The sequence below is a fragment of the Stenotrophomonas sp. STEN008 genome, assembly GCF_056760435.1.
Genome location: NZ_JBRRET010000025.1, coordinates 1 through 57,114 on the forward strand (window position 1 = coordinate 1; position 57,114 = coordinate 57,114).

Genomic DNA, 57,114 nt, shown 5'->3' on the forward strand with positions numbered 1-57,114 from the left:
TTTCTAGCCAGCCGGCCGCCCCGGGGCCACCCGGGCGTGGGGGCCGCGCCGGTGGCGGGGGCCCCCGCGGCCCCCCACCCCCCCCGGGCGGCCCCACGGCTCAGTCAATCGCCGGCCCGGCCCTTGGGCGCGGGTGCCGCCACGGCCACCGCCTGCAGCTTGCGCACCGCAGCTATCGGAATCGCTTCGGCCCGTCGCTGCTGCGGCCACCAGACGAACAGGAATGCGCTGCTGGAGCCCAGCAGGCGCGCGGTGCCAGGCAAGGGCGCCGCGTCGCCGTTCAACTGCAGGCGGATCACTTCCCCACGTCCCTCGTTGCGGATCTGCTGCCCCCGCACCTGCACGTAGTTGGCCGCGCCGATGGCCATGAAAGCGGCCACGGCCAGGGTCATCGCCGTCAGCGGCCGCAGACCTACGCCCTCCCAGCTGGTCAGTACCGAGCGCATGAGCACCGCCCGCCATGCCCAGTTGCGTGCGCGCAGTTGCTCGAGCTTGGCCGCATTGCGCATCCGTAGCGTGTCCGGCCAGCTCACCAGCAGCACCAGCAGCACGCCCGCAGCCAGCAGCAGTGCATAGGCCGGGTCACGGATGCCGGCCACCAGGAAATCGCTGGGCTGCAGGTAATCCAGAATCGACAGCTCGAATCCCCGGTAGAACCAGAAGCTGCACCACAGCCCCAGCAGCGACACCAGCAGATAGGCAGTGGTGAACAGCAGTGCCGGCTCACGGCGCATGCGGGACAGCGCCTGCATCACCGCCGAGTCATCATCACCACGGGTCAGCGGCAGCATCGACCAGTCGGTCGCTGCTTCCGGCTCCGGCGGCGCCGCAGCCACCTCGATGCCCTGCACCCGCGGCACATCGCCATAGGTCCCTTCCGGTTCCCTGTTGTCCATGCCCGCTCCCCTTTTCAGCGAGCATCGCCGAAAAAGGTGGCGCGCGGTAGACCACCGGCCTGCGGCATACTCCACGGTGCCGCAGGGCGCAGAGCGGAGGAAAGGGCCATGAAACGATGGACTGGCATGTGGGGGCTGCTGGCGTGGCTCTGCGCCGCGTCACCGGCCGTTTCCGGCAATGCGCGGGCTCCCGCCGCGCCAGCGGACGATGTGGGTACCGCGCAGGCCGTCGCACAGGCTGAAGCGCGTGGCCGGCAGATGTTCGAGCACGACCTGGCGGCCGAGCGCGCAACTGACGCCCTGCTCGAACAGGGCATGCGCGGCGACACCCGGGTAAGGGGCTGGATAACCGAACAGCGCGGCAGCCACTACGAAGTCAGCATGATCGGCGACGGCGCAGTGGTCCTGTATAGGGCCGCCACCGACGCGCAGGGAAGGATGACCGGCGCAACCGAGACTCTGGATGTTCCAGCGGCGCCAACGACCTACCAGGCCGGCGCTGCCGCCGCACGGGCGCTGGCGCTGAACAGCGCCTTCGACGCCTGCGCGCAGACCTACAACAGCGTGGTTCTTCCGGCGCCCGGTACGGCCGCCGATGCGTGGACGGTCTACCTGCTGCCCGCCACCACCGATCCTGCCGTAGTTCCGCTGGGCGGCACGCATCGTCTCGACATCGCCCACGGTCGGATCGTCTTCCGCCGCGCCTTCACCCACAGCTGCATCCAGCTGAAGCGTGCGCCACCCGGTGCGGCGATGTTCATCACCCATCTGCAGGACCCGACACCGACCGAGATCCATGTGTTCTGGAGCCTGTGGGCCCGCTCGCCGCTGTACGTCTCCACGGGTAAGGACGTGATCTGGAAGATCGAGGACGGCCGCATCCGCCGCATGCAGGACTGACCGGCCACCACGCGCGAACACGTGGCGGCCCGTGCCTTGAGGCGGCTGCCGACGGTCAGGCCGCGCGTGCTGCCACCGTGCGGACTGCACCGCTCTGCTCGATATGGAACACCGCGACCGACGCGGTCAGCGCATTGGCCTGCTCTTCCAGCGCGCGGCTGGCGGCAGTGGCTTCTTCCACCAGTGCGGCATTCTGCTGGGTCACCTGATCCATCTGCACCACCACCTGATTGACCTGTTCGATGCCGGCCGCCTGTTCCTTGCTCGCCGCAGCGATGTCACTCATCAGCTGGTTGGTGCGTGCGCTGGCCTGTGCCAAGCGGGCAATGGCCGCTTCCGACTCGACCGTGACCGCCAGACCGCTCTGCACCTTGCCTGCCGCCTCTTCGATGAGTTCCTTGATCTCCTTGGCGGCGATGCCCGCACGCTGCGCCAGCGTGCGCACTTCACTGGCGACCACGGCAAAGCCGCGGCCCTGCTCACCCGCGCGGGCAGCTTCCACCGCAGCGTTCAAGGCCAGGATGTTGGTCTGGAAGGCGATGCCATCGATGACCGTGGAGATTTCCGAGATGCGCGCCGAGGACTGATCGATCTCTCCCATCACAGATGCCATCTGTGCCATTGCCTGTTCGGTGGCCCGCACCGCCGCGCCGGCAGCGTGTGCCTCGCTGTCGGCCTGGCGGGCCAGCTCGGCATTCTGGCGGACGGTCGAGGTCAGTTCTTCCATCGATGCCGCCGCTTCTTCCAGGTTGGCGGCCTGCTGTTCGGTACGGCGCGACAGGTCGCTGTTGCCGGCGGCGAGCTCCTGCGCGGCAGTGTTGATGCTGTCGGCAGCGTCCTGGATGCCGCGCACGATGCCGGTCAGCTGGGCCGTGGTGGTGTTGGCATCGTCGCGCATGCGGGCGAACACGCCGTCGTAGTGACCGTCCATGCGCGCAGTGAGGTCGCCCCCGGAGATCGCGCGCAGCACATCGGAGACGTCGGCGATGCTGGCCTGCGAACTGGCCATCATGCCGTTGAGCTGCTCGACCATCGCCCTGAACTGATACTGGAACGCACTGGCATCCCCACGCACGCTGAAATCTCCGGCGCGCGCCGCGCGGACCAGGTCGTCAATCTGGGTGTTGACTGCCAGCAGGCTCTGTTTCACTGCGGCCAGGGTGCGGGTCAGCGTACCCTTCTCGCCGGGATAGTCCGGAAGGTCGCGGCTGAGGTCGCCGATGGCATAGCGCTGCATGACCTCGGCCATCAGCAGTTCCACCTGCACGTGTGATTCCACCAGGCTGTTGGTGGCCTGCACCATGCGCCCGAAATCGCCCGGAAACGCGCTGGCGTCCATGCGGTAGCGGATCGCACCCGCCTCGTGCTGCTCGGCCATGTGCATCTGCGCCCCGATGGCGGCCTGCACGCTCTGCCGCACGCTGGCCATCGCCTCGCCCAGCCGGGTCAGCTCGTCACGGCCGCCGAGGCGGAATTCCTGGTCCAGCTGGCCCTTGGACAGGCGCTCGGCCAGGTTCACCGCGCGTGCCAGCGGACCGGTCAGGCTGCGACCGATCATCACCGAGGCGGCAATGCCGACCAGCAGGGCCACGCCTCCCAGCACCAGCAACTGCAGCAGACTGCGTTCACCCAGGCGGATCGCCTCGGCGGCGGCCTCGCGGCTTTCCTTCTCTTCGAAGTCGACTCCCTCGGACAACGCCTTGTTCCAGCCGTTGGCCGCGTCCTGCACCGGCCCCAGGGTCAGTGCCACGGCAGCGGGGTAGTCGCCCTGCTCCATCAGTTCGCTGGTCTGCTTGTTGAGCGGGCGCGCAAGGGCGCGCTTGGCCGCGATGGTTTCAGCGATGGCCTTGCCCTCTGCATCGCCCGGCAGGGCCTGATAGGCGGACCAATCCGCCTCGTAGCGCTTGACCAGGTCGGCAATGCGCTTCTCGTCGCTGCCGCGCTCTTCGCCCTGGCGGATCAGCATTTCGCGGCGCACTACCATCATCTGGTTGTTGGCATCGAGCATCTGCGACAGCAGGCGTACCTTGGCCACACTGACGTCGACCACCTGCTGCATCGCGCGCTTCTGCACGACACTGGCGGTGGCGCCGGTGGCCACCACGGCCGCGACCAGCAGCAGCAACAGGCCAAAGCCCAGCCCAAGACGCCAGGCAACCCTGACATTCCTCAAGTAATCCATGGGTACATCCAAAACGGGGGGATGCGCCCGTATCGGCCGCGCCACCGGCAATCTTGATCGGCAACAAGCACGGGCGTCGGCAGCCGTTCACCTTGGTGAGGCTCCGCCCCGTACTTCTGCGACAAGGGCCTGAGCCACGCCGGGGCTGCCCTGCTCATGCCGGCATCAGGTTGCTTTCACGGAGGCTGCGCAGCCTCTGCGGGCAGGGTGGAGCTGCCATCTGCCGGAGATCTTCATGCCCGTGTACCGCCCCGCCCTGCTCGCCCTGTCCTTGCTGGTGTCGCCCGCCTTCGCGCAGGTACCGCCGCCGGCCCAGCTGCCGGAGCCCATTGCCGAGAAGGCCGGACCCGATACAGCAGCCCGCTCGCCGCTGCACGCCCAAGTGTTGCTGGATCGCGCCAATTTCTCCCCGGGCGAGATAGACGGTGAAGTCGGCAGCAACCAGCATCGGGCCGTGGCCGGCTTCCAGGCGGCACACGGCCTGACGGTGAGCGGAGAGCTGGACGACAGCACCTGGGAGGCTCTCCAGGCCGAGACGATCGCGCCGCTGGCCAACTACACGCTGACGGCCGAGGATGTTGCCGGTCCGTTCCAGTCCATTCCCAAGAAACCCGCCGCACAGGCAAAGCTGAAGTCGCTGGGTTACAGCAGCGTCGAGGAAGCGCTCGGTGAACGCTTCCACGCGTCCCCTGCCCTTCTGAAGTTGCTCAACCCCGGCGTCGATCTGGCCAAGGCCGGCAGCCGTATCCAGGTGCCCAACATCGCCCCCGCGGCATTGCCGAAGGCGGCGAAGATCGTGGTCGACAAGTCCGATTCCACTCTTCAGTTGCTGGATGCGCAGGGCAAGGTGATCGCACAGGTGCCGGTTTCGTCCGGCAGCCAGCACGATCCGCTGCCGATCGGTGAATGGAAGATTCTCGGCGTCCATCGCGACCCGCCGTTCCACTACAACCCCAAGCTGTTCTGGGATGCGCGCAAAGGCGAGAAGAAGGCCACGCTGCCGCCCGGTCCGAACAATCCGGTCGGCCGGGTCTGGATCGATCTGTCCAAACCCCACTATGGCCTGCACGGAACGCCGGTACCCGGGCATGTCGGCAAGACTGAATCGCATGGCTGCGTGCGCATGACCAACTGGGATGCACTGCGCGTGGCCGATGCGGTGGATACCTCTGTCCCCGTGGTGATGCAGGAGTGAACCGATGCGACTTTCGCAGTTCATCGTGCTGGGCGTGCTGGTGGGTGTGGGAATGGGCTTGTGGCTGCGCCGCGATGCGGGTGAGCCAGTAGCGGTTGCCCGGCCTGCAGCACCACCTGCGGTGGCTGCGGGGCCGGAGGTTGCGGCTGCGACGCCGCGTCTGGGCGCTGCGGCTCCCACGGCGGTGCCGCCGTCCAGCGCCACCGATGCGCCAAGCGGCCTGCTGCTGCCGGTGCAGGGCGTACTGCCTTCGCAGCTGCGCGATACCTTCACCGATGCCCGCAGCGAAGGGCGCGTGCATGATGCAATCGACATCATGGCCGACGCAGGAACTCCGGTGCTGGCAGTGGCCGATGGGACGGTGGAAAAGCTGTTCGACAGCAAGCGTGGGGGGCTGACGATCTACCAGTTCGAGCCGAGCGGGCACTGGTGCTACTACTACGCCCACCTGCAACGCTATGCCGATGGCCTGGCCGAAAAGCAGGTGATCAAGCGTGGCGAGGTGATTGGCTACGTAGGCAGCACCGGCAACGCCAGCGCCGAGGCCCCGCACCTGCATTTCGAAGTGCACGTGCTGGGGCCGGAGAAGCAGTGGTGGAAGGGGGAATCGATCAATCCGTACCCGCTGTTGCAGGCGGGAGGGTAGCGCGTGTGCCGCGTGGCAGAGCCAGTCGCAGTGATGCCCGATTTGGGCACGATCCTAGCCGTATTGGGTATCTGACAAGTACCCCGCCGGGCATGGCCCGGCGCTACCGGCGTCGCCACCGCCGCAGCGCGATGCTGGCGGTCGCCAGCCCGCCACCGGCAATCAGTAACAGCAGTGCCAGGGGCTGCCAGAAGAAGAACGGCCACAGACCTCCAGCACGGTCAGCCGCAGCCAGGAACGCCCGCGCGGACGTGCGTCGCCGCGCCCATAGCCGAAGTACGAGGCGGCAATTCCAGCGGACTCAACCGATTCCAGCGCGGGTGATGCCGGAGCCCGGCACGCCCGAACGCGCGCCAGCGCGGAAGTCAGTCTGAAGCGCGTGAACCCACCCGATACCTCGCCAGATGGCGAGGCCAGGCATCGCACATGCGGAAGGGCGTCAGGCCGGCCTGACTTCTCTGCAGACCGGCTCGGCAAGTTCGCGGCAGGCGAAGAACAGCCCTTCCACCCCACCTTCGTCCAGGTGCCTGCGCGGCGTCGCCGTGGTGGCGCAACGGTTGGCCGCATGCAGCATCTCCACCGCGGTGAGGATGCCCACGGCCGCACGGTCGATCCGCGCCAAGGACTGACGTCGTCCGTCGGACAGGTTCTCCTCCGGCCACAACATGCCATCGGAGCCCTCGCCATCACGGATGCGGGTGAGGCAGCCCTGGAACGTGCTGAGATCGTCGGCGGGATTGGCGTCGTCGTTGATGGGCTCAACAACATGGAACGGCGGGGTCTTGCGAGCGGTCATGGTGTCGGCTTCCGTGGCTGTACTTGACAGCGCCACCGCCGACAGATGAAACCGGCCCAAACTGAAGCGCCGCGACCCCACAGGGAGTCGCGGCGCTCTTTTTTCAATTGAACAGCGTTACCACCACGCCGGACATGGCCCGGCGCTACCTCAGGCGAACGGATCCTGCAGGACCATGGTGTGGTCGCGATCGGGGCCGGTCGAGACGATGCTGATCGGGCAGCCCGCCAGCTCCTCCAGCGAACGCAGGTAGGCGCGCGCGGCCGGCGGCAGGTCATCCCATTGGGTGATGCCGTGGGTGTTCTCGCTCCAGCCCGGGAACTCCAGGTACACCGGGGTGCACTCTTCCCAGCCCTGCGCGTCCAGCGGTGCGTACTCGGTACGCTTGCCGCGGTATTCGTAGGCGATGCAGACCTTCAGCTTCTCCATGCCGTCCAGCACGTCCAGCTTGGTGATGCACAAGCCGCTGATGCCGTTGATGGCCACGGCGCGCTTGAGCGCGACGATATCCATCCAGCCGCAGCGACGCGGACGGCCGGTCGAGGCGCCGTACTCGGCACCGCGGTCGCGGATGCCCTGGCCGATCTCATCGTCCAGTTCGGTCGGGAACGGACCGCCGCCGACGCGGGTGGCGTAGGCCTTGGCGATGCCCAGCACGTAGTCGATCGCATCGGCACCCACGCCGGCGCCGGCCAGTGCGCCGCCGACGGTGGTGTTGGAGCTGGTGACGTACGGATAGGTGCCGTGGTCGATGTCCAGCAGCGCGCCCTGCGCGCCTTCGAACAGCACGCGCTTACCCTGCTTGCGCAGGTCGTGCAGGATACCGGCGACGTCGGACTTCATCGGCTCGACGTACTCGCCGAAGGCAAGTGCCTCGTCGTAGGTCTTCTGGAAGTCGATCGCGTCGGTGTTGAGGTACTTGGTCAGCACGAAGTTGTGGTAATCCAGCGCGGTGCGCAGGAGTTCTTCCAGCTGCTTGGGGTAATGCAGGTCGGCGATGCGGATGCCGCGACGTGCCACCTTGTCTTCGTAGGCCGGGCCGATGCCACGCCCGGTGGTGCCGATCGCCTTGCCGCCGGCAGCGCGTTCGCGCGCCTGGTCTAGGGCGATGTGGTACGGCATGATCAGCGGCGCGGCCGGGGAGATCTTCAGGCGCGAACGCACTTCCACGCCGGAGGTTTCCAGCTCGGCGATTTCCTTCTGCAGCGCGGCCGGCGAGATCACCACGCCGTTGCCGATCAGGCACAGTGCGTCGTCGCGCAGGATGCCGGACGGGATCAGGTGCAGGACGGTCTTCTTGCCGTTGATGACCAGCGTGTGGCCGGCATTGTGGCCGCCCTGGAAGCGCACGACCGCGCCGATTTCCTCAGTGAGCAGATCGACGATCTTGCCCTTGCCTTCATCGCCCCACTGGGCACCCAACACTACGACAGACTGACCCATGACGGGCTCCTCGATTTGTTGCGGCCATCGGGGCCGCGGACGGGTAAACCGTGGCGGGGGTGCCCAGCGCGGTCATGGCGGCTCCAAACGGGGAGCGGCCGGCGATGGATGGCCCAGACACGGAAAAAGCCGAACGGGGGAGGCCCGTCCGGCTTTTGTGCATTATCCGGGTTTCCGGGGTCGGGTGCCACCTTTCCGACGGACGGCTTCACCCAGCGGTCAGGGGCCCGAAACGGGGTCAGATCCCTTTCCTGCGGAAAGGAATATGACCCGCTGCTAATGCCGTGCCCACCACAGCAGGCTCAGGCCGGCCAGCAGGATCAGGCCGCCAAAGCTGCGCAGGGCCGGTCCAGGCAGGTCCAGCAGGCGCTCGGCCATGCGCTTCCAGGCCAGCGGGGCCGCGAACAGGAACAGGCCTTCCAGCACCGCGACCAGGCACACGGCCGCGAACAGGTCTTTCATCGGGAACTCCAGAAATGGCACGGGGCCCGGCATCTGGCCGGGCCCCGTGGGTAGTGCGTGCGACCTCAGCGATCGCTCTTGAGGTACTGCAGGAACGGGTCGTTCTTGTCGAGCACGATCACGCCGTTGCCATCGGTCATGGAGCCACGGTAGGCCTCCAGGCTGCGGTAGAAGGCGTAGAACGCCGGATCGGCAGAACCGGCCTTGCCATAGATGCGCGCGGCATCGGCATCACCTTCACCGCGCAGGCGCTGGGCATCACGCTCGGCTTCGGCGATCAGCACGGTGCTGTCGCGGTCGGCCTGGGCGCGGATCGTCAGCGACTGCTCCTCGCCTTCGGCGCGCAGCTTGGCGGCCTCCTGCTTGCGCTGGGCGCGCATGCGCTCATACACGTCGTTGATGACCTGGCTGTCGGTCGGCAGATCGACCTGCTTGATGCGCAGATCGATCATCTGCATGCCCAGCCCCGCCACCGCCTCGTTGATGCCCTTCAGCTGCTCGGCGATCAGCTCGCTGCGGTCGCCGGACACCAACTGCTGCAGGGTGCGCGAGTTGATCTGGTTGCGCAGCGAGTCGGTGATGATCGGTGCCAGGCGGGCATTGGCGATGCGCGGATCGCCGCCGGTGGCACGGAAGTAGTCACCCACGTTGGAGATGTAGCCGATCGCGAAGAAGTCGACGCTGACGTCCTTCTGCTCGGCGGTGAAGTAACGCGCAGGGGCAGTATCAAGCACCTGGAAGCGGCGGTCGAAGACCTTCACCGTTTCCACGATCGGCAGCTTGAAGTGCAGGCCCGGCTTGATGTCCGAGCGCACTACCTTGCCCAGGTTCAGGACCATGGCGGTCTGGTCCTCGCGGACCACGTACACCGAGCCCAGCAGGCCCAGCACCACCGCCACGATCACGGCGATCCAGATTGGACTCTTCATCGGCTGCCCTCCTCACGGCCGCTCGGTCGCCCGGTCGGGCGGCCCGTGGGCCGGCCCGGATCACGGGAAGGTTCCGCCGCCGTGGTACCCGGCAACGAAGGCATCACCACGTCCGGATTCGGCACGCCGGCGGCCGACGTCGCAGGACGGGTATCGCCGGTCATCGGCACGTAGATCAGCTGGCGGCCATCGCCACCGATCACCTTGCGGTTCTCGCTCAGCACCTGCTGCACCGTTTCCAGCCACAGGCGCTTGCGGGTCACGTCCGGCGCATCCTTGTACTGGGCCTGCAGCAGGCTGAAGCGCTGTGCATCACCCTCGGCCTTGGACACCACGGCCTGCTTGTAGCCTTCGGCGGTGGTACGGGCGCGCGAGGCCTGGCCTCGTGCTTCCGGCACGACCTTGGCGGCGTAGGCCTGGGCTTCGTTGATCAGGCGTTCCTTGACCTGCTGCGCACCGTTGACCTCGTCGAAGGCCGGCTTCACTTCCTCCGGCGGACGGGCGTCCTGCAGGGTCAGGCCGGTCACGGTCAGGCCGGTCTTGAACGCGCGCAGCAGCGCCTGCAGGCGCTCCTCGGCAGCCACGGCCAGCGGGCCACGGTTGTTCAGCACGGCGTTGAGATCGGCACGGCCGACTTCCTCGCGCACGGCACTCTGGGCCGACTGTTCCAGCACCTGGTTGGCATCGACCGTGCCGAACAGGTACTGCTGCGGATCATCGATGCGGTACTGGACGTTCAACGACACGTTGACGATGTTCTCATCGCGGGTCAGCACCGGAACCTGGATCGAGAAGGTCTTGATCTCGGTCGCGTTGACCTTGGTGACCGACTCGATCGGCCACGGCAGCTTGAAGTTCGGTCCGGGCTGCAGGATGCGCGAGAACTGGCCGAAGCGCAGCACCACGCCACGCTGCTGCTCGCCGATCAGCTGGAAGCTGGAGAACAGCACCAGCAGCACCAGGGCTGCCACCACCCAGCGGACGATGCCGCCATCGAACAGATCCTTCAACGGCCCGGGCAGCCCGCCCCAGCCACCACCATTGCCACCGCCGCGCGACCCGAACGGCCCGCGTCGATTGTCCTCGGGGCCTTGTCCGCCCTTGTTGCCGCCGGGTGTATTCCAGGCCATGCACGCTCCATCAAGATATGGGCTGCGGCGCGGGCCCTTCCCGCGGCGCCAGCCGTGAACCATCACCGATCATACAAGATGGGGCGGATCGGCAGGATCGAAAGGGGGCGAACGGGGTAAGGTGGCGTTTTCCTCGAAGTCAGGCACGCCGATGGTCCCCACCACCCCGTTCACCGCCTTCCGCATCGAAAGCGACGACGCCGGCTACCGCAGCGGACTGACCCGGCTGGGGGTCGACGACCTCAACCCCGGGCAGGTGCTGGTCCGCGCCCGGTGGTCCTCGGTCAATTACAAGGACGCCCTGGCCGGCACCGGCAAGGGCCGGATCCTGCGCCGCTTCCCGCTGGTGGGCGGCATCGATGTGGCCGGCACGGTCGTGGCCTCCACCGACCCCGCCTGGCGCGAGGGCGACGCCGTGCTGGCCACCGGCTGCGGCCTGAGCGAAACCCGCGACGGCGGCTACAGCCAGTACGTGCGGCTGGAGTCGAGTGCGGTGATCGCGCAGCCGCCCGGGCTCAGCCCGCGCGAGGCGATGGTGCTGGGCACGGCCGGTTTCACTGCCGCGTTGGCGCTGCTGCGCCTGCAGGACAATCGGCAGACCCCGGATCTGGGCCCGCTGGCGGTGACCGGCGCCAGCGGTGGCGTGGGTGCCCTGGCGCTGTCGATCTTCAGCCGCGCCGGCTATACCGTGCACGCCATCAGCGGCAAGCCGGAGCAGGCCCGCTTCCTGCGCGACATCGGCGCCAGCGAGGTTCTGCCACGCGAGGCGTTGGCCGATACCGGCCCGTTGCAGACCGGGCGCTTCGGCGGGGGCCTGGACAATGCCGGCGGCGACATGCTGGCCAGCCTGCTGGCGCAGACCGTGCCCTACGGCAGCGTGGTCAGCGCAGGCCTCGCCGCCAGCCCGAAGCTGGACATGACGGTGATGCCCTTCATCCTGCGTGGCGTATCGCTGTTGGGCGTTTCTTCGGCCAACGCGCCACGCGCCCTGCGCGAAACCGTCTGGGCGCGCTTGGGCGACGACTGGAAGCCGCAGCATCTGCAGCAGATCTGTACGGCGGAAGTCGGCCTGGAGGCGCTGCCGGCGGTGTTCGAGCGCATGCTGGCCGGCGGCTCGCTGGGACGCACGGTGGTACGGATCGACTGAACGTTGCAGGCAGGCGACGGACGGCAGGCGCCGCCCTCCCGCCGGTAATCCGCCCGCACTACACTGCGGGCATTACCTGGGGAACAACATGGCACGCATTCTGATCGTCGACGACTCACCGTCGCAGCTGTTGGGGATACAGCGCATCGTCGAGAAGCTCGGGCACCAGATCCTGACCGCCACCGATGGCGCCGCCGGGGTGGAAGCCGCCCGTGCCGAGCTGCCCGATCTGGTGCTGATGGACGTGGTCATGCCCAACCTCAACGGTTTCCAGGCGACCCGCACCCTCGCCCGCGACGAGGCGACCCGGCACATCCCGGTGATCCTGGTGACCACCAAGGACCAGGACACCGACCGTATGTGGGGCATGCGCCAGGGCGCCAAGGCCTACATCACCAAACCGTTCTCGGAAGATGAGCTGTCCGAGGTGCTGGAGCGGGTGTTCGCCGGGCAGGGCTGAAGCCGCAGCATGCGCGGGTAGGGGGGGGGGGGGGGGGGGGGCGGGCCGGGGCGGGGGGGGGGGGGGGGGGGGGGGGGGCGGGGGGGGGGGGGGGGGGCGGGGGGGCGGGGGGGCCCCCCCCGCCCCGCTACCCCTGGGTTGATTCACCGAGGGTGCTGCACAGGGCGTCAGATTGATTCGCCGAAGGCCTTGGCCAGGTTGCGGTATGCCTTCTTCTGCGCTTCGTCGGTGGCGGCCGGGGCAATGATCTCCAGCTCGACGATCTGATCGCCATCGGGATTGCCCGGCAGGCCGCGGCCGCGCAGGCGAAGCTTGCGACCGGCTTCGGAATCGGCCGGAATCTTCAGCTCCACCGCGCCGCCCAGCGTGGGCACGCTGATGCTGGTGCCCAGCGCCGCCTGCCAGGGCGTGACCTGCAGCGAATACAGGATGTTGCGGCCATCGACCTCGAACTGCGGGTGTGCGGCGTACTCCACCTCCAGCAGCAGGTTGCCACCGTGGTTGCCCTGCCCCGCCAGACGGATCACCTGGCCGGGACGGATGCCCTTGGGCACGCGCACATCCAGCTGCCTGCCGTTGACGGTGATGCGCAGGCTGTCGCCGTTGTAGGCGGCCTCCAGCGGCACCGACAGCTTGGCGCGGGTATCGCGGTTGGGTGCATGCCCCTGGCTGCTGAATCCCGGGCCCGGTCCCTGGCCACCGCGCTGGCGGGCGAACAGGCTCTCGAAGAAGTCGCTGAAGCCGCCATTGGGGCCACCACCGCCGAACACTTCCTCGAAATTGAAGCCACCGCCACCGTAGTTCGGCGGCACATTGAATTCCTCGCCCGGCCGGTAGCCCTGCGCGCGCAGCTGGTCATAGGCCGCGCGCTTTTCCGGATCGCGCAGCGCCTCATAGGCTTCATTGACCGCCTTGAACCTGTCTTCGGCCCCGGCCTCCTTGCTGACGTCCGGGTGGTACTTGCGTGCCAGCCGGCGGTATGCGGTCTTGATCTCCGCATCACCCGCACTCGGTTCCACCCCCAGGGTGGCGTAATAATCCTTGAATTCCATCCAGCTACCTCGATTCGCTTCGGCCGCGCCGGTGGCGCCGCCCCGGGTTCATTCTACGCGCCGGCGATGCTACGCCGCCCCTCGTGCGGCCCCGGTGAGGCCGACTGATCCTGCGCAATGCGCCTGCCATCGGCCTGCGCCACGCTGTGGCTGGAACCCTGGCGCGTGCCCCCTGAAGATGGGGCCTGCACGCGGGGTTTCCAATGTCTTGACGCCCCTGTCCCATCCCGCCCACTAGCCTGCCCCAGCAAGGAGTCCATCATGACCATCCATGTCGGCGACCGCATTCCGGAAGTGACCCTCAAGCGCATCCGCGAGGGCATCGAGACGCTCGATACGCACTCGCTGTTCGACGCCCGCAAAGTGGTGCTGTTCGCCGTGCCCGGCGCCTTCACCCCCACTTGCTCCGCCCGCCACCTGCCCGGCTTCGTCGAGAAGTTCGAGGCGTTCCGCCAGCGCGGCATCGAGGTCTACTGCATGGCGGTCAACGATCCGTTCGTGATGAAGGCCTGGGCCGCTGACCAGCACGTACCCGAGGGCCTGCTGATGCTGTCCGACGGCAATGCCGAACTGACCCGCGCGCTGGGCCTGGAACTGGATGCCAGTGCTTCGGGCATGGGCATCCGCTCGCGCCGGTTTGCCCTGTACGTGGACGACGGCGTCGTCCGCGCGGCCTGGATCGAGCAGCCCGGGCAGTTCGAAGTGTCCTCGGCCGAGTACGTGCTGGAGCACCTGCCCACCTGATCTTCCACCGCAAGAGGAAACGGCCAGCCATGTCCAATACGCCAGCCAACGCCAACACGTCTGCCCACCCGCTTCCCGGCATCAGCGACCGCAAGGTCCTGCGCGAACGCGCGCGGCGCAATCTTGAAGATGGCGCGATCACCGAAAGCTACAGTGCCGACCGCAAGGCCGTGATCAAGCTGCTCAACGACGCCCTCGCCACCGAGTATGTCTGCGTGCTGCGCTACTACCGGCATTACTTCACCGCCAAGGGGATGCTGGCCGATGCGGTCAAGGCCGAGTTCCTTGAGCATGCGCAGCAGGAACAGGCGCATGCTGGCAAGCTGGCCGAACGCATCGTCCAGCTCGGCGGCGAGCCGGACCTCAATCCGGACACGCTGAGCGCGCGTTCGCATGCCGAGTACAAGGAGGGCAGCGACCTGCGTGACATGGTCCGCGAGAATCTGGTCGCCGAACGCATCGCCATCGACAGCTACCGCGAGATGATCGACTTCATCGGTGATCGCGACACGACCACCAAGCGCATCCTCGAGGAGATCCTGGCGCAGGAGGAAGAACACGCCGATGAGTTCGCCGACCTGCTGGACGGGTGGATCGGGGAATAGCGCTGCACGTATCGGATATCGCGTGCCGGCCGGGGCCGGCACCTACCGGAGGACGTTGAAACGCACCTGCGTCCATGCGCCATCGGCGGCCAGTGCGGTCAGCGTATGGGCGCCCGGCTCGGCGAACTCGCGCTGCATCAGCTGAGATCCCCGGGTCTGTGCGATCCAGCGGCCATCCAGCAGCCAGTCCACTGCCTGCTCGCTGCCCAGCGCGCGCAGCTGCAGGCGCACGCCGTGTTCGGCATTGGGCGCGCGCGCCAGCGTGGCCCCGTCATTCAGACCGTCCACGTGCAGCGCCACGCTGGCCTCACGGCCATCGTCGCGGCAGTCCGGTGACAGCGCCGGCAGCTGCGACAGCTCCCGGGTCGCCTTCGGCAGCCACGGCGACAGCAGCGCCGGCCAACGGGCGATTTCGCGCGCCACCTCCTCATGAGGCAGACGACAATCGGCCGAGACGCGCAGACCGGTGCGTGCATCTGCCAGGTAGCGCTGACGGCCCGGTTGCCAACGCCGGGCTTCGCGCTCGGGGAACGTGAGCGGTACGGCGCCGTCGAGCAGGTACGCCGGCATCCGCCGCTGGCACACGGCCGGCGGCAATCCTTCGGCGCGTTCACCGGTCGGCCAGCAGATGTCGCCCTGGCTGACGCTGGCCGGCATCGGTGCCGCCGCCGAATCGCCACGCTGGCGCGGCAGACTGTCGACCACCTCGAACATCAGCGGCAGCGCGGTGACCGCGCCGTACTGGCCCGGCAGGGGCGTGCCGTCGGGCCGCCCCACCCATACGCCCACGGTGTAATGCCGCGTGCTGCCGATGGCCCAGGCATCGCGGTAGCCGTAACTGGTCCCGGTCTTCCAGGCAACGCGGGGGCGCCCTCCCACATCGAAGGTGCCCACGCCATACCCCGGACGCGGGTTCGACTCCAGCATCTCGCGTACGATCCAGCTCGCCCCCGGCGACGCCAGCCGCCGCTCGATCATCGGCTCGTCATCGGTGTAGCGCACGCGGCCGGCGATACCGTTGCGGTTCAGTGCGGCGAATGCCCCGACCAGATCTTCCAGCCTCGCGCCGGTGCCACCGAGTATCAGCGAGAGATTGGGGGGGCTGCCCGCGGGAAAACGCAGCTGGATGCCGGCGTGTGACAGGCGCGCGGCAAAGCGCGCGGCGCCGACCCGCTGCAGCAGGTCCACCGAGGGTACGTTGAGCGACAGACGCAACGCACTGGAGGCGCCGATCGGGCCATTGAACGCCATGTCGAAGTTGCCCGGACGGTAGCTGCCGAAGCTCTGCGGCGCGTCCACCAGCAGGCTCTCCGAGTGGATCAGGCCGTCATCCAGCGCCATCGCGTACAGGAACGGCTTGAGGGTCGAACCCGGCGAGCGCCAGGCCTGCACCATGTCGACGTGGCCCAGGCGCTGGCGGTCGCCGAAGGACAGCGTTCCCACGTAGGCGCGCGCCTGCAGGGTCTGGTTGTCGACCACCAGCAATGCCGCCGACGTCCGCTCCGGCAGGCTCGAGAAATAGCTGGCCACGCGCTCTTCCAGTGTGCGCTGCAGGCCGATGTCGATGCTGCTCCGGATGCGCGCCTGGCCGGGGTGTGCCGCATGCAGCCGCTGCGCCAGCAATGCCGCATGCAGCGGCGGTCGCAGCGACCGCGCCACCACGTTCTCGATGCGTGCATCCTCCACCTCATCCGGTGTCCACGCCCCCCGTTCGGCCATGCGTGCCAGCACCTTGTCACGTGCCTTCTGCGCCGCTTCCGGATGGCGGTCCGGGCGCAGGCGGCTGGGTGCCTGTGGCAGCACCGCCAGCAACGCGGCCTCGGCATGTGACAGCTGCGCGGCCGGCTTGCCCAGGTAGGCCCAGCTGGCAGCCTCCACGCCCTCGATGGTGCCGCCGTAGGGCGCACGCTCCAGATACAGGGCCAGGATCTCCCGCTTGGAAAGATGCACTTCCAGCTGCAGGGCCCGCAGCACCTGCTTGAGCTTGCCCCACGGGGTACGCGAATGCGGGTCGAGGATGCGTGCCACCTGCATGGTCAGGGTCGAGCCACCGGAAACGATGCGGCCGCCGCGCAGCAGCTGGCCGCCGGCACGCAGGATCGCCAGCGGGTTGATGCCCGGATGGCGCCAGAACCAGCGGTCCTCGTAGGTCAACAACGCCTGCAGGTACAACGGCGAGACGCTGTCGATCGAGGCCGGATAGCGCCACACGCCCTCGGCATCGGCGAACGCACGCAGTGGCGTGCCGTCGGCAGCCACCACCAGGGTGCTGGTGTCGCGCTGTTTCGGCAGTGGCGGCGGGAAAACGACGTCCAGTACCAGCAGCAGCGTCAGCAGACCCGCCGTTCCCCAGCGCAGCCACGGCCACAGCGGCCGCAGCCGGCGGCGCAGGTCCGCCCGCCGGGTCGTCATCGCGTTCTTCATTGCAGGTTGCCAGCAGGACGGGCCGCGCCGTCGCGGCCCGTCCGCGCGGTCACGGCTGCACCACCGTGATCGTGGTCGGGTTGCTGCGGCCGACGCCACGCAGCTGCGGCCGGTACATGTCTTCCACCAGCGGCGGCGGCACCGAGTAGGTGCCCGGGGTCACCGCACGCACCAGGTAGAACACATTGGCCTTTCCGCCGCGCGAGAGCTTGAGCGCTGCCACGTAGCGGTCGTCGCGGAACTCCTCATGCTTGGTATCGGCCGCGTCACCGCGGTCGCTGATGGTGATGCCATCGACGACCACGTCCGCCCACTGCTTCGCATCGCCCAGGTTGAAGTTCTCGATCTCCAGGCCGGCCGGCAGCAGGTCGGTCAGCAGCGCATCCGGCATGGTGGTGTCGGCACTGACGGTGACCCGCACGATCAACGCTTCGCCTTCCTTCAGCGGGCGCGGCGACCACGGCTTGCCGTCGGTACCGAAGTAGCTGCGCTCGACACCGATCACACCGTTGTCCGGCGCGGGCGCACTGCGCGGGATGCCGGCCACATCGATGCTGGCGAACATCGGCGGCTGGCCCTGCGGAGTGAAGCGCACTCCGCTGGCCAGTTCGCTGGCGCTGAAGGTGCGCCCGAACAGCTTGCGCTCGCCGATCGATTCACTGTTGCCACCGATGACCAGCTCGCCGGCCACCAGCGCCTTCTGGTTGGCCGCCAGCGCCTTGCCGAGACGGGCGATGGCGACCTGCTCCTGCGTGCTCAGCCACATCCAGCCGGCGTTGCGGCGCGCATCCAGGCCGCGGCCGAGATCGACCGCACGCGCATCCCATGCCGGCTTCGCCAGCTTGTTCTCGTGGGTCAGCGCGATCATCAGCGCATCATCACGGATCGCGCTGCCGTAGTCGCCGAAGTACGACGGGCGCTCGCTGCTGGACTTGGCGAAGGCAGCTTCCAACGCGGCCTGGCCACGCTTGGCGTCGCCCTGCAGCGACAGCGCCACGCCCAGGTGGACCAGCGACAGGCCGCCGACCGCCTTGCTGCGCTCGTTGTCGTACAGCGTGCGCAGCGTACCCAGCGGCGCACGGTTGACCCGGGCCAGCACGTAGCCGGAATACGCCTGGTTGGCGAACTTCAGCTTCTCGCGCTCATCCTGCCCGTAGAACGGGTTGCCGCCGGACAGCAGATCCTCGCTGAGACGGTTCAGTGCCTTCTGCAGCACGTTGTCCGGTACGGCGAAGCCGGCATCCCGGGCATCGAGCAGGAACTCGGCGATGTACGGGGTCAGCCACGGGTTCACATAACCATCGTCGCCCCACATCGAGAAGTTGCCGTTGGCCACCTGCATCGACGCCAGGCGGCCGAACGCGCCCTCCATGCGTTCGCGGCGGGTCTTGGCATCCAGGCCGTCTGCGCCGAGCATCGACGACGTGGCCTGATCCAGGATCAGCGCAGCGTAGCCCTTGCTGGTGGTCTGCTCGGCGCAGCCATACGGGTAATTCAGCGCGCCCTGCAGAGCACTGGCAAACGGAATCGGGGGCAGCGGGCTGACCAGCAGGCGCGCATTGACCGACTCGGACATCAGGCCATCGGCCAGACCGCTGTCGAGGCTGACCGCCGCCAGCGGGTCGAGCGTGCGTACCTGCGAGCGCAGCACCTGCGGCCATGCCGCACGCACCGGCAGGTCGTAGCGGCGGTCGGCCTTGAAGCCATTGCCTTCCACACGCACCCGCACCTTGGCCACGCTGTGGCCTTCGCGTGCCGACAGCGGGAAGCTCAGCGTGGTCTTCGCATCGGCGTTGAGCTGCAAGCTGCGGCTGCCCTCGCCCAGGGCCAGCGGTCCCTCGCTGTCCACGCGCACGTTGAACTGGCCGGGCTTGCCGGTGAAGTTCTGCACGTCCAGCGTCACGGTGCTGCGGTCGCCCGGGGCGAGCACGCGCGGCATGCTGGCCTCGGCCAGGATCGGTGCGCGCACCACCGTTTCCACGTCGCGCTTGCCGTACTGGTCATCGCTGTACACCAGCGCCGACACGCGCAGCGTGCCGTTGAAGTCCGGCACCTTGAGGCGGATGCGGGCATTGCCCTTGGCATCAAGCTGTACCGGGCCGGAGAACAGATCCACGGTCTGCACGCGCGCGGTCGGCCGCTTGGCCTGAGGCAGGGACTGCAGCGCCATGTCACCGCCGAACTTCAGCTTGCCGGCGCCGCCGTCGAAGCTCTCGATCACCCGGCTGTAGATGTCATAGGCATCGATGCCGAGGCGGCGCTGGGCGAAGAAGTGCGCGCCGGCATCGGGCACGGGGAAACGGGTGATGTTGAGGATGCCCACATCCACCGCCGACACGGTGACGTGCGCAGCCTTGCCGGCCAGCTGCGGTGCGCTGACCGTCACCGGCAGATCCTGTTCCGGGCGCATCTGCTTCGGCGCCACCAGGCCGACGGCCACGGTGCGGCCCCTGCGGTCCATCGGTACGTGCACCACGCCGACAGCGCGCGCCGGGGTGATCTTGCTCGGCGCACTGCCGCCCCGGAACACCAGCGCGGTGATGTAGACATCGTGGCGCTCCCAGTCAGCGGTGACCGGGATGTTGAAGGTGGCACCGGGTTTGGCGTCGATGTCCTGCACGTACAGCATGCGATCGGTCTCGACCATCAGGATGCCCTTGCCGGCATGCGGCGGCGTCACCGTCACCTGCAGCGTATCGCCCGCCTTGTAGCCGGTCTTGTCCAGGCCCAGCTTGACCTTGTCCGGGCGCGCATCGAGACCGCGATTGTCATCGCCCCAGCTCCAGCCGGCACGGAACGGATAGCGGCTGGTCAGGCCGGTGCCCGGATCGAACACGTCCACCCGGTACTCGCCCCACTCGACCGGGACATCGAACGCCACCGCGCTGCTGCCGGCATCGACGGTGCGGGTTTCCTTGTTCTCGAACCGACGGGTGAAATCGTAGTCCCAACGGTTGTCGTTGAAGGTCCAGTGATAGTCACGCAGCTCGCGCACCAGGGTGATCTTCAGGCCCTTGGCCGGCTGCGGCCGGCCGGCCGCGTCCACGCGCACCAGTTCGAAGCGTGCGTTGCTGTTGGAGTCGGCACCATCGTCGGGGTTGAACAGCGGACGCACGCCGACCAGTGCATTGGCCGGCCACATCACCCGCTTCAGGGTGCGGGTCACGGTCCGCCCACCGGTCTCGTACAGGCTGCCGGACAGCACCACCGCGATCGGCGCCTTGGCCTTGGCTGCTTCTTCCGGCAGCGTCACGTCCTCGCGCAGCTGGCCGTTGGCCGGCAGCGTCGTGTCGATCACGTCCTTGGCCTCGCGCGGCAGCTGCAGGGTCGGGTCGCCGAAGAAGTAGCCCGGCAATCCCTCGACCGGCTGCTGTTCGGCTGCCACGGCCAGGCGCGCGGTGAAGCGGTTGCCGTCAGCCGGCGCGCCGTACAGATACGCGCCATCGGCCTGCAGACGAAGATCTTCGCCCGGCTTGAGCGTCTTCTGCGGGCTGTCCAGGTCCAGCTTCATCCGTTCGGGCAGGAACTCTTCGATGCGCAGGGTCATGCCCTGGATCGCTTCCTTGCTGGCCGGATCGGTACGGAACTCCACCTGCCAGCGTCCTGTCGGCGCCTCGGCCGGGATGACCTGCTCGAAGGCGATGTAGCCCTGCTCGCCCGGCTGCAGGCGGGTCTCGCGGAAGGTCTTGCCGTCGGGCTGCTTCAGGCGCAGGAACACCGGCTGCGACTTGACCGGCTTGCCATCATTGTCGCGCAGCAGCGCGGACAGGCGCACGGTCTCGCCCGGCCGATAGAGGTCGCGGCCGGACCATGCGTAGACATCGAACCAGGCATTGTCGCGGCCGGCAACGGCAAACTCGCTCAGGTCCAGGGCCGGCTGGTTGAAGGGCAGGAAGCTGGTGTCGCGACCACTGCTGGCCACCAGCACGTGGGTGGCGTCGAGCGTGTAGTTCAGCAGCGCATTGCCGTTGCCATCGGTACTGCCCTTGAGCACCACCTCGCCTTTGCCGTCGAGCACGCGCAGCTCGACGTTCTTCAGCGGTGCTCCGTCCTTCAGTCCGGCGGTGTGGACGAACAGCTTGTCCTTGTAGGCGCGCGTGTGCAGGCCGATGTCGCTGACCGAGAAGAACGCGGTGTCGAACTCGCCCTCGTAATCGCCCGTGCGCTTGAGCAGTGCGAAGTACAGGCCCGGCTCCTGCAGCTCCTTGATGTCCTGGGTTGGCAGGTAGGTCAGCACCCGCTCGTTCTGCTTGCCGCCGAGGATGAAGCGGTTGACGTAGACCGGCTCGGCCAACGCATTGATCGGGCTGCGCTCGTAGTCGCTGCTCAGTTCCCAGCTGCCACGACGGCCGCCGCGCTGGTACTGGCTGAAGAAGGTCGGCAGATCCTTCTCGCGCACGCGCAGGAATTCGACGTCGACCTCGGGAACATTCACGGAGACAACCGGCAGGCCGCGGCTGTCCTTGGCCGGCAGCACGCTGCCCTGCGAGGCGAAGCCGGCCACCGGCTTCAATTCGCCACTGAACACCTTCTGCTTCAGCTCCTTGCCCAGCCGGCTGCCATCGGCGGCCAGCAGGTCCGGCGATACCACCAGGCTGAACTCCTTGCCGGCTTCGACGAACGGATAGCGCAGGGTCAGTCCGTCATCGGACAGGGTCCAGCTGCTGTCGTCGGTGCCGACCTTCTCCTCGAAGCGCACCAGCGTGTCGAAATCCTGCGTGCCGACCAGCGGGCGCGAGAACTCCAGCGCCAGCGACAGGCCGTCATTCTTCTGGTCCGGGTAGGCGCGCAGCAGGGTGAAATCCTTCACCTGCTCGGCCTGGGTGGTAATGGCCTCGCCACTGGCCTTGGGCAGCTGCCCGCTGTCGTTGCGGCAACCGGCCAGACCCAGCAACAGGCCTCCTGCCAGTACCGCCGCCGCCCATCCCCACCGCTTGCGCCGTGCCGGACCGCTCATGTCGTCACTCCTTGATCGAGGCGGCCATTATAGGCGCGCCGCGTCAAGGTGTTGGCGCGGATCCGGCAGGAATACATCGGAACGGTAGCGCCGGGCCATGCCCGGCGGTCCCGGTAGCGGCCGACCTTGGTTGGCGTTGGGCCCGTGCCAACCAAGGTTGGCACCTACCAAGGCCCGCCCTACCCCGGCCGGTACAGATCCACGTAGTCGGTCACCGGCATGGCCGCCAGCGCCACCGGGTCCAGCGAGGCCGCCAGGATGCGCTGCTGCTGGGTGGTAGGGAACCGATGGGCCAGATGCCGCCGGAACTTGTCCATCAACAGGGGCATGCCCTCGTCGCGTCGCCGGGCGTGGCCGAGCGGGTACTCGACCAGGACCTCCGGCAGTTCGCTGCCGTCGTTGAAGCGGACGGTCAGGCCGTTGGCGATGCTGCGCTTGTCCGGGTCCAGGTAATCCGCGCTGAGCTGCGGGTCTTCGTGGCAGGTCATTCGCGCGCGCAGCGCATCGATGCGGGGGTCAGCAGCGACATCGTCCTCGTAGTCCTCAGCCACCAGCCGCCCATGCAGCAGCGCGATGGCGACCATGTACTGCACGCAGTGGTCGCGGTCGGCCGGATTGTGCAGCGGGCCGCGCTTGTCGATGATGCGGATGCAGGCCTCCTGCGTGCGGATGGCGATATGCGCGATGTCATCGACGCTGCGCCCGCCTGCCCGCAGCTGCGCGTGCAGCGCGACCGCGGCCTCCACTGCGGTCTGGCCGTGGAACTCGGCGGGAAAACTGATCTTGAACAGCACGTTCTCCATCACGTAGCTGCCCAGCGGCCGCCCCAGCGTCACCGCCTGACCATGCATGGAGACCGCTTCGAAGCCCCAGGTGGGAGCGCTCAACACGCTGGGATACCCCATCTCGCCGCTGGCCGCCATCAGCGCCAGGCGCACGCCGCGACTGGTGGCATCTCCGGCGGCCCAGCTCTTGCGCGAACCGGTGTTGGGCGCATGCCGGTAGGTCCGCAGCGCCTGGCCATCGACCCAGGCCAGCGACAGCGCATTGAGCATGCGCTCGCGATCCAGCCCAAGCAGGCGGGCGACCACGGCGGTGGTGGCGACCTTCACCAGCACCACGTGGTCCAGCCCGACCCGGTTGAAGGAATTCTCCAGAGCCAGCACGCCCTGGATCTCGTGCGCCTTGATCATCGCCACCAGCACGTCGTGCACGGTCGGCGGTGGACGACGCAGGGCCGCGGCATTGCGCCCCAGCCAATCGCAGACGGCCAGGATGCCGCCGAGATTATCCGACGGATGACCCCACTCGGCGGCCAGCCAGGTGTCGTTGAAGTCGAGCCAGCGCACCATCGCGCCGATATTGAACGCCGCCTGCACCGGATCCAGCACGTAGTGCGTTCCCGGCACGCGCGCGCCGTTGGTCACGCTGATGCCCGGCACCAGGGGCCCGAGCAGCTTGCTGCAGGCCGGGAAGGACAGCGCTTCCAGGCCGCAACCGAGGGTATCCAGCAGGCAGTAATGCGCGGTCTGGAATGCCAGTGGCGAGTCGATGCGCACGTCGCGCACGTAATCGACGATGTCCTCCAGCAGCGCATCCCACGCGGCACGTTCGTTGGACGGGGTGTGGCTGTCGGACATCGTCTGTTCTCCGCTAACGCCGGACCACGCCCGGCGGTTCATGGGCGGGCCCTGCCGCGCTCGCCGGGCATGGCCCGGCGCTACCGCCATGGTCCCGCGTTACAAGGTGTCGGCCGGTACCCGCACGCTGCCTTCCATCAATACACGGGCGCTGCGGCTCATGATGGCCTTGGTCACTGTCCACTGGCCGTCAACGAGACCGGCCTGGGCGCCCACGCGCAGCGTGCCGGACGGATGCCCGAAGGTCACCGCCTCGCGCTGGCCACCGCCGGCGGCACGGTTGACCAGCGTGCCCGGAATCGCAGCAGCGGTACCGATCGCCACGGCGGCAGTGCCCATCATCGCGTGATGCAGCTTGCCCATCGACAGCGCACGCGCATGCAGATCGATGGCCGATGCCGGGATTGCCTTGCCGCTGGACGATACATAGTCCTGTGCCGGTGCCACGAACGCCACTTTCGGCGTGTGCTGGCGGGTCGCCGCCTCTTCCAGCGTCGAGATCAGGCCCATGCGCAGCGCACCGTGTGCACGGATGCTCTCGAACTTCTGCAGGGCAGCCTTGTCGTCGTTGATCGCCGGCTGCAGCTCGGTACCGCTGTAGCCCAGATCGGCCGCATTGAGGAAGATGGTCGGGATGCCGGCGGTGATCATCGTCACCTCGAAACTGCCCACGCCCGGCACATCCAGGGTATCGACCAGGTTGCCGGTCGGGAACATCGCGCCCGCGTCGCCATCATCGGAGGGATCTATGAACTCAAGCTGGATCTCGGCGGCCGGGAAGGTCACGCCATCCAGCTCGAAATCACCGATCTCCTGCACCTCGCCATTGCGCATCGGCACGTGGGCGATGATGGTCTTGCCGATGTTGGCTTGCCAGATGCGCACGGTGCACAGGCCGTCGCGCGGCACCCGGGCCGGATCGATCAGGCCGTTGGCGATGGCGAACGGACCCACCGCAGTGCTGAGGTTGCCACAGTTGCCGCTCCAGTCGACGAACGCGGTGTCGATCGAAACCTGGCCGTACAGATAGTCCACATCGTGATCGGGCACGGACGCACTGGAGATGATCACACACTTGCTGGTGCTGGACGTGGCCCCGCCCATGCCATCGGTGTGCTTGCCATAGGGATCGGGCGACCCGATCACGCGCATCAGCAGCGCATCACGTGCCGGGCCCGGCACCTGTGCGGCTGCGGGCAGGTCCTGCAGGCGGAAGAACACGCCCTTGCTGGTGCCACCGCGCATGTAGGTGGCGGCAATGCGGAGTTGCGGAAGAAAGCTCATGGAACGGTTCCTTGCAATGAAAGACGGCCCGTTGCCGGGCCGTCGGTTGTCTCATGCCACCCGGGCACCTTCGAGGAAATCCTGGGCGAAGCGCTGCAGTACACCGCCCGCTTCGTAGATCGCCACTTCCTCGTCGCTGTCCAGGCGACAGGTGACCGGCACGATGATGTCCTGCCCATCGCGGCGGTGGATGACCAGGGTCAGGTCGGCGCGCGGCGTGCGCTCGCCCACCACGTCGAAGGTCTCGGTACCGTCGATGCCCAGGGTCAGCCGGGTGGTGCCCGGCTTGAACTCCAGCGGCAGCACGCCCATGCCGATCAGGTTGGTGCGGTGGATGCGCTCGAAGCCTTCCGCCGCGATCGCTTCCACGCCGGCCAGGCGCACGCCTTTCGCCGCCCAGTCACGCGAGCTGCCCTGGCCGTAGTCGGCACCGGCGATGATGATCAGCGGCTGCTTGCGCTCCATGTAGGTCTCGATCGCCTCCCACATGCGCATCACCTTGCCCTCCGGCTCCACCCGCGCCAGCGAGCCCTGCTTCACGCTGCCGTCGTCGTTGCGCACCATCTCGTTGAACAGTTTCGGGTTGGCGAAGGTGGCGCGCTGCGCGGTGAGGTGGTCGCCGCGGTGGGTTGCGTAGGAATTGAAGTCCTCTTCCGGCAGGCCCATCTTCGCCAGGTATTCGCCGGCGGCACTGGAGGCCAGGATTGCGTTGGACGGCGACAGGTGGTCGGTGGTGATGTTGTCCGGCAGCACCGCCAGCGCGCGCATGCCCGCCAGCGTGCGTTCACCGGCCAGCGCCCCCTCCCAGTACGGCGGGCGGCGGATGTAGGTGCTCTGCGGGCGCCAGTCATACAGCGGACTGACCGCCGCACCCTGCTCCACGCGCACATTGAACATCGGGTTGTAGACGCTGCGGAACTGCTCGGGCTTCACCGCCGCCTTCACCACTGCATCGATCTCGGCATCGCTCGGCCAGATGTCCTTCAGGCGCACCTCGTTGCCGTCGGCGTCCACGCCAAGCACGTCCTTCTCGATGTCGAAGCGCATGGTGCCGGCAATGGCATAGGCGATCACCAGCGGCGGCGACGCCAGGAAGGCCTGCTTTGCGTAAGGATGGATGCGGCCATCGAAGTTGCGGTTACCCGACAGCACGGCCGTGGCATACAGGTCGCGGTCGATGATTTCCTGCTGGATCGCCGGATCCAGCGCACCGCTCATGCCGTTGCACGTGGTGCAGGCGAACGCGACGATGCCGAAGCCGAGCTTTTCCAGCTCCGGCAGCAGGCCGGCCTCTTCCAGATACAGCTGCACCGCTTTTGAACCCGGGGCCAGCGACGACTTGACCCACGGCTTGCGCAGCAGGCCGCGCTCGTTGGCCTTGCGCGCCAGCAGGCCGGCGGCGATCACGTTGCGCGGGTTGGAGGTGTTGGTGCAGCTGGTAATGGCGGCGATGATCACCGCGCCATCAGGCATCAGGCCCCGCAGCTGCTCGGCCTTGCCGGCATCGAGCTTGGCTGCGTCGGCGATGCCGCGCTCGGCCAGCTCGGCCACCGGCAGGCGGCGATGCGGATTGCTCGGGCCCGCCATGTTGCGGACCACGCTGGACAGGTCGAAGCGCAGCACGCGCTCGTACTGCGCCGTGGCCAGCGCATCGGCCCACAGACCGGTGCTGCGTGCGTAGTTCTCCACCAGCGCCACCTGCGATTCCTCGCGACCGGTCAGGCGCAGGTAATCGATGGTCTGCCCGTCGATGTAGAACATCGCCGCGGTCGCGCCGTATTCCGGGCACATGTTGGAAATGGTGGCACGGTCACCGATGGTCAGCGCGGCCGCACCCTCGCCGAAGAATTCAAGCCAGGCGCCCACCACGCGTTCCTTGCGCAGGAACTCGGTCAGGGCCAGCACCACGTCGGTGGCGGTGATCCCTGGCTGTGGCCGACCGGTCAGTTCCACGCCGATGATGTCGGGCAGGCGCATCCACGACGCGCGGCCGAGCATCACGTTCTCGGCCTCCAGGCCGCCGACACCGATGGCGATCACGCCCAGCGCATCGACGTGCGGCGTATGGCTGTCGGTGCCCACGCAGGTATCCGGGAAGGCCACGCCGTCCTGCACGTAGATCACCGGCGACATCTTCTCCAGGTTGATCTGGTGCATGATGCCGTTGCCCGGCGGAATCACATCCACGTTCTGGAACGCCCGCTTGGTCCAGTCGATGAAATGGAAGCGATCCTCGTTGCGGCGATCCTCGATGGCGCGGTTCTTCTCGAATGCCTGCGGATCGAAACCACCGCACTCCACCGCCAGCGAGTGATCAACGATCAGCTGTACCGGCACCACCGGGTTGACCTTGGCCGGATCGCCGCCCTTGTCGGCGATCGCATCGCGCAGGCCGGCGAGATCCACCAGCGCGGTCTGACCGAGAATGTCATGGCACACCACGCGCGCCGGGAACCAGGGAAAATCCAGGTCGCGGCGACGTTCGATCAGCTGCGTCAGCGAGGCGGTGAGCAGCGCCGGATCGCAACGCCGTACCAGGTTCTCGGCCAGCACGCGCGAGACATACGGCAGCGTGGCGTAGGCGCCGGGCTGGATCGCATCGACCGCAGCGCGCGCATCGAAGTAGTCCAGCGGGGTGCCGGGGAGGGTCTTGCGGTAATCGGTATTCATGGGCTGGCGGAATGCTTGGGGCGGGCCGGATGCCGGCGAGCGGCAATGAAGGCATCCGGCCGGCACCTGGCCGACCGGATGGATGGATCACGCGGCGGTCAGGCGCGCTTGTCGATGGCCACGAACTCGCGATCTTCCGGGCCGATGTAGTTCGCGCTCGGACGGATGATCTTGCCGTCGATGCGCTGCTCGACGATGTGCGCGCTCCAGCCGGCGGTGCGGGCGATGACGAACAGCGGGGTGAACATCGCGGTCGGCACGCCCATCATGTGGTAGCTGACGGCGCTGAACCAGTCCAGGTTCGGGAACATTTTCTTGATGTCCCACATCACCGTCTCCAGGCGCTCGGCGATGTCGTACATCTTCATGCTCGACTGCTCTTCGGACAGCTCACGGGCGACGTCCTTGATCACCTTGTTGCGCGGGTCGGACACGGTGTACACCGGGTGGCCGAAGCCGATCACCACTTCCTTGCGCTCGACGCGAGCCTTGATGTCCTCTTCGGCCTCATCCGGGCTGTCGTAGCGCTTCTGCACCTCGAAGGCCACTTCGTTGGCGCCGCCATGCTTGGGGCCGCGCAGCGCGCCGATGCCACCGCAGATCGCACTGTACATGTCGCTGCCGGTACCGGCGATGACACGGCAGGTGAAGGTGGACGCATTGAACTCGTGCTCTGCGTACAGGATCAGCGAGGTGTGCATCGCCTTCACCCACGAATCCTGTGGCTTCTCGCCGTGCAGCAGGTGCAGGAAGTGGCCACCGATGGAATCGTCATCGGTTTCCACGTCGATGGCGCGGCCGTTGTGGCTCCAGTGGTACCAGTACAGCAGCATCGAGCCGAGGCAGGCCATCAGCTTGTCGGCGATGTCGCGTGCACCCGGATGGTTGTGGTCATCCTTTTCCGGCGCCACGCAGCCGAGCACCGACACGCCGGTGCGCATCACATCCATCGGGTGTGCCGACGGCGGCAGTTCTTCCAGCGCGGCTTTCACCGCGGCCGGGATGCCACGCAGCGACTTCAGCTTGGCCTTGTACGAAACCAGCTCGGCGCGGGTCGGCAGCTTGCCGTGCACCAGCAGGTACGCGATTTCCTCGAATTCGCTGGTGTTGGCCAGATCCAGGATGTCGTAGCCACGGTAGTGCAGGTCATTGCCGCTGCGACCGACGCTGCACAGCGCGGTGTTGCCGGCGGCAGTGCCGGACAGGGCGACGGACTTCTTCGGCTTGAAGGTCGGGGTTGCGGTCGTATCGTTCATGTTTCCCTCCGAAAACTTGATGGTGCAGGGTACTGCTTATTTCTTGGCGGCGAACAGTGCGTCGAGCTGCTGCTCAAACGCGTGGTAGCCGATGCGGTCGTACAGTTCTTCGCGGGTCTGCATGGTGTCGACCACGCTGCGCTGGTGACCGTCGCGGCGCACCGCCTGGTAGACGTTCTCCGCCGCCTTGTTCGCCGCGCGGAACGCCGACAGCGGGAACAGCTGGATGGCGACCCCGGCCGAGGCCAGCTCGTCGCGGCTGAACAGCGGCGTCGCACCGAATTCGGTGATGTTGGCCAGCACCGGCACCTTCACTGCATCGACGAAGCGGCGGTAGGTGTCCAGATCGTAGGCGGCCTCGGCGAAGATGCCATCGGCGCCCGCTTCGACACAGGCGATGGCGCGCTCGATGGCCTTGTCCACGCCATCCACCTGGATGGCATCGGTGCGTGCGATCAGGAAGAAATCCGGATCGGTCTTTGCATCAGCGGCGGCCTTCACGCGGTCGACCATCTCACCCTGCGAAACGATCTCCTTGCCGGGACGGTGACCACAGCGCTTGGCGCCGACCTGGTCCTCGATGTGGCAGGCGGCCGCGCCGGCCTTGATCAGCGACTTCACGGTGCGCGCGATGTTGAACGCGCTGGGTCCGAAGCCGGTATCGATGTCCACCATCAGCGGCAGGTCGCAGACGTCGGTGATGCGGCGCACGTCCACCAGCACGTCTTCCAGGGTGTTGATGCCCAGATCCGGCAGGCCCAGCGAGCCTGCGGCAACACCACCGCCGGACAGGTAGATGGCGCGGAAGCCGGCGCGCTTGGCCAGCAGTGCGTGGTTGGCGTTGATCGCGCCGATCACCTGCAGCGGCGATTCGGCGGCCAGGGCCTCGCGGAAGCGGGCACCGGCGGAAGAAGGGGCGGAAGCGGTCATGCGGCAATCCATGTTGAGGAACAGGTGGGCAGGCGCAAGCACCATGCCAAGCTGCAAGCGATTGATTTCAAAGGCATGACCGGCTGACAGCGATGAAACATATGAAACATTGAAACAGATGTATCATGAAACACTCCCGTGCCGGTGTCCGCCCCATGTACCTGCCCCGCTCGCCCCTGCGCCATGCCGATGCCGACCCCGGCCGCCCGGTGATCTGGACGGTCAGCGTTTCGCGGCTGACCGGCCTGCTGGGTGACGTCATTCCCGAGTTCGACCGCCGCGCGCGCATCGAGCAGATCAACCTCGGCTTCGAAGAGGCAGTGGAGGTGATCGGCCAACGCCTGCGCCGCGAGCACTGCGACGTGGTGATTGCCGGTGGCTCGAACGCGGCCTGGCTGCGCAGTCGGCTCGACCTGCCGCTGGTGCCGATCCAGGCCAACGGCTTCGACCTGATGGAGGCTCTGGCGCGCGCGCGCCGCATCGCCGCACGTATCGGCCTGGTCACCCATGCCAGCGACGTGCCGGTGTTCAGCGGCTTCCAGCAGAGCTTCGGCCTGGATATCGAGCACCGCCGCTTCGTCACCCGCGAAGATGCGCGCGACTGCATCGCCGATCTGCGTGCCAACGGCATCGAAGTGATCGTCGGCACCGGGATGGCCATCGACCATGCCGAGCAGGCCGGGCTGCCGGGCGTGCTGCTGTATTCGGCCGACTCGGTACGGCAGGCCTTCGAGCATGCGCTGGAACTGACCCAGACCCTGGCACGCTCGGTGGGTCCACGCCCCACCACGCGGCGCAGTGCCGCCCCGCGCGGCGATGCATACGCGCTGCTCGGCGACAGCGAGGCGATGGCGCAGGTGCGCGCACAGATCGCGCTCTATGCACCGCACGACAGCACCGTGCTGGTCACCGGCGAGACCGGTACCGGCAAGGAACTGGTGGCACGGCAACTGCACGCCGCCAGCGGCCGGCGCGGTCGTTTCGTCGCGCTGAACTGCGGCGCGATCAGCGAATCGCTGCTGGAAGCCGAACTGTTCGGCTACAGCGATGGCGCCTTCACGGGCGCACGTCGTGGCGGCCGGGTCGGCCTGGTCGAAGCGGCCGATGGCGGCACACTGTTCCTTGACGAGATCGGCGAGCTGCCCTTGCCGCTGCAGACCCGCCTGCTGCGCGTGCTGGAAGAACGTGAAGTGCTGCGCGTCGGCGCCACCGAACCAACACCCGTGGACCTGCGGGTGGTGGCCGCGACGCTGCAGTCGCTGGAGCATCGCGCAGCTGCCGGCAGCTTCAGGCGCGACCTCTACTACCGGCTGGCGGCACTGCGCATCGCACTGCCCCCGCTGCGTGCCCGGCGCGCTGACATCCCGCTGCTGACCCGGCACTTCTTCCGCCAGCTGCGCGGTATCGACGCCCCCCTGGACCAGGACGCGATGGCAGTGCTGGGTGCCGCCGACTGGCCGGGCAATGTGAGAGAACTGCGCAATCTGGTCGACCGCCTGCGCATCCACTGGCAGCCGGCAGACGGGATGATCGACGCTGGGCGCCTGCTGCAGCTGGCGCCGGAACTGGCGCGCGAAAGCACCCCGTCCCTGCGGCTGGAAAGCAATGGCAGGCGCCCGGCACGGGCCCAGCTGCAGGCGCTGCTGCGGGAACACCGCAATGACCGCGAAGGCATGGCCCAGGTGCTCGGCGTGTCACGCACCACCTTGTGGCGCTGGCTGCGCGCGGAAGGACTGTAGGCAGGCGCAGCGCGGACCGCGCGGCGCGCCGCCAGCCAAGGTTGGCACTACCCCCGCATGGCCGCGTCCAGCGGCATGCGGAAATAGACCACCCGCTCGGTCTCTTCAAAGCCACAGGCGCGGTGTGCCGCGTGCGCCTCTACGTCCTCCAGGCGGCTGTCCGAGGCCAGCTCGCTGCAGCCCGCGTCCCGCGTCCACGCCTGCACTTCCACCAGCAGGGCACGGCCGACAGCGCGGCCCTGCCACTGCGGCGTTACATACCAGCCTTCCAGGAACCCGACCGGCGAGGAACCGGTGCCGTTCACATAGTCGTGGCGCAGGCGCACCTCGGCGAAACCGACCGCCTCACCATCAGCCGCGCACGCCAGGAACACCGCACCTTCCGGATCGGCCAGCGACTGCGCCAGCTCCTCCAGTGGATCATCGGCGTCGGGCCACAGGCCCACGCGCAGCTGCGACCATGCAGCGGCATCGGCCGGTGTGGCCTGGCGGATCGTGGCAGCGCAGCCGCTCACGGATACAACAGGCGCTTGCTCCAGTGCCCCTCGGCGCCGGCTTCGTAGCACCACCGCTCGTGCAGGCGGAACTGCGCGCCGTACCAGAACTCGATGCGGTCGGGCACCACGCGCAGGCCACTCCAGCCGTCCGGACGCGGCACGTCCTTGCCCTCGAAACGTGCCTCGACCTCGGCCACGCGCGCATCGAACTCTTCGCGCGTTGCAAGCGTCTTCGACTGCTGCGAGGCCCACGCGCCGATCTGGCTCATGCGCGGACGGCTGGCGAAATAGGCGTCTGCTTCCGCATCGGCCACCTGTTCGACACGGCCTTGGATGCGCACCTGGATGCCGGCCTCGCGCAGGCTGCGCCACAGGAACAGCAGGGCCGCCTGCGGATTGGCCCGCAGCTCCTGGCCCTTGTGGCTGTCCAGGTGGGTATAGAACACGAAGCCACGCTCATCGAAGGCCTTCAGCAGCACGGTGCGCGCCGATGGACGACCGTGCAGGTCGGCACTGGCCACGGTCATCGCGTTGGGCTCGACCTCGCGGCTCTGTTTGGCCTCGTCGAACAGGGCCGCAAACGTGGACAGGGCTTCGGCGTACAGGTCGCTCATGATTGCGTTCTTCTCACACGGATTGATCTATTGTGGCGGCATGGTCGCTGCTGCGTATATGCCCCAGGTGAAAGGATTTCCCGAAACATTGGCCGAGCAGGCACTGGATGATGCGCTGGGCAGCGGCGCGGCGGTTCCAGTATTGGCGATCAGCGGGCTGCAGGGGAGCGGCAAATCGACGCTGGCCGAGCAGGTGGTGGCGCGCGCCCGGAACCGGGGCCTGAACGCCGCGACGCTGTCGATCGATGATGTCTACCTGACCCGCGCGCAACGGCAGCGGCTGGCACGCCAGGTCCATCCGCTGTTGATCACCCGGGGGCCGCCGGGCACCCACGACCTGCCGCTGGTCCACGCGCTGCTCGATGCCGCCGCCGCGCGCGAACCACTGGCGCTGCCGCGCTTCGACAAGCTGGCCGACGAGCGCCTGCCACAGGCGCAGTGGCCACGGCTGGAAAAGCCGCTGGACCTGCTGGTGTTCGAAGGCTGGTTCCTGGGCACACCGGCGCAGGAGGAATCCGAACTGGCTCAGCCGTTGAACGCCCTTGAACGTGATGCCGACAGCGATGGCCGCTGGCGCCACTGGTGCAACCAGGCCCTGGGCCGCGACTACCCGGCATTGTGGCAACGCTGTGACCGCCTGTGGTTCCTGCAGCCGCCGGACTTCTCGGTAGTACCGCGCTGGCGCTGGCAGCAGGAGCAGAGCCTGCAGGCGGCCCAGCCCGGCCGGCATGGCATGAGCCGGCCGCAGCTGGAGCGCTTCGTGCAGTACTTCGAGAGGGTCAGCCGGCAGGCACTGCATGCACTGCCGGCCCTCGCCGACCGGGTGGTGGTGCTGGATGCGCAGCGCCAGGTACAGGCACTGCGCTGAGGCCCCTCATTCCACCAGGAAGGTCACCCGCAGATTGACCCGCCACTCGGTGATCTCACCGCTGCCATTGGTGACCACCTTGGTCTCGTTGATCCAGGCCCCCTGGATGCCCTTCACGGTTCCGGAGACCTTCTTCAGGCCGCTGCGCACAGCATCCTCCACGCTCGTGGGCGAAGAGGCGGTGATTTCGATGACCTTGGCAACCGACATGGCCTGTACTCCGTTGAACGCGGGAATCCCCGCAGGAAGTCCCACCCTGACGTGAAGGACGTAAAGGCCGGGGCACGGAGGTGTTAGCATCAGGGCGCATGAATCCTGCTCCGAACCTGATCCTGATCGGCCCGATGGGCGCCGGCAAAACCTGCATCGGCCGCCGCCTCGCCGAGCGCTTCACGCTGGACTTCGTCGATGTCGACCAGTCCATCGTCGACGCCGCCGGAGCCAGCATTCCCACGATCTTCGAGCACTCCGGCGAAACCGGCTTCCGCAGCCTCGAGCGCGATGCGCTGGCCCGCCTCCTGCAGGGCCACGGCCAACTGGTCTCGACCGGCGGCGGAGCGGTACTGGACCCGGACAACCGGGCATTGATCGCCCGCCGTGGCTTCGTGGTCTACCTGCGCGTCAGCGTGACCGCGCAACTGGAACGGCTGGCCCGCGACAAGGCCCGGCCGTTGCTGCAGCGCCCCGACCGCGAGCAGGTGCTGCATGACCTGGCCGCCCATCGCGATCCGCTGTACCGCGAACTGGCCGACCTCACCCTTGATACCGACCCGTACACCGCTGCCGACGCCACCGCCCAGCTGGTCGTCAAGCTCGCCGCGCAATGGCAGCGCCAGGACCTGATCGCATGACTTCCCCCACTCCGCTGCAGGTCGCCGTTGGCGGTGACCGCCCTTACACCATCTCCATCGGCGCCGGCGTCCAGAGCAATGGCCCTGCCCTCGTCCGCCACGTGCGGGGGCGCCACGTCCTGCTGCTCAGCGACAGCGACGTCGCCCCGCTGTACCTGGCGCGGCTGAAGCAGACCCTGCTGGCTGCGCGTCCGGACCTGGTCGTCGGCGAACACGTGCTGGCCGCCGGCGAAGCCTCCAAGACCCTGGCTGAATTCGGCCGCGCCATTGAAGCGCTGGCAGCCCTGGGCGCCACCCGCGATGCCTGTGTGTTCGCGCTCGGTGGGGGTGTCGTCGGCGACCTGGCCGGCTTCGCCGCAGCCTGCTGGATGCGGGGCATCGACTGCGTGCAGCTGCCGACCACGCTGCTGGCGATGGTCGATTCGTCGGTGGGCGGCAAGACTGCCGTAGACATTCCTGCCGGCAAGAATCTGGTCGGCGCCTTCCATCCGCCGCGCGCGGTGGTGGCCGATACCGCGGTGCTTGCCACCCTGCCGCCGCGCGAGCTGCGCGCGGGGCTGGCCGAGGTGGTGAAGTACGGCGCACTGGGCGATGCGGATTTCTTCGACTGGCTGCAGCACCACGCCGACGCGCTGTCCGCTGGCGAGGACGCGGTGCTGGCCGAAGCCATCGCCCGCAGCTGCAGGCACAAGGCCGCCATCGTCGAGCGCGATCCGTTCGAGAAGGGGGAGCGTGCCCTGCTGAACCTCGGCCACACCTTCGGCCATGCCATCGAAACCGAACAGGGCTATTCGGCGCCGGGCCGCGATGCGCTGAACCATGGCGAGGCGGTGGCAGTGGGCATGGTGCTGGCGGCCAGGCTGTCCACCGATCTCGGCCTGGCCGACGATGCCGACCGCGCGCGCCTGCAGGCGCTGCTGGAAAGGCTCGGGCTGCCGGTCGCGATCCCGGCCGGCGTGGATCCGCAGGCCCTGCTCGGCCGCATGCGGCTGGACAAGAAGAACGTGGCCGGTCGACTGCGCCTGGTGCTCTGGCGCGGCATGGGTCGGGCCGAGGTGGTGCCGGACGTGGATGAAGCAGCGGTATTGAAGGTGCTGGGCCAGGGTTGATCGCTTCCGCGTTCGCCGGGCATGGCCCGGCGCTGCCCGGGGTTTCCTGAGCGTCCGCCGGGCATGGCCCGGCGCTACCGCGTTGCGGCCGGGGTCACCCTGGCCCCGCTACAATCGGGCCATGCATGTCTACCTGCAACATCCCGAGGCCGGTGCGCAGGCACCGCGGTTCCTGCGCCTGAGCCTGCAGCCGGATCTTTTCGGCGGCTGGGAGCTGCTGCGCGAAAGCGGCCGCGTCGGTGGCCGCTCGCAGCTGCGCCGCGAGCTGTTCCTGCAGGCCGACGAAGCCCGCCACGCCTTCGAGAAGGCACGCGATGCCGAACTGCATCGTGGCTTCCAGATCCTTTCGCACGGCGACTGACGCCGCTGCCCACCTTCGATCCAAGGAACGTTCAACGTGACCAGCCCTCTCCGCAACGATCGCCTGCTACGCGCTCTGCGCCGCGAACCGGTGGATTGCACGCCCGTCTGGCTGATGCGCCAGGCCGGCCGCTACCTGCCGGAGTACCGCGCGACCCGGGCCAAGGCCGGCAGCTTCCTGGCGATGGCCAAGAACCCGGAGATCGCCTGCGAAGTCACCCTGCAGCCGCTGCGGCGTTTCCCACTGGATGCCGCCATCCTGTTCTCGGACATCCTCACCATCCCCGACGCGATGGGGCTGGAGCTGTACTTCGTCGAAGGCGAAGGCCCCAAGTTCCGCCACCCGGTACGTGACGAAGCCGCCATCGCCAGGCTGGCGGTGCCGGACATGGAGCAGGACCTGGGCTACGTGATGGATGCGGTGCGCCTGATCCGCCGCGAGCTGGATGGCCAGGTGCCGCTGATCGGTTTCTCCGGCAGCCCATGGACACTGGCCTGCTACATGGTGGAAGGCGGCGGCAGCAAGGATTTCTCGCGCATCAAGGCCATGGCGCTGAACCACCCGCAGGCGCTGCACCGCCTGCTGGAGGTCACCACCGACGCGGTCATCGCCTACCTGGGCGCGCAACGCGCCGCGGGCGCACAGGCCCTGCAGGTTTTCGACACCTGGGGCGGCGTGCTGTCGCCGGCGATGTACCGCGAATTCTCGCTGCGCTACCTGCAGCGGATTGCCCAGGGCCTGGACCGTGGCGAAGCCAGCGAGCGTACGCCGCTGATCCTGTTCGGCAAGGGCACCGGCCTGCACCTGGAAGCACTGTCGCAGACCGGTGCGGATGCACTGGGCCTGGACTGGACGCTGGACCTGGACGAAGCGCTGCGCCGCACCGGTGGTCGCGTTGCCCTGCAGGGCAACCTCGACCCCACCACGCTGTACGCTTCGCCCGATGCGATCGCCACCGCTGCCGCGCGCGTGCTCGATACCTACGCCGCCGGCAATGGCGGGTCGCGCGAGGGCCACGTGTTCAACCTGGGCCATGGCATGTCACCGGACATGGACCCGGCCCACGTGCAGGTACTGGTCGACGCGGTGCACGCGCACAGCCAGCGCTGAGCCGTGCGCATGCGGTTGCGGCGCGGTGTTGATCGCGCCGTGACCCGCAGTGCGCGATCATGGCGCCCCCACGTTGCACCGGCCACAACCCATGTCCACATCGCCATCGACCTACAACCGCCAGCGCCCCCTGCTGTGGCTGGTGTCCCTGGCGATCTTCATGCAGATGCTGGACTCGACCATCGTCAACACGGCGCTGCCGGCGATGGCGGCCAGCCTGGGCGAGAGTCCGCTGCAGATGCAGTCGGTGGTGTTCAGCTATGCACTGGCGGTCGCCACGTTCATTCCCGCCTCCGGCTGGATCGCTGACCGCTACGGCACCCGGCGCACCTTCCTGGTGGCGATCATCCTGTTCACCCTCGGCTCGCTGGCCTGCGCGCTGGCCCAGCACCTGCATCAGCTGGTGGGTGCCCGCGTGCTGCAGGGCATCGGCGGTGCGATGCTGCTGCCGGTCGGCCGCTTGGCGGTGATGCGTTCGGTGCCGCGCGAGGACTTCCTGCGTGCGATGAGCTTCATCGCCATCCCCGCCCTGATCGGCCCCTTGATCGGCCCGACGCTGGGCGGCTGGCTGGTCGAGATCGCCTCCTGGCACTGGGTGTTCCTGATCAACCTTCCGATCGGCGTGATCGGCTTCATCGCTGCGATGAAGATCATGCCGGACCATTACGCCAGCCACCGCACCCGCTTCGACCTGCGCGGCTACATCATGCTGGCCTTTGCGATGGTGGTGCTGTCGCTGGCGCTGGACGGCATCTCCGGGCTGGGTACGCCGCACGCGCTGGTGATGCTGATGACCGTGGCGGGGCTGGCCGCACTGGTGGGCTATTGGCTGCACGCGGCCAACTCGACCGCGCCGTTGTTCTCGCTGGCGCTGTTCCGTGTGCCCAGCTATCGCATCGGCATCCTCGGCAACCTGTTCTCACGCATCGGCAGCAGCGCCATGCCGATGCTGATTCCGCTGCTGCTGCAGGTGGGCCTTGGCCTGGGACCGATGAACGCCGGACTGATGATGGTACCGGTGGCCGCGGCCGGCATGGTCTCCAAGCGGCTGGCGGTGAAGCTGGTCGAACGCTACGGCTATCGGCGCGTGCTGATGACCAACACCGTGCTGGTGGGCCTGGCCATGGCCAGCTTCATCCTGATGACGCCGGGCCAGCACCTGGGCTGGCGCCTGCTGCAGCTGGCCTTCTTCGGTGCGGTCAATTCGCTGCAGTTCACCGTGATGAACACCGTGACCCTGCGCGATCTGGATCGGGAGTTCGCCAGTTCGGGCAACAGTCTGCTGTCGATGGTGATGATGCTGGCTGCCGGCTTCGGCGCGGCGGCGGCGGGCAGCCTGCTGGCCGCCTTCGGCACGCACCTGGAGGGCCACGGCGCGACGGCGGCGTTGCACGCCACGTTCCTGTGCGTGGGCGCGATCACACTGACTTCGACGATGATCTTCTGGCAGTTGCCGGACACCAAGCCCGAACCCCGCCAGGTCGAACACGTCGCGGAGTAGCCTGCCGGACTGTGCCCGGCCTCAGCGCCCCAACACCTTGGCGATGGCCTCCACCAGCAGCTCGCCCGTGACCGGCTTGCGCAGGAAACCGCCGATCCCGGCCGCTTCCACCTGCTTCTGCAGGTCCGGGTCCGTGCGCGCAGTCACCGCCAGCAACGGCAGCGTGTACCCCTGGTTGCGCAGATGCTCGGCCAGCTCGAAGCCGCTGAGGCCCGGCAGGTCCAGGTCAAGCAGGGCCACATCGAAGTCACTCCCGCTGATCTCGCGCAGCGCCGCCAACGCATGCCCGGCATGCACCACCTCATGGCCGCGCGCACTCAGAAGACCCTGCACGACATCGGCCACCGTCGCGTCATCCTCCACCAGCAGCACGCGCAGCGGGGGCATGTTCGCTACTGCATCCTCGCTCCGCGCGGCGCTGTCCGCATCGGCGTCGGCGTCCACTTCCAGCGGCAGGGGCAGCATCACTCCAAAGCAGGTTCCGCGCCCCAACTGGCTTTCGACCTGGATCCGGCCCTGCATCGCCTGCGCCAGCTCGCGGCAGATCGCCAGCCCCAGGCCACTGCCACCATACTGCGCCGCGGTACGTGCACCGTCAGCCTGCTCGAACCGGCGGAACAGGCGCAGCTGCTGTTCCTGGCTGATGCCCGGCCCGGTGTCACGCACTTCGAACTGGAGTGCACGCATCGCCTCATCGCACCGGGCATGCAGGGTGATGGTGCCACGGCTGGTGAACTTCACCGCGTTGGACAGCAGGTTGAGCAGGATCTGCCGCACCCGGATCGCATCGCCGGTGGCCTGCAGGCCGGGCGGCAAGCGATTGTCCAGGACGAAACGCAGTCCCTTCTGCGCGGCCAGCGGCCCCATCAGCGCGGCCAGGTCCTGCAGCAGGCAATGGAGCGCGAACGGCCGGGACTGCAGTTCCAGGCGCCCGGATTCGATCCGCGCCAGGTCCAGCGCATCGTTGACCAGATGCAGCAGATGCTCGCCCGCCTGGCGGATGGACTGGGTGTAGCCGCGCTGCTGAGGATCCAGCGGCGAGGACAACAGCAGCTCGCTCATGCCCATCACACCGGTCATCGGCGTGCGGATCTCATGGCCCAGATTGGCCAGGAAGCGCGTCTTGGCCGCCGAGGCCTGCTCGGCCAGTTCCTGCTTGTGCAACGCCAGCTGGTAGGCGTGGCGACGCTGCAAGCGGCGACGGTACAGCCATGCAAACCAACTGGTCAGCAGCAACGCGATCGACGTCAGCACCAGCAGGCCCGACAGGCTGCGCCACCACGGCGGCTGCACGCGGAACTCCAGGGTCTGCACCCGCGACCAGACGTGGTCGGCCGAGCGCGCCTGCACTTCCAGCCGATAGCTGCCCGGCGGCAGCCGCGAGAACAGGCGTTCACCGGCGGGCCCGACCTCGACCCAGTCCGGGTCATAGCCGGCCAGGCGGTAGCGATACGAATTGGAGGCCGAATCGGCGAAGGACAGCAGGCGCGCCACGATGCGCAGATCGCGGTCGCCGTCGGCGATCAGCAACGGTGCGTCGTGGGTCAGGTCCAGCACCTGCTCGTTGCGGCGCACCTCCACCCGCTCGATCACCAGCGGTGCGCGGCGCACCGAAGGCCGCACCTGTTCCGGATCGAACACCACCACGCCGGCCGGCGTGCCTGCCACCAGCCGTCCCGAAGACGTCGCGATCAAGGTATGCGCGCGGAACTCCTGGCTGGGCAGGCCATCGTGCACGCCATACAGGCGCACGCTCTGGCCGTCCGCGCCGACCCGCACCAGGCCGCGTGCGCTGGTGGCCCAGGCCACACCCTGCGCATCGACCACCAGACCGGTGGCGGAAACCGCCGGATATCCCTGTTCGGCACCAATGACCCCCTGCCGCTCCAGACGCCCCTGGCTCCATCGATAGCGCGACAACCGGCCGTCCTCGGACAGCCACACCTGGCCGTCGCTGCCGGTATACGCCGCGTACAGTGCCGTTGCCGGCGCGCCGGGCACCGGCTGGAAGCGCTGCTGCTCAGGCTGCCACTGCAGCAGCCCGCGGCTGCTGGCCAGCCACAGCTGGTTCTGCGGACCGCATACCAGATCCTGGTTCAGCTGGCCGGTCTGCAGTCCGTTCTGGCCATTGTCCAGTTCGAGCAGCAGCCGACCTTCCAGATCGCGCTGCTGCAGGCCGGCGGGCATCATCAACCACAGGCTGTTGCTGTCGCAGATCATCAGTGCGTCGACATCGCCCTCCATCGCGGCATCGGCAGGCGCGTCGCGTCCCCAGCGGCGCAGCTCGTCGCGTGCCGGGTCATAGCGCAGCAGCGCTCCGGACGAACCGATCCAGACCCGACCATGGCGGTCCTCGCGGACCGAGGTCAGCCAGTGGATGCCATTGACGCCGCGCCGGAACTGCTCGATCTGGCCGGTACGGGGATTGAAGCGATCCAGCGCGCCGTGGCTGCCGACCGTCCAGACACCTCCGTTGCTGGACGCACTGGTGCCGAGTACGTAGGCGTTGCGCAGTGACGATGCATCGTCCTCCAGACGCGAGAACACCGAGAACTGCCACCACCGTGGCAACAGATGCCAGAGACCGGCATTGGTGCTGGCCAGCCAGATGCCGCCCTCGCGATCCTCGTAGGCGCCGGTCCAGTTCGGCCGCACCTGGCCGCGCGCGATCGCGCTGTACAGCGGCACCGTCTGGTACTGGCCATCGACCCCGCGACCGAGTCCGCTGCGGGTGTCCAGCCAGTAGCCCCCCTGCTCATCGCGCAGCATCATGCCCAACACCTCGTCGCCGGCCGGCACCGACCAGGGTTGCCGCTCGAAGCGACCATCCGGCCGGCGCACGAATGCGCCGGCCAGCGTACTGATCCACAGGCTGCCGTCAGGCTCGGCGGTCAAACCGTTGATCAGCTGGCCGGGCACCTGCTCGTCGCCGACCCGCTCGAAATCGCTGCCGGTCCAACGCGCCACGCCATGCTTGGTGCCCACCCACAGGCTGCCGTCGGGCAGCGTGGCCAGATAGGGCACCGCAGCGGCCGGCAGGCTGCGCGGATTGTTCGCCTCGGGCAGGAAGCGCTGCACGCGATCATTGCCATCCACCCGGTACAGCCCGCCTTCGTGGGTACCGAACCAGATCGAGCCATCGGGGGTGGCGGCCAGGCTCCAGATCGTATTGGTGCTCATCAGCGGCTGGCTGCTGCGGTCGAAGAACCGCAGCTGCCGGCGGTCGGCCGACATCCTTACCAGGCCGGCATTCTCGGTGCCGATCCACAAGCGGTTGCGGGTATCGACCAGTACGGTCCAGATGCGGTTGTCGCGCAGGCCATCCTCGGAGCGCCAGACCCGGTAGTTGCGGCCGTCGTATCGTGCCAGCCCGTCATTGGTGGCGATCCACAGGTAGCCGTAGCGGTCCTCCGCCATGCGGTTGACGGTGTTGGACGGCAGGCCATCGAACACCGTCACCTGCCGGGGCGTGGGCGGTACCGGCTGTGCGGCAGCGGGCGCCAGGCAGCACAGCAGAAGCATCAGCAGCATCGCCGACCGCAGATACGCCACTGATCGCCTCCTCACGCGTTCCCAGATGGTGCCCCGTCGTGCGGGCGTCGGCATGGTAAACCGAAAGTCGCGCCGTTCACGCCCGGCGCCGGCGCAATCAGCCCTCACCCTGGCGCTTGCTGCGAGCCTGCACGATGGCCGCCACCAGCATGTCGCCCGTGACCGGCTTGCGCAGGAAGCCGTCGAAACCGGCGGCCAGCACCTGCGCCTCCGCATAGGCATCGGACCGCGCGGTCACCGCCACCAGTGGCAGCTCATAGCCCATGGCGCGCAGCTGACGGGCGATCGCCGTTCCGTCCAGGGCCGGCAGATCCAGGTCGAGCAGACCGACATCGAACCCCTCGGTCGCGATCTCCGACAAGGCTCCCAGGCCGTGCAGCACGTGCACTACGTCGTGGCCACGACCGCGCAGCAGGCCGGCGATGACGTCCGCTACCGTGGCGTCATCTTCGACCAGCAGGATGCGCAGCGGCGGCAGCGGCGGTGGCGACGCCCTGTCGGAACCACTGTGGGCAGCCTGGCGGGTCCACGGCAGCGGCAGCTGCACGCGGAACCGTGCGCCCCTGCCCGGCTGGCTGTCGACATCGATGCGCCCACCCATCGCCACGGCCAGTTCCTGGCAGATCGCCAGGCCCAGCCCGCTGCCGCCATAGCGCGATGCTGTCCGCGGGCCATCGGCCTGCTCGAAGCGATGGAACAGACGCTGCTGCTGTTCGGCATTGATGCCGGGGCCGGTATCGAACACCTCGAAGCACACCCCGCCGCCATCCTCCTGCAGCCGCACGCCCAGGCCGACCTGGCCGCGCTCGGTGAACTTGATGGCATTGCCGAGCAGGTTCAGCAGGATCTGGCGGATGCGCATTTCATCGCCACTGACGCTGATCGGGCCGGGCAAGGCATCCTCGCGTACAAAATCGAGCTGGCGCTGCTGCGCCATCGGCCGCATCAGCATCTGCACCTGGTCCAACAGCGCGGCAAGATCGAACGGACGCAGGTCCAGCTCCAGCCGCCCGGCTTCGATCCGGGCCAGGTCCAGGGCATCGTTGACCAGACGCAGCAGATGGCTGCCCGCCTGCTGGATCGATCCGGCATAGCTGCGCTGTACCGGATCCAGTGATGTGGCCAGCAGCAGTTCGCTCATGCCCAGTACGCCGGTCATCGGCGTGCGCACCTCATGACCCAGCGTGGCCAGGAAGTGGCTCTTGGCCTGCGAGGCCTGCTCGGCCAGCTGCTGCTTGTGCACGGTCAGCTGCCACTGCTGGCGCCTTCTCAGACGGCTGCGGATCGCCCATGCCAGCACCAGCAGCAGCAACGAGCCCAGCAGCAGGTAGCCGAAGATCGCCATGCCGCTGCGCCACCAGGGCGGCAATACCTTCACCTGCAGTTGCTGCGACGGCGTCCACGGACCACTGTCGGTGGCCGCCTGTACTTCGATCACGTAGGCACCGGGCGCGAGGCGCGACAGCGTGCGCTGGCCGTCGCCGCCCTGCTCCACCCAGTTCTGGTCATAGCCCTGCACCCGGAACCGATAGCGGTTGCCCTGCGGGTTGCCGTACGAGAGCAGCCGCGCGTCGATCTGCAGATCACGGTCATCCGGACCCAGCAGCAGCACCCCGGTGGTCGGCAGGGGTTGCCAGCCGCGCGCATCGTCGCGACGTACGCGCACCTGCGCGATCACCAGCGCGGAGGATGGCAGCGGGGTGTCGGCGGCATTGACGTCGAAACCGACCGCGCCGGTCTGGGTCACCGCGAGCACGCGGCCATCGGCGTTCACCGCAGGCGGCCGGCCGGTGAATTCGGCATCGGGCAGTCCGTCGCGCTCGGTGAACTGCCTCAGCCGCTTCGTTTTCGGATCCCAGCGCAGCAGACCGCGCGGCGTGGTGGCCCACAGGCGGCCATCGTCGGCCAAGGCCAGCCCACCCATGCTCAGGGGTGGCACGCCGGCGGCAGCATCGACGCGCTGCACCAGGCGCAGGCTCATGCCATCCCACTGGTAGCGCTCGAAGGCGCCCTGGCGGGCGAGCCACAGCTGCTGCGGATCGATCCACACCAGGTCGTAGATCGATCCCCGCGAGACGCCAGGAACCGCCTCGAAGCGCTCACCCTGCTGGCGCCAGAGGCCCATGTCACCCATCACCCAGGCCTGCCCGCGCGGATCGAATCGAATCTGTTCGATCGGCGCATCGCCCAGGCCGCGGAATCCCTCGACGGGGAAGCTGCGCAGCACCCGGCCATCGTCCAGACGCTGCTGCACGCCGACATTCATCACCGACACCCAGGCGGTGCCATCCGGCGCCTGCCGCATCAGGTCGATGCGCTGGCGCAGGTCGGAGCCGCCGTCGATGCGCCACTCCCGGGTTGCGCGGGTAGCCGGGTCATAGACGGTGATGCGCCCGGCGCGGCCCAGCCAGAGGCGGCCGTCCGGCCGCGGCAATACCGACCAGACCGCGCCACTGCCCAGCTCGCGATCACTGGCAAGCAGACTCAGCACGCCCTGCGCATCGATCCGGTACACGCCGTGTGCCGAACTCACGTAGTAATTCCGGCCATCGGTGGCCGCGCTGAGCAGGTACTGGCTGTCCAGCGGTTTGCCGTCGAGCTGGTTCCAGGTGGAGAAGCGGCGCCAGTCCGGCGGCAGATAGGCCAACCCCTGGCTCAGCAGGGCCACCCAGACCCCGCCTTCGTGGTCCTGCAGCAGATCGAGCACGCCGCTGTGGGCGGTCAGGAAGCCGCTGCCGCGATCGCCCTCCAGGCGCCACAGTGTCTGCGCATCACCGCGCAGCAGCCCATCCGAGGTACCTGCCCAGTAGCCTCCCTGCCGATCCGCCAGCACCAGTGCCGAGCGAAAGCGATCACTGCCGGACCAGCGTGGACGGCTGACGCGGTCCTGGGCATCGATGCGGAACAGGCCTTCGTTCTGGCTGCCGACCCAGATCGATCCATCGGGGTCGCGGCTGAGACGCAGCACGCTGACCCTGCCCAGCTCGCGCGGCGCGATGGCCTCGAAGCCGTTGCCGTTCCAGCGGGCGACACCGGCCTCGGTACCGACCCACAGGCGGCCCTGCGCGTCGACCAGGCTGCTGAAGATGGTGTTGCTGGGCAAGCCGCCGGGGCGCTGCGGATCATGCTGGAAGAAGCGCAGGCTGCCATCCTCGCCGAAGCGGCACACGCCATGGCCGCTGGTGCCGATCCACAGCGCATCGCCCGCATAGGCCAGTGTCCAGAACTGGCTCTGGCATTCATTGTTCACCGCGGCGAAGCTGGAGAAACGCTCGCGATCCGCGTCCAGCCGGGCGATGCCCTTGCCGTTGATGCCGACCCACACCCGGTCCAGCGGATCCACCAGCAGGGTCTCGATCTCGTTGCCCGGCAGCGAACCCGGCCGCTCCGGTTCATGCTGCCAGACCCGCAGCGTCGTGCCGTCATAGCGGGCCAACCCACCATCGGTGGCCGCCCAGATGTACCCCTGGCGGTCCTCGGCCAGGGCCACGACCATGCGCGACGGCAAGCCCTCGGCGGCGCCGAAGCGGCGCAGTCGTGGTGTCTCCCCAGCCATGTCCAGAGTCGCGGCCACCGTGGCGCTTGCCAACAGCAGCAGACCCGTTACTGCGATGCCTCGGCACCACAGACGCCAGCCACTCGTCATCCTGAACCCCCGATCCAGCCGCGATTGTCACACAGCCCAGGCTTCACGACTGCAACAGCCCGTTTCCAGTGGCATCACCACCACGAACTGTTGCAGCCATGCACGCAGCGTTGTCAGGGGGCTGTGCGTATGATCGCAGCGTCCCCTCCCGGAGCCCGCCATCGATGCGACCCCGCCTGCTCCTGCTGCCGTTGCTGCTCGCCGCTGCGCCCGCCTGGGCACAGCTCGATACCTACCGGCTGGATCCGGTGCACACGCGGGTGCTGTTCACGATCGATCATGCCGGCTACTCGCAGGCCATGGGGACGGTATCGGGCAGTGAGGGCCACCTTCAGTTCGATCCCGACAACTGGCGCGAGGCAACCCTGCAGGTCGATGTGCCGGTCGCCCGGCTGGATCTGGGAGATGCCAAATGGAACCAGGCCACGCTGGCCCGCAGCCTGCTTGATGGCGAGCGGTTTCCCAGCGCCCGGTTCGTATCGTCGCGGGTCGAACCGATCGATGCCAACCACGCCCGTGTGTTCGGCACGCTGACCCTGCGCGGGGTCAGCCAGGAGGTCGCGCTGGATGTGACCCTCAATGCCATCAAACGCTATCCGTTGCCGCCGTTCCGCCGCACCGCCGGTTTTTCCGCCAGCACCACGTTGAGCCGCCGCGCGTTCGGCATCACCGCCTGGCCCGGGGTGATCGGCGACGCAGTACAGGTACGGATCGAGGCCGAGGCCTTCCTCGACCGCAGCGACAGGCCGGGAACTCCTGCCCCGGTTCCCCACTCCGACAGCAAGACGGCCCCCAAGGACCCCGCATGACCGCCAAGAACTCCCCTGCCGCCTGGGGCAGTGTCAGCCAGACCCTGCACTGGTTGATCGCACTACTGATCCTCGCCCTTGGCGTGATCGGCCTGACCATGGGCGAACTGCCCAGGACGCCCAAATACTTCTGGGTCTACACCGCGCACAAGTCGATCGGCATCACCGTGCTGGCCCTGGTGCTGCTGCGCCTGGTCTGGCGCCTCTACGCCGGTGCGCCCAAGCCGGTGCCGGGTGTGCCCAGCTGGCAGGAGCGCATCGCCAGCGCTACCCACGTGCTGCTGTACGTGCTGATGTTCGCCATTCCGCTTTCGGGCTGGCTGTACGACTCTGCCAGCGGGCTGCGGCCCTTCCGCTGGTTCGGCCTGGTCGATGTGCCCAAGCTCAGCGGACCGGATCCGCAGGTCGTCGCCGTGTCGCATGCGATCCATGAGTACGGCTTCTGGCTGCTGATCGCTGTGGTGCTGGCCCATGCCGGCGCTGCCCTTTACCACCACCTGTTCCAGCGCGACGCGACGTTGAGCCGCATGCTGCCGCGTGGCTGGCTTGCCTCTCCCCAGAAGGACTGACCGATGAATCTGAAACTGACTACCCCGGCGGCCGTGGCCGCTGCCCTGGCCGGCATGCTGGCCACTGCCCCGGCGTTGGCCGCGGACTATGCACAGGCTCCCGGCGCGGGCTCGATCCTGGTATTTGCCAGCAAGTACGACGGCGAAGTATTCACCGGCAGCTTCCCGGGCTTCGCCACCAAGCTCAGCTTCGATCCCGCCAATCCGGCGGCCGGCTCACTCGACGTCGTGATTCCGCTGGCCGGCGCCAGGAGCGGCAACAGCGATCGTGACTCGACGCTGCAGAGCGCGGACTTCTTCAATGTCGGCAAGTTCGCCACCGCGCGTTACACCGCGAAGGGCTTCCGCGCCATCGGCAATGACCAGTTCGCCGCCGATGGCACGCTGGAACTGCGTGGTGTCAGCAAGCCGGTGACGCTCACCTTCACCTGGAAGCCGGGCACGCAGCCGGTGCTGACCGGCAAGGCCACCGTCAAGCGCCTGGACTTCAGCGTCGGCGCCGGCGATTGGGCCGACACCAAGACCATCCCCGACGAAACCGCGATCAGCACGATCGTGAAGTTCGACGCGAAGTAAGCCACGGGCCATGCCCGGCTCCACCTGGGAACGGTGATACAGGGTAGCGCCGGGCCATGCCCGGCGGCGTCACCCCGCAGCCAGCCAGGCCCGCACCCGCGCCGCATCGAAGGGCCAGTCCAGTTCGCGGCCGCCCGCCTCGTCGCGCAGCACCGGTACCCGCGCGCCGTAGTGCGCCTCCAGCGCTGGATGGTCATCCAGGAACACCGATTCGAACTCGGGCGCGCGTGCCTTGGCCAGTTCGGCCAGGGCCATATCGCACAGGTGGCAGTCGTCACGCTGGAACAGGGTCAACACCGGCTTGCCTCGCTTGGCGGAAATGCTGCGCCGCAGCCATCGGAGGGCCCGGCAAGCCGCTAGAATAGCCGCTTGTCCGGTACCCGCAGTTTGGCATCCATGGCTGTCAGCACGTTCGACGTCTTCAAGATCGGCATTGGCCCGAGCTCTTCCCACACCGTCGGACCGATGAAGGCCGCCGAGCGGTTCATCCATCGCTGGCTGCTCGACCCCGGCCGCCTGCACGAGGTCGCACGCATCCGCGCCGACGTCTACGGTTCGCTGGCGCTGACCGGTCGCGGCCATGGCACCGACAAGGCGATCCTGCTTGGCCTGGAAGGCCAGCGCCCCAACCTGATCGATCCGGACATCATTCCGTCCACGCTGGATCGCATCCGCAGCAGCAAGCGCATCCAGCTGATGGGCCAGCATGAGATCGCCTTCGACGAGAAGCGCGACCTCGGCATGAACAAGCGGCAGAAGCTGCCGTACCACACCAACGGCATGCGCTTCACCGCGTACAACGCCGACGATGAAGTGATCGCCACGCGCGACTATTACTCCGTTGGCGGTGGCTTCGTGGTCAACCAGGACGACGCGGCCGATGACCGCATCGTGCCCGACGAAACCCCACTGCCCTATCCGTTCAAGAGCGGCGACGAGCTGCTCGCGCAGACCGCGCGCAGCGGCCTGAGCATCGCGCAGCTGATGTTCGAGAACGAGAAGTGCTGGCGCAGCGAGGACGAGATCCGCGCCCAGCTGCGCGAGATCTGGAGCGCGATGCAGTCATGCGTGACGCGCGGCATCCGCGAGGAAGGCGTGCTGCCGGGCGGCCTGAAGGTCGGCCGTCGCGCGCCGGCGCTGTACCGCGAGCTGTCGTCGAAGCCGGAAGCGGCGATGCGCGATCCGCTGACCACGCTGGACTGGGTCAATCTGTACGCGCTGGCCGTGAACGAGGAAAACGCCGCCGGTGGCCGCGTGGTGACCGCGCCGACCAACGGTGCGGCCGGCGTGCTGCCCGCGGTGCTGCATTACTTCGACCGGTTCTGCCCGGGCGCGAACGAGCAGCGCGTGTTCGACTTCCTGCTGACCTCGGCGGCGATCGGCATCCTCTACAAGGAGAATGCTTCGATTTCCGGTGCCGAAGTGGGCTGCCAGGGCGAAGTGGGCGTGGCCTGCTCGATGGCGGCCGGCGGCCTGGTTGCGGCGCTGGGCGGCAATCCAAGCCAGATCGAGAATGCCGCAGAAATCGGCATGGAACACAACCTCGGCCTGACCTGCGACCCGATCGGTGGGCTGGTGCAGATTCCCTGCATCGAGCGCAACGCGATGGGCGCGGTGAAGGCGATCAACGCCTCGCGCATGGCAATGCGCGGCGATGGCAAGCACAAGGTGTCGCTGGACAAGGTCATCAAGACCATGCGCGACACCGGCCGCGACATGCAGGACAAGTACAAGGAAACCAGCCGCGGCGGCCTCGCGGTGAATGTCATCGAGTGCTGATGACGGGCATCTGCCGGACGACACCGTCACCGCATTCCGGTTAGGCTCGGGCATCCCCTGTCACGGAATGTCCCATGCGCGTGATCGCCGCCGCATTGCTGGCCTGCCTGCCCCTCACCGCCGCTGCCGCTCCCGCCTATGGGCCGCGGCTGGAGGGCTTCGATTACGGCCATCCGGTACAGACCTTCACCCTGGAATCGCAGCAGCAACCGCTGCAGATGGCCTATCTGGATATCGCGCCGACGACCGCGCCGATCGGCGTGGTGGTGCTCCTGCATGGCAAGAATTTCTGCGCGGCGACCTGGAAGGAAACCATCCCTCCCCTGCTCGCCGCCGGTTACCGAGTGATCGCACCTGACCAGGTCGGCTTCTGCAAATCCAGCAAGCCCGAGCGCTACCAGTATTCATTCGGCCAGCTCGCCGCCAACACCCATGCACTGCTGCAGCAGCTGCAGCTCGGCGGCCTGCCCGTGCACCTGGTCGGCCATTCGATGGGGGGCATGCTGGCGGTGCGCTATGCACTGACCTATCCGCAGGACCTGCGCAGCCTGTCGCTGGTCAATCCGATCGGCCTGGAGGACTGGAAGGCGCTGGGCGTGCCGTGGCGAAGCGTCGATGCCTGGTATGCCGGCGAGCTGAAAACCAGTTACGAGAGCATCCGCCGCTACCAGCTGGACGTGTACTACGACGGCACCTGGAAGCCTGCCTATGAAACCTGGGCACGCATGCAAGCGGGCATGTACGAGGGCGACGGCAGGCAGGCGGTGGCCTGGAGCCAGGCACTTGCCTCGGACATGGTGTTCAACCAGCCGGTGGTGTACGAGCTGAAGAATCTGAAGGTGCCGACCGCGCTGTTCATCGGCCAGAAGGACCGCACCGCGATCGGTCGTGACCTGGCACCGGCAGAAGTGAAGGCACGGTTAGGCAACTATCCGGCGCTGGGCAAATCGGCCGCTGCGGCGATTGCCGGCGCGACGCTGGTCGAATTCGCCGAACTGGGCCATTCGCCGCAGGTACAGGACCCCAGGCAGTTCAATGCCGCGCTGCTGAAGGTGTTGAAAGGGCGCTGAAACTGCGGATCCGCCGGGCATGGCCCGGCGGGCGCAGCGGGACGCTGCTCATCCCACGATGCGCAGCACGTCATCCAGCAATGCGGCAGCAGTGACTTCCGCGCCCGCTCCCGGCCCCTGGATCAGCAACGGCTGGGTGCGATAGCGGTCGCTGTGGATGGCGACGCGGTTGTCGGTGCCCGCCCCTTGCGCCAGTGGATGATCGGCCGGCAGTTCACGCAGCCCCACCTGTGCGCCGTCAGCGTCGACCCGGCCGACGAAGCGCAGAACACGGCCGCTGTCCGTCGCCTGCTGCCAGCGCGCCTGCAGCGGTGCGTCCAGCTGCTCCAGTTCGGCCAATGCTTCGTCCAGCGGCAGCGCAGCCAACGCCGAGGGCACCAGTGAATCCACGTGCACCTGTGCGGCATCCAGCGCCAGTCCGCTGCTGCGCGCCAGAATCAGCAGCTTGCGCCGCACATCCTCGCCGGACAGATCCAGGCGCGGATCCGGTTCGGTGTAACCCGCGGCCAGCGCCTCGCGCACTGCAGCCGAGAACGGCGAACGGCCGTCATAGCGATGGAACAACCAGGCCAGGGAACCGGACAACACCCCCTCGATCGCGTGGATGTGATCCCCCCCGGCCACCAGCGCGCGCAGGCTGCTCAACAGCGGCAGTCCCGCCCCCACGGTGGCACTGTCGCCGTACCGGGCGCCGCTGTCGGCGCAGCTCTCGGCGATGGCCTTCGCGCGTGACAGCTGCCCGCCCCGGCCCAGCTTGTTGGCCGTCACTACATGCACCCCGCGCGCCAGCCACTGCGCATGGCGGGCGGCCACGTCTTCGCTGGCGGTGGCATCAACCACCACATCGCCACGCTCCAGCCCTTCGGCACCGGCCCACGGTGGCACGCTCTGGCCGCCACGCGGTGCGCGCCGCGCCAGTTCGAGCGGCAGGGCCAGATCGCGGTCGATGGCCAGCGCAGTACGCGAGTTGGCCAGCCACTGCACGCTGGGCAGTTCCAGGCCGCGCGCCTGCAGGGCCTGGTAGCGCTGCACGAACGCAGAGCCCACCGTCCCGGTGCCCAGCAGTGCCAGGCGACCGCCGCCCATCGCCGGAATCTCGGCAGCCAGCGCGCTCATGCGTCCACCACCTGTTTGCGACGTGCGGCAGCGTCGATCACCGCTTCGGCGCGTGCCAGCGCCGCGCCCAGGTCGGCCAGCAGGTCGCGCTCGGCCTCGATGCCGACCGACAGGCGCAGCAGCCCTTCGCTGATGCCGGCGGCAGCACGCGCCTCAACGCTCATCGCTGCGTGGGTCATGGTCGCCGGATGCGCGACCAGGCTTTCCACGCCGCCCAGCGATTCGGCCAGGGTGAAGCAGCGCAGTCCATCGACAAACGCGCGCACGGCAGCGTGCGGATCCTCGCCGGCGCAGTCGGCCAGCTCGAACGACAGCATCGCGCCGAAGCCGCTCTGCTGGCGTGCGGCGATGGCATGACCGGGATGGTCGGCCAGGCCGGGGTAATACACCCGGGCCACGGCGGGGTGCGCGTCCAGCAGCGCGACGATCGAGGCCGTGTTCTCCTGGTGCACACGCAGGCGTGCATCCAGCGTGCGCAGGCCGCGCAGGGTCAGGAAAGCGTCGAAGGGAGAGCCGGTCAGCCCGAGTGCGTTGCCCCACCACACCAGCTGTTCGTGCAGCGCGGGATCACGTGCGATCACCGCACCGCCGACGACATCGCTGTGGCCGTTGATGTACTTGGTGGTCGAATGCAGCACCAGATCGGCACCGAAGGAGAGCGGCTGCTGCAGCGCCGGCGACAGGAACGTATTGTCGACCACCACCAGCGCCCCGGCCTTGTGCGCCGCCTCGATGACGAAGCGCAGGTCGGTGATGCGCAGCAGTGGGTTGGACGGGGTTTCCACCAGCACCAGCCGTGGCTGGGTGGCCAGGGCCTGCGCCAGCGTGCGCGGGTCGGTGAGGTCGGCGGTGACCAGTTCGAAATGCCCCTTCTTCGCCAGCGCGTTGAACAGGCGCCAGCTGCCGCCGTAGGCATCGTGCGGTACCACCAGCGTGTCGCCCGGCTGCAGCAGGGCATTCAGCACCAGGTTGATGGCGCCCATGCCGGTAGCGGTGACCACGCCACCGGCTCCGCCTTCCAGTTCGGCCAGTGCTTCGCCCAGCAGGTCGCGCGTCGGATTGCCACTGCGCGTGTAGTCGTACTGGCGCTTGTTGCCGAAGCCTTCGAAGCTGAAGTTCGACGACAGCACGATCGGTGGAGTGACCGCGCCATGGGCGGTGTCACGATCGATGCCGGCGCGGACGGCGGCAGTGGTGCGACAACAGGACGGCTCGGCGGCGTGCAGGCTCATGCGGTCTCTCCAGAAGTGCGGAAGGCGGTAGCGAGGATCGCGTCGATGCGATCGGTTTCTTTGAGGAAGGCGTCGTGGCCGTATGGGGAGCGCAGCACGCGCAGGCTGCCGCGCGGACCCAGCCCCTCGACCAGACCGACCAGGTCGGCCAACGGCACCAGCCGATCGCCTTCCACGGCCACCACCACGGTTGGCGGCAGGATGGCGGTGGGATCCACGCGGTGCAGGTCGATCGATTCGGACAGGCGCAGGTAGGCGGTCACTGGGGTGCGCGCGACGTACTGCGCGCCCGCCGCGTCGAGGTAGTCCTCGGCGGCCACACGGACGCGGCCGTTGACCACCTCGGGCGGAGCGTCGAAGCGCTCGCCGAACTCTTCCGGCGTGCGGTAGCTGAGCATCGCGAACTGCCTGGCCAGTGCCAGGCCATGGTCTTCACCGCATTGCAGCTGTCCCAGGGCGACCGCCCGGCGCTGCAACGCACGCCACGCCGCGGCATAGGGGTGCGGACGGTGCGCACCACTGGCCAGCACCAGCTGGCGCACGCGGGCGCGATGGCGGACAGCGAACTGCTGCCCGACCAGGGCGCCATAGGAGTAGCCGACAAACGCCTTCAGTGTGCGGATGCCCAGGTGATCCAGCAGCAGGGCCAGCGCGTCGGCCTGGTCGGCCGTGTCGATCGGCACGTCCAGCGCGCCATCCGCACCGATGAAGTCGAACGCCAGAACGCGCAGCTGCTGCGGATCGAGCGTGCGGCCACTGCCGACCAGTTCCTCGGCCCAGCCCTTCTCGGCGAACTGCGCGTTGGACGCCACATGGCGATGGGCGGAGATGCCGCCAGCCAGTACCACCACCGGTGCATCGACCGGTCCCACCCATTCGTAGCGAACGCGTACCGGGCACGCGCCGGCGTGGCGCATCGACAGCACCGCGGCGAACTCGCCGCGCTCGGCGTGCACGCGGTCTTCGACCGGCACGCTGACGGGGACAAAGGGTTCGGGGCGAAGCGTGGTGCTGGGGGCGAAGCTCATGGCGGGATCCGTTAGGGGAATCGGCCATCGAGCCTTCGCGGGGCTCGCGTTCGAGATGCACCTGCGGTGCATGGTTCGAACCATCTTCCGGTGGACGCCACGGTCCCCGCAGGATTTGGCACCTACGCCGGCGCTTGCGCGCCTGCGGGCTGCCCCGGCTTCAAAGGGCCTGTCCCTCTGCCGGTCTCGATGGTGGAGCCACGATGCCATCGCTTTCCGCGCATGTCAATCCCTTCATGCGGATAAAGCGATGAATACCCGGAGCGATCGCTGCGGCCCACCTTTTGCGGATCAGGTACAGTCGCGGCGGTCCCCCTGTCCGGAACGCCCGATGCCGCGCCTGCCCTTGTCCTGCCTGCTGCTGCCGTTGCTGATCAGCACCACCGCCGGAGCGGCCGACTGGCGGCAGGGCTGGGGCCTGGTGCCCTCACCGGCCCCCGCGCCCAGCACGCAGGGCATCGGCCAGGCGGCCCCCATGGCGCAACTGCGGCTGCAGCAGGTGGGCGAATACTGGCAGGCCCGGATCGACAACACCCTGGCCGGCCCATTACAGGTTGAACTGCGCGCTGGACCCGGGCGCCCCATCGAGGGCCTGCCGGTACGGTCGCTGGTGCAGGGCGACAGCAGCTTCGTGGTCGGTCACCTGCCCCCGCCCGTGGGCGGCAGCACGCTCGACGTACGCCTGCAGTCGGTACCGGGCCGTCCCGACGCCCGCGCCGAAGACGTGGCCTACCGCCTGCCGTTCGACGCCGCACGCCTGCGCGTGGACCAGGCGCCGCAGGGCCGGTTCAGCCACGATGACGAGGAGAACCGCGACGCCGTGGACTTCGCCCTGCCCGAGGCGACGCTGGTGCTGGCCGCGCGCGAGGGAACCGTGATGCAGATCCAGGACGGCTTCCGCGGCAACGGCCAGGACCGCGAGCGCGACGGCGGCAGGGCGAATTTCATCCGTGTCCTGCACAGCGACGGCAGCATGGCGCTGTACGGCCATCTGCAGGCAGGCGGCATGCGCGTCCGTCGTGGCCAGGCCGTGCAGGCCGGACAACCAATCGGCCTGTCCGGCAACAGCGGCTACAGCAGCGCCCCGCACCTGCATTTCGTGGTGCAGGTCAACCGCGGCATGGCCCTGCGCTCGGTACCCGTGCGCATCTTCACCTCCCAGGGACAGCTGCAGTTCGCCCGCCAGGGTGATACCGAGGGCGCGGCCGGGCGCTGACCGGCCACGGCCGGTATAATCAGGCGCTTATCTCTTTGAAAAGCGCCCCGGGCGGGCGCCACTGCCATGTCCGAAGTCGCCACCGAAGCGTCGCGTCGCCGCACCTTCGCCATCATCTCCCATCCTGACGCCGGCAAGACCACGCTGACCGAAAAGCTGCTGCTGTTCGGAGGCGCGATCCAGATGGCCGGCTCGGTCAAGGGCCGCAAGGCGGCCCGCCATGCCACCTCCGACTGGATGGCACTGGAGAAGGAACGCGGCATCTCCGTCACCTCCTCGGTGATGCAGTTCCCGTATGAAGGCAAGATCGTCAATCTGCTCGATACCCCCGGCCACGCCGACTTCGGCGAGGACACCTACCGCGTGCTGACAGCGGTGGACTCGGCACTGATGGTGATCGACGTGGCCAAGGGCGTGGAAGAGCGCACCATCAAGCTGATGGAAGTGTGCCGCCTGCGCGACACCCCGATCATGACCTTCATCAACAAGCTCGACCGCGAGGGCAAGGATCCGATCGAACTGCTGGATGAAGTGGAAACCGTGCTGGGCATCCAGTGCGCGCCCGTCACCTGGCCGATCGGCATGGGCCAGCGCCTGAAGGGCGTGGTCCACCTGCTGACCGGCGAGGTGCACCTGTACGAACCGGGTCGCAACTTCACCCGCCAGGATTCGACCATCTTCCCGTCGATCGACGCTCCCGGCCTGGCCGAGAAGATCGGCGTACAGATGCTGGCCGACCTGCGCGATGAACTGGAGCTGGTGCAGGGCGCCAGCCATCCGTTCGACCTGCAGGCCTATCGCGAGGGCAAGCAGACGCCGGTGTTCTTCGGTTCGGGCGTGAACAACTTCGGCGTGCAGCCCCTGCTGGACTTCTTCGTCGAGCACGCGCCATCGCCGCAGGCACGCGCCACCACCGGCCGCGAGATCGCCCCGGAAGAGAGCAAGCTGACCGGCTTCGTGTTCAAGATCCAGGCCAACATGGACCCGCAGCACCGCGACCGCGTCGCCTTCATGCGGGTGTGCTCGGGCCGCTTCAGCGCGGGCATGAAGACCTTCCACGTGCGCACCGGCAAGGAGATGAAGCTGGCCAACGCCCTGACCTTCATGGCCAGCGACCGTGAAATCGCCGCCGAGGCCTGGCCAGGCGATGTGATCGGCATCCACAACCACGGCACCATTTCCATCGGCGATACCTTCACGGAAGGCGAGGCCGTCACCTTCACCGGCATCCCCAACTTCGCCCCGGAGCTGTTCCGCCGTGCGCGCCTGCGCGATCCGCTCAAGCTCAAGCAGCTGCAGAAGGGCCTGGCCCAGCTCTCCGAAGAGGGCGCGACCCAGTTCTTCCGGCCGCTGACCAGCAACGATCTGATCCTGGGTGCGGTGGGCGTGCTGCAGTTCGACGTGGCCGCTTACCGCCTGAAGGACGAGTATGGCGTGGAAGCCACCTTCGAGCCGGTCAGCGTCACCACGGCGCGCTGGATCCACTGCAGCAACGAGAAGAAGCTGGAAGAGTTCCGCGAGAAGAACGCGCTGAACCTGGCGCTGGACGCCGCCGGCCATCTGGTCTATCTCGCGCCGACCCGGGTCAACCTGCAGCTGGCACAGGAGCGCGCGCCCGACGTGCGCTTTGCCGCCACCCGCGAGGCCGCGCACACCCTAACCGCTGGCTGAATCCGGCCAGTCAGGACATCGGACTTCCGTGTGGAGGCGGGCGTGCATGCGCCCGCCATCGCGGCGATGATAGGGGGGCGCGGGTCCCCCTCCCCGCGAATGATGCCTACGCCATGTCCTCGACTTCCGTTGCTTCGATCCGCGAAGAAATCGCCAGTGCGCTGACCCACGGTCTCGGCGCCGTACTGGCGCTCGGTGCGGGTGCCGTGCTGATCACCCTGGCCGCCATCTACGGCGATGGTTGGCAACTGGCAGGTGCGATCGTGTTCGGCATCGCGCTGCTGCTGCTGTACACCGCCTCCACCCTCTACCACGCCATCCAGCATCCGGTTGCCAAGGGCAGGCTGAAGGTCTTCGACCACTGCGCGATCTATGTACTGATCGCCGGTACCTATACGCCGTTCACGCTGATCGGCCTGCGTGGCCCGTGGGGCTGGGGTCTGTTCGCCGCG

Annotated in this window: 46 protein-coding genes, 1 pseudogene and 1 riboswitch (1 of these 48 only partly in view); of the genes and pseudogenes, 22 read left to right on the plus strand and 25 right to left on the minus strand. The window is 67.9% G+C overall.

The genetic code is table 11. The annotated features are described in order from the left end of the window. Positions 1-104 precede the first annotated feature (104 nt). Positions 105-896, minus strand: coding sequence for a hypothetical protein (locus tag ACVOME_RS12615; protein ID WP_065182649.1), 792 nt, complete (start codon positions 894-896; stop codon positions 105-107). Positions 897-1,004: 108 nt separating this feature from the next. Between ACVOME_RS12615 and ACVOME_RS12620 the strand changes: the two genes are divergently transcribed. After that, positions 1,005-1,796: a hypothetical protein gene (locus ACVOME_RS12620; protein WP_481505151.1), complete on the plus strand. Its 792-nt coding sequence runs from the start codon at positions 1,005-1,007 to the stop codon at positions 1,794-1,796. A gap of 55 nt (positions 1,797-1,851) precedes the next feature. Here ACVOME_RS12620 and ACVOME_RS12625 read toward each other — a convergent pair whose 3' ends face one another. Then, positions 1,852-3,978: a methyl-accepting chemotaxis protein gene (locus ACVOME_RS12625; RefSeq protein ID WP_277380988.1), complete on the minus strand. Its 2,127-nt coding sequence runs from the start codon at positions 3,976-3,978 to the stop codon at positions 1,852-1,854. A 235-nt stretch (positions 3,979-4,213) separates the two neighbouring features. Here ACVOME_RS12625 and ACVOME_RS12630 point away from each other — a divergent pair, with 235 nt between their 5' ends. Next, complete coding sequence (locus tag ACVOME_RS12630) at positions 4,214-5,173, plus strand: L,D-transpeptidase family protein (RefSeq protein ID WP_414488319.1); 960 nt, start codon at positions 4,214-4,216, stop codon at positions 5,171-5,173. 4 nt (positions 5,174-5,177) lie between these two features. After that, positions 5,178-5,819, plus strand: coding sequence for a M23 family metallopeptidase (locus tag ACVOME_RS12635; protein WP_481505152.1), 642 nt, complete (start codon positions 5,178-5,180; stop codon positions 5,817-5,819). Positions 5,820-5,922: 103 nt separating this feature from the next. On the opposite strand, the pseudogene ACVOME_RS12640 reads toward ACVOME_RS12635, so the two are convergent. The 6 genes and pseudogenes from ACVOME_RS12640 to hflK form a co-directional block, all read right to left on the minus strand. Beyond that, positions 5,923-6,186, minus strand: a pseudogene (locus ACVOME_RS12640) (hypothetical protein); the annotation flags it as partial. A 72-nt stretch (positions 6,187-6,258) separates the two neighbouring features. Next, positions 6,259-6,615, minus strand: coding sequence for a hypothetical protein (locus ACVOME_RS12645; protein ID WP_053518618.1), 357 nt, complete (start codon positions 6,613-6,615; stop codon positions 6,259-6,261). 150 nt (positions 6,616-6,765) lie between these two features. Beyond that, positions 6,766-8,058, minus strand: coding sequence for an adenylosuccinate synthase (locus tag ACVOME_RS12650; protein WP_053518619.1), 1,293 nt, complete (start codon positions 8,056-8,058; stop codon positions 6,766-6,768). A 276-nt stretch (positions 8,059-8,334) separates the two neighbouring features. Next, positions 8,335-8,520, minus strand: coding sequence for a DUF2065 domain-containing protein (locus ACVOME_RS12655; protein WP_053518621.1), 186 nt, complete (start codon positions 8,518-8,520; stop codon positions 8,335-8,337). 65 nt (positions 8,521-8,585) lie between these two features. Then, positions 8,586-9,449, minus strand: a complete 864-nt coding sequence (hflC, locus tag ACVOME_RS12660) for a protease modulator HflC (protein ID WP_053518623.1) — start codon at positions 9,447-9,449, stop codon at positions 8,586-8,588. Further along, positions 9,446-10,579, minus strand: coding sequence for an FtsH protease activity modulator HflK (gene hflK / locus ACVOME_RS12665; protein WP_164151596.1), 1,134 nt, complete (start codon positions 10,577-10,579; stop codon positions 9,446-9,448). The genes hflC and hflK overlap by 4 nt, the downstream gene beginning before the upstream one ends. Positions 10,580-10,730: 151 nt before the next feature. On the opposite strand from hflK, the gene ACVOME_RS12670 reads away from it, so the two are divergent. Beyond that, positions 10,731-11,726 (plus strand): YhdH/YhfP family quinone oxidoreductase, encoded by a 996-nt coding sequence (locus tag ACVOME_RS12670; protein WP_481505153.1) that lies wholly within the window; start codon positions 10,731-10,733, stop codon positions 11,724-11,726. An 88-nt stretch (positions 11,727-11,814) separates the two neighbouring features. Next, a complete protein-coding gene (pilH, locus tag ACVOME_RS12675; RefSeq protein ID WP_053518630.1) occupies positions 11,815-12,186 on the plus strand; it encodes a twitching motility response regulator PilH in 372 nt (123 codons plus the stop codon). Positions 12,187-12,353: 167 nt separating this feature from the next. On the opposite strand, the gene ACVOME_RS12680 is transcribed toward pilH, so the two are convergent. Beyond that, positions 12,354-13,238 (minus strand): DnaJ C-terminal domain-containing protein, encoded by an 885-nt coding sequence (locus ACVOME_RS12680; protein WP_053518631.1) that lies wholly within the window; start codon positions 13,236-13,238, stop codon positions 12,354-12,356. A gap of 261 nt (positions 13,239-13,499) precedes the next feature. On the opposite strand from ACVOME_RS12680, the gene ACVOME_RS12685 reads away from it, so the two are divergent. Both ACVOME_RS12685 and ACVOME_RS12690 read left to right on the plus strand, forming a co-directional pair. After that, positions 13,500-13,982 (plus strand): peroxiredoxin, encoded by a 483-nt coding sequence (locus tag ACVOME_RS12685; protein ID WP_065182640.1) that lies wholly within the window; start codon positions 13,500-13,502, stop codon positions 13,980-13,982. A 29-nt stretch (positions 13,983-14,011) separates the two neighbouring features. Next, positions 14,012-14,587 carry a ferritin-like domain-containing protein gene (locus tag ACVOME_RS12690; protein ID WP_065182639.1) on the plus strand — a complete coding sequence of 192 codons (576 nt, stop codon included), beginning with the start codon at positions 14,012-14,014 and terminating at the stop codon, positions 14,585-14,587. A 42-nt stretch (positions 14,588-14,629) separates the two neighbouring features. Here ACVOME_RS12690 and pbpC read toward each other — a convergent pair whose 3' ends face one another. From pbpC to prpB, 7 genes are all read right to left on the minus strand, one after another. After that, positions 14,630-17,011 (minus strand): penicillin-binding protein 1C, encoded by a 2,382-nt coding sequence (gene pbpC / locus ACVOME_RS12695; RefSeq protein WP_481505154.1) that lies wholly within the window; start codon positions 17,009-17,011, stop codon positions 14,630-14,632. Between the two features lie 49 nt (positions 17,012-17,060). Further along, complete coding sequence (locus ACVOME_RS12700) at positions 17,061-21,968, minus strand: alpha-2-macroglobulin family protein (protein WP_481505155.1); 4,908 nt, start codon at positions 21,966-21,968, stop codon at positions 17,061-17,063. A 179-nt stretch (positions 21,969-22,147) separates the two neighbouring features. Beyond that, the gene (locus tag ACVOME_RS12705) at positions 22,148-23,608 is read right to left on the minus strand and encodes a bifunctional 2-methylcitrate dehydratase/aconitate hydratase (protein ID WP_193396762.1); all 1,461 of its coding nucleotides are present in this window, start codon (positions 23,606-23,608) and stop codon (positions 22,148-22,150) included. 99 nt (positions 23,609-23,707) lie between these two features. Further along, the gene (gene prpF, locus ACVOME_RS12710; protein ID WP_053518644.1) at positions 23,708-24,892 is read right to left on the minus strand and encodes a 2-methylaconitate cis-trans isomerase PrpF; all 1,185 of its coding nucleotides are present in this window, start codon (positions 24,890-24,892) and stop codon (positions 23,708-23,710) included. 51 nt (positions 24,893-24,943) lie between these two features. Further along, on the minus strand, positions 24,944-27,562 hold the full coding sequence (gene acnD / locus ACVOME_RS12715; protein WP_065182635.1) for a Fe/S-dependent 2-methylisocitrate dehydratase AcnD: 2,619 nt from the start codon (positions 27,560-27,562) through the stop codon (positions 24,944-24,946). A 98-nt stretch (positions 27,563-27,660) separates the two neighbouring features. Further along, positions 27,661-28,818 (minus strand): bifunctional 2-methylcitrate synthase/citrate synthase, encoded by a 1,158-nt coding sequence (prpC, locus tag ACVOME_RS12720; RefSeq protein ID WP_053518648.1) that lies wholly within the window; start codon positions 28,816-28,818, stop codon positions 27,661-27,663. A gap of 36 nt (positions 28,819-28,854) precedes the next feature. Continuing rightward, a complete protein-coding gene (gene prpB / locus ACVOME_RS12725) occupies positions 28,855-29,748 on the minus strand; it encodes a methylisocitrate lyase (protein WP_065182634.1) in 894 nt (297 codons plus the stop codon). 155 nt (positions 29,749-29,903) lie between these two features. Here prpB and prpR point away from each other — a divergent pair, with 155 nt between their 5' ends. After that, the gene (gene prpR / locus ACVOME_RS12730) at positions 29,904-31,487 is read left to right on the plus strand and encodes a propionate catabolism operon regulatory protein PrpR (RefSeq protein ID WP_065182633.1); all 1,584 of its coding nucleotides are present in this window, start codon (positions 29,904-29,906) and stop codon (positions 31,485-31,487) included. A gap of 47 nt (positions 31,488-31,534) precedes the next feature. Here prpR and aacA read toward each other — a convergent pair whose 3' ends face one another. Then, positions 31,535-32,002 (minus strand): aminoglycoside 6'-N-acetyltransferase, encoded by a 468-nt coding sequence (gene aacA, locus ACVOME_RS12735; RefSeq protein WP_481505156.1) that lies wholly within the window; start codon positions 32,000-32,002, stop codon positions 31,535-31,537. Next, a complete protein-coding gene (gene pdxH, locus ACVOME_RS12740) occupies positions 31,999-32,598 on the minus strand; it encodes a pyridoxamine 5'-phosphate oxidase (protein ID WP_481505157.1) in 600 nt (199 codons plus the stop codon). The genes aacA and pdxH overlap by 4 nt, the downstream gene beginning before the upstream one ends. 40 nt (positions 32,599-32,638) lie before the next feature. Here pdxH and ACVOME_RS12745 point away from each other — a divergent pair, with 40 nt between their 5' ends. Continuing rightward, positions 32,639-33,466: a kinase gene (locus tag ACVOME_RS12745; protein ID WP_111186370.1), complete on the plus strand. Its 828-nt coding sequence runs from the start codon at positions 32,639-32,641 to the stop codon at positions 33,464-33,466. Positions 33,467-33,472: 6 nt separating this feature from the next. Here the strand turns inward: ACVOME_RS12745 and ACVOME_RS12750 are convergent, their stop codons facing one another. Next, positions 33,473-33,676, minus strand: coding sequence for a dodecin family protein (locus ACVOME_RS12750; RefSeq protein WP_053518657.1), 204 nt, complete (start codon positions 33,674-33,676; stop codon positions 33,473-33,475). 98 nt (positions 33,677-33,774) lie between these two features. Between ACVOME_RS12750 and ACVOME_RS12755 the strand changes: the two genes are divergently transcribed. The 5 genes from ACVOME_RS12755 (at position 33,775) to mdtD (ending at position 38,398) form a co-directional block, all read left to right on the plus strand. Next, positions 33,775-34,317, plus strand: coding sequence for a shikimate kinase (locus ACVOME_RS12755; RefSeq protein WP_065174808.1), 543 nt, complete (start codon positions 33,775-33,777; stop codon positions 34,315-34,317). Beyond that, on the plus strand, positions 34,314-35,426 hold the full coding sequence (gene aroB / locus ACVOME_RS12760; protein ID WP_481505158.1) for a 3-dehydroquinate synthase: 1,113 nt from the start codon (positions 34,314-34,316) through the stop codon (positions 35,424-35,426). Before ACVOME_RS12755 ends, aroB begins: the two co-directional genes overlap by 4 nt. Before the next feature lie 121 nt (positions 35,427-35,547). Then, positions 35,548-35,787, plus strand: coding sequence for a WGR domain-containing protein (locus tag ACVOME_RS12765; RefSeq protein ID WP_053518663.1), 240 nt, complete (start codon positions 35,548-35,550; stop codon positions 35,785-35,787). Positions 35,788-35,823: 36 nt separating this feature from the next. Continuing rightward, the gene (gene hemE / locus ACVOME_RS12770) at positions 35,824-36,897 is read left to right on the plus strand and encodes a uroporphyrinogen decarboxylase (protein ID WP_164151574.1); all 1,074 of its coding nucleotides are present in this window, start codon (positions 35,824-35,826) and stop codon (positions 36,895-36,897) included. Positions 36,898-36,988: 91 nt separating this feature from the next. Then, positions 36,989-38,398, plus strand: coding sequence for a multidrug transporter subunit MdtD (mdtD, locus tag ACVOME_RS12775; protein ID WP_065182627.1), 1,410 nt, complete (start codon positions 36,989-36,991; stop codon positions 38,396-38,398). 21 nt (positions 38,399-38,419) lie between these two features. Here the strand turns inward: mdtD and ACVOME_RS12780 are convergent, their stop codons facing one another. After that, on the minus strand, positions 38,420-41,950 hold the full coding sequence (locus tag ACVOME_RS12780; RefSeq protein ID WP_481505159.1) for a hybrid sensor histidine kinase/response regulator: 3,531 nt from the start codon (positions 41,948-41,950) through the stop codon (positions 38,420-38,422). A gap of 97 nt (positions 41,951-42,047) precedes the next feature. Further along, the gene (locus tag ACVOME_RS12785; RefSeq protein ID WP_368865568.1) at positions 42,048-45,596 is read right to left on the minus strand and encodes a sensor histidine kinase; all 3,549 of its coding nucleotides are present in this window, start codon (positions 45,594-45,596) and stop codon (positions 42,048-42,050) included. A gap of 164 nt (positions 45,597-45,760) precedes the next feature. Between ACVOME_RS12785 and ACVOME_RS12790 the strand changes: the two genes are divergently transcribed. Genes ACVOME_RS12790 through ACVOME_RS12800 form a run of 3 tightly spaced genes read left to right on the plus strand, consistent with a single transcriptional unit; the run spans position 45,761 to position 47,550 of the window. Next, on the plus strand, positions 45,761-46,405 hold the full coding sequence (locus ACVOME_RS12790) for a YceI family protein (protein ID WP_053519879.1): 645 nt from the start codon (positions 45,761-45,763) through the stop codon (positions 46,403-46,405). Continuing rightward, positions 46,402-46,974 (plus strand): cytochrome b, encoded by a 573-nt coding sequence (locus ACVOME_RS12795; protein ID WP_065182624.1) that lies wholly within the window; start codon positions 46,402-46,404, stop codon positions 46,972-46,974. The genes ACVOME_RS12790 and ACVOME_RS12795 overlap by 4 nt, the downstream gene beginning before the upstream one ends. Positions 46,975-46,977: 3 nt before the next feature. Continuing rightward, positions 46,978-47,550 carry a YceI family protein gene (locus ACVOME_RS12800; RefSeq protein WP_053519881.1) on the plus strand — a complete coding sequence of 191 codons (573 nt, stop codon included), beginning with the start codon at positions 46,978-46,980 and terminating at the stop codon, positions 47,548-47,550. A 69-nt stretch (positions 47,551-47,619) separates the two neighbouring features. Here the strand turns inward: ACVOME_RS12800 and ACVOME_RS12805 are convergent, their stop codons facing one another. Further along, complete coding sequence (locus tag ACVOME_RS12805) at positions 47,620-47,805, minus strand: thioredoxin domain-containing protein (protein WP_053519891.1); 186 nt, start codon at positions 47,803-47,805, stop codon at positions 47,620-47,622. 141 nt (positions 47,806-47,946) lie between these two features. Here ACVOME_RS12805 and ACVOME_RS12810 point away from each other — a divergent pair, with 141 nt between their 5' ends. After that, complete coding sequence (locus ACVOME_RS12810) at positions 47,947-49,329, plus strand: L-serine ammonia-lyase (RefSeq protein ID WP_053519882.1); 1,383 nt, start codon at positions 47,947-47,949, stop codon at positions 49,327-49,329. A 74-nt stretch (positions 49,330-49,403) separates the two neighbouring features. After that, positions 49,404-50,399 carry an alpha/beta fold hydrolase gene (locus ACVOME_RS12815; protein ID WP_065174805.1) on the plus strand — a complete coding sequence of 332 codons (996 nt, stop codon included), beginning with the start codon at positions 49,404-49,406 and terminating at the stop codon, positions 50,397-50,399. A gap of 48 nt (positions 50,400-50,447) precedes the next feature. On the opposite strand, the gene ACVOME_RS12820 is transcribed toward ACVOME_RS12815, so the two are convergent. From ACVOME_RS12820 to metX, 3 genes are read right to left on the minus strand one after another with little or no spacing between them, the layout of a single operon-like run. Further along, positions 50,448-51,515 (minus strand): homoserine dehydrogenase family protein, encoded by a 1,068-nt coding sequence (locus ACVOME_RS12820; RefSeq protein WP_459040143.1) that lies wholly within the window; start codon positions 51,513-51,515, stop codon positions 50,448-50,450. Next, positions 51,512-52,747, minus strand: coding sequence for an O-succinylhomoserine (thiol)-lyase (locus ACVOME_RS12825; protein ID WP_262218583.1), 1,236 nt, complete (start codon positions 52,745-52,747; stop codon positions 51,512-51,514). The genes ACVOME_RS12820 and ACVOME_RS12825 overlap by 4 nt, the downstream gene beginning before the upstream one ends. Further along, positions 52,744-53,775 carry a homoserine O-succinyltransferase MetX gene (gene metX / locus ACVOME_RS12830; protein WP_197571440.1) on the minus strand — a complete coding sequence of 344 codons (1,032 nt, stop codon included), beginning with the start codon at positions 53,773-53,775 and terminating at the stop codon, positions 52,744-52,746. The genes ACVOME_RS12825 and metX overlap by 4 nt, the downstream gene beginning before the upstream one ends. Before the next feature lie 77 nt (positions 53,776-53,852). Beyond that, positions 53,853-53,971: riboswitch (SAM riboswitch) on the minus strand. A gap of 135 nt (positions 53,972-54,106) precedes the next feature. Between metX and ACVOME_RS12835 the strand changes: the two genes are divergently transcribed. The 3 genes from ACVOME_RS12835 to trhA form a co-directional block, all read left to right on the plus strand. Next, positions 54,107-54,991, plus strand: coding sequence for a M23 family metallopeptidase (locus tag ACVOME_RS12835; RefSeq protein ID WP_262218580.1), 885 nt, complete (start codon positions 54,107-54,109; stop codon positions 54,989-54,991). Positions 54,992-55,057: 66 nt separating this feature from the next. Then, entirely contained in the window at positions 55,058-56,662 is a 1,605-nt protein-coding gene (locus ACVOME_RS12840) for a peptide chain release factor 3 (RefSeq protein WP_053519888.1), read from the plus strand. Positions 56,663-56,775: 113 nt separating this feature from the next. After that, a protein-coding gene (gene trhA, locus ACVOME_RS12845) for a PAQR family membrane homeostasis protein TrhA (protein WP_053519889.1) crosses the window boundary here: on the plus strand, positions 56,776-57,114 show its 5' portion. 300 nt of this gene lie beyond the right edge of the window; the window shows 339 of its 639 coding nt (coding positions 1-339); the start codon lies at positions 56,776-56,778; its stop codon lies off the right edge, out of view.

Excerpts from the sequence above, each read along its gene's own strand:
- ACVOME_RS12615 (WP_065182649.1), bottom strand. The coding sequence starts at position 896 with ATGGACAACAGGGAACCGGAAGGGACCTATGGCGATGTGCCGCGGGTG.
- ACVOME_RS12620 (WP_481505151.1), top strand. The coding sequence starts at position 1,005 with ATGAAACGATGGACTGGCATGTGGGGGCTGCTGGCGTGGCTCTGCGCC.
- ACVOME_RS12625 (WP_277380988.1), bottom strand. The coding sequence starts at position 3,978 with ATGGATTACTTGAGGAATGTCAGGGTTGCCTGGCGTCTTGGGCTGGGC.
- ACVOME_RS12630 (WP_414488319.1), top strand. The coding sequence starts at position 4,214 with ATGCCCGTGTACCGCCCCGCCCTGCTCGCCCTGTCCTTGCTGGTGTCG.
- ACVOME_RS12635 (WP_481505152.1), top strand. The coding sequence starts at position 5,178 with ATGCGACTTTCGCAGTTCATCGTGCTGGGCGTGCTGGTGGGTGTGGGA.
- ACVOME_RS12645 (WP_053518618.1), bottom strand. The coding sequence starts at position 6,615 with ATGACCGCTCGCAAGACCCCGCCGTTCCATGTTGTTGAGCCCATCAAC.
- ACVOME_RS12650 (WP_053518619.1), bottom strand. The coding sequence starts at position 8,058 with ATGGGTCAGTCTGTCGTAGTGTTGGGTGCCCAGTGGGGCGATGAAGGC.
- ACVOME_RS12655 (WP_053518621.1), bottom strand. The coding sequence starts at position 8,520 with ATGAAAGACCTGTTCGCGGCCGTGTGCCTGGTCGCGGTGCTGGAAGGC.
- hflC (WP_053518623.1), bottom strand. The coding sequence starts at position 9,449 with ATGAAGAGTCCAATCTGGATCGCCGTGATCGTGGCGGTGGTGCTGGGC.
- hflK (WP_164151596.1), bottom strand. The coding sequence starts at position 10,579 with ATGGCCTGGAATACACCCGGCGGCAACAAGGGCGGACAAGGCCCCGAG.
- ACVOME_RS12670 (WP_481505153.1), top strand. The coding sequence starts at position 10,731 with ATGGTCCCCACCACCCCGTTCACCGCCTTCCGCATCGAAAGCGACGAC.
- pilH (WP_053518630.1), top strand. The coding sequence starts at position 11,815 with ATGGCACGCATTCTGATCGTCGACGACTCACCGTCGCAGCTGTTGGGG.
- ACVOME_RS12680 (WP_053518631.1), bottom strand. The coding sequence starts at position 13,238 with ATGGAATTCAAGGATTATTACGCCACCCTGGGGGTGGAACCGAGTGCG.
- ACVOME_RS12685 (WP_065182640.1), top strand. The coding sequence starts at position 13,500 with ATGACCATCCATGTCGGCGACCGCATTCCGGAAGTGACCCTCAAGCGC.
- ACVOME_RS12690 (WP_065182639.1), top strand. The coding sequence starts at position 14,012 with ATGTCCAATACGCCAGCCAACGCCAACACGTCTGCCCACCCGCTTCCC.
- pbpC (WP_481505154.1), bottom strand. The coding sequence starts at position 17,011 with ATGAAGAACGCGATGACGACCCGGCGGGCGGACCTGCGCCGCCGGCTG.
- ACVOME_RS12700 (WP_481505155.1), bottom strand. The coding sequence starts at position 21,968 with ATGAGCGGTCCGGCACGGCGCAAGCGGTGGGGATGGGCGGCGGCGGTA.
- ACVOME_RS12705 (WP_193396762.1), bottom strand. The coding sequence starts at position 23,608 with ATGTCCGACAGCCACACCCCGTCCAACGAACGTGCCGCGTGGGATGCG.
- prpF (WP_053518644.1), bottom strand. The coding sequence starts at position 24,892 with ATGAGCTTTCTTCCGCAACTCCGCATTGCCGCCACCTACATGCGCGGT.
- acnD (WP_065182635.1), bottom strand. The coding sequence starts at position 27,562 with ATGAATACCGATTACCGCAAGACCCTCCCCGGCACCCCGCTGGACTAC.
- prpC (WP_053518648.1), bottom strand. The coding sequence starts at position 28,818 with ATGAACGATACGACCGCAACCCCGACCTTCAAGCCGAAGAAGTCCGTC.
- prpB (WP_065182634.1), bottom strand. The coding sequence starts at position 29,748 with ATGACCGCTTCCGCCCCTTCTTCCGCCGGTGCCCGCTTCCGCGAGGCC.
- prpR (WP_065182633.1), top strand. The coding sequence starts at position 29,904 with ATGTACCTGCCCCGCTCGCCCCTGCGCCATGCCGATGCCGACCCCGGC.
- pdxH (WP_481505157.1), bottom strand. The coding sequence starts at position 32,598 with ATGAGCGACCTGTACGCCGAAGCCCTGTCCACGTTTGCGGCCCTGTTC.
- ACVOME_RS12745 (WP_111186370.1), top strand. The coding sequence starts at position 32,639 with ATGGTCGCTGCTGCGTATATGCCCCAGGTGAAAGGATTTCCCGAAACA.
- ACVOME_RS12750 (WP_053518657.1), bottom strand. The coding sequence starts at position 33,676 with ATGTCGGTTGCCAAGGTCATCGAAATCACCGCCTCTTCGCCCACGAGC.
- ACVOME_RS12755 (WP_065174808.1), top strand. The coding sequence starts at position 33,775 with ATGAATCCTGCTCCGAACCTGATCCTGATCGGCCCGATGGGCGCCGGC.
- aroB (WP_481505158.1), top strand. The coding sequence starts at position 34,314 with ATGACTTCCCCCACTCCGCTGCAGGTCGCCGTTGGCGGTGACCGCCCT.
- ACVOME_RS12765 (WP_053518663.1), top strand. The coding sequence starts at position 35,548 with ATGCATGTCTACCTGCAACATCCCGAGGCCGGTGCGCAGGCACCGCGG.
- mdtD (WP_065182627.1), top strand. The coding sequence starts at position 36,989 with ATGTCCACATCGCCATCGACCTACAACCGCCAGCGCCCCCTGCTGTGG.
- ACVOME_RS12785 (WP_368865568.1), bottom strand. The coding sequence starts at position 45,596 with ATGACGAGTGGCTGGCGTCTGTGGTGCCGAGGCATCGCAGTAACGGGT.
- ACVOME_RS12790 (WP_053519879.1), top strand. The coding sequence starts at position 45,761 with ATGCGACCCCGCCTGCTCCTGCTGCCGTTGCTGCTCGCCGCTGCGCCC.
- ACVOME_RS12795 (WP_065182624.1), top strand. The coding sequence starts at position 46,402 with ATGACCGCCAAGAACTCCCCTGCCGCCTGGGGCAGTGTCAGCCAGACC.
- ACVOME_RS12800 (WP_053519881.1), top strand. The coding sequence starts at position 46,978 with ATGAATCTGAAACTGACTACCCCGGCGGCCGTGGCCGCTGCCCTGGCC.
- ACVOME_RS12805 (WP_053519891.1), bottom strand. The coding sequence starts at position 47,805 with ATGGCCCTGGCCGAACTGGCCAAGGCACGCGCGCCCGAGTTCGAATCG.
- ACVOME_RS12810 (WP_053519882.1), top strand. The coding sequence starts at position 47,947 with ATGGCTGTCAGCACGTTCGACGTCTTCAAGATCGGCATTGGCCCGAGC.
- ACVOME_RS12815 (WP_065174805.1), top strand. The coding sequence starts at position 49,404 with ATGCGCGTGATCGCCGCCGCATTGCTGGCCTGCCTGCCCCTCACCGCC.
- ACVOME_RS12820 (WP_459040143.1), bottom strand. The coding sequence starts at position 51,515 with ATGAGCGCGCTGGCTGCCGAGATTCCGGCGATGGGCGGCGGTCGCCTG.
- ACVOME_RS12825 (WP_262218583.1), bottom strand. The coding sequence starts at position 52,747 with ATGAGCCTGCACGCCGCCGAGCCGTCCTGTTGTCGCACCACTGCCGCC.
- metX (WP_197571440.1), bottom strand. The coding sequence starts at position 53,775 with ATGAGCTTCGCCCCCAGCACCACGCTTCGCCCCGAACCCTTTGTCCCC.
- ACVOME_RS12835 (WP_262218580.1), top strand. The coding sequence starts at position 54,107 with ATGCCGCGCCTGCCCTTGTCCTGCCTGCTGCTGCCGTTGCTGATCAGC.
- ACVOME_RS12840 (WP_053519888.1), top strand. The coding sequence starts at position 55,058 with ATGTCCGAAGTCGCCACCGAAGCGTCGCGTCGCCGCACCTTCGCCATC.